The following is a 56,328-nucleotide window of genomic DNA, read 5'->3' as shown; positions in this document are numbered from 1 at the left end:
CCCGTCATCGATTGCCGGATAGACCTCGACCGCCACAGGCGCGCTGGGGAAGTACCGCCCACCCGGCGCGGCGAGGGTGTGATCCGTCCTGATGTCAAGTGCGACCTGCCCCAGCAGGGACACGATCGTCGTTGCGAGATCTCCGTCGGAATGTGCAGTGGGGGCGAGCCGTCGGCAGACCGACACAAGACCTGGGTCGGTTTCGTTCGGTTCCAAGGCCTTTACTGCGGCGGTTCCCCATCGGGCGCGTAGTGCCGCTTCGGCCCGTTCGGATTGATAACGCTCCTGCAGCCGGCGGTAGGCGTCGTAGCCGCCGAGGAGTCCGCCGTCGGCGTTGAGGAGCGTGTCGCACTGCTGCCAGAAGACTCGGTCGACCATCTGCCGGCCGGCCTCCACGTTCGCCACGGTGCTGCGGGTGCTGCACAACCGTTGGGCGACATCTTTCTGCAAGAGACCGCGCTCCTTGCGCAGCTCGCGGAGCTTCCTGCCGAGGGAGTGCTTGGCATCCTGAAGCTGCTGCGGATCGATCATGAGAGTGACCTCTTCACCGTGCACTGTTCGCGTACACGACTGCTCCGTCAACAATGGTCGGCACGACCGGGACTGACATTAGCCCGGATGGGGCTAACGTGTCGCCGTGTCAATGGAGCGTCGATCGTCGGATTTCGGGGAGTCTTTCGAGCACGACGGCGCCTGGGCGGCAGTGGGATCACCGCTTGTGTGTGGACGGCTGAGGCGGTGGACGCGGACGTCACCGCTGCCCGGTTCGGGTGGTGTGCAGGAACTCGTCGCGTAGTGCTGGGTCGGAGCGGAGTTTGCCGAGCAGTGCGGTGGTGATCGTCTCGGTGCCTGGCGCTTGTGCGCCGCGCACGGTCATGCACAGGTGTTCGGCGCGGACGAGAACACCGACACCGGCTGGGGCGAGGTGTTCGACGAGGTAGGCGGCGATCTGCTGGGTCAGGCGTTCCTGGACTTGGGGTCGCTTGGCCGTGTGCTCCACGAGGCGGGCCAGCTTCGACAGACCGACGATCGTGTCGGTGGGCTGGTAGGCGACGTCGGCGGTGCCGTGGAACGGCAGCATGTGGTGCTCGCAGAGGCTGTGGAAGGGGATCGCCCTGATGGTGACGAGGCGGTCGTAGGCGGTGTCGTTGGGAAAGGTGGTCAGGGTGAACGGGCGTGGGCTGAGTAGTTCGGCGTAGGCGGCGACCATCCGGGTCGGGGTGCTGACGGTGCCCGGTGCGTCGGTGTCCACCCCCAGTGCCTTGAGAAGCTGTTCGGCGGCATCGCGGGCGGATTCGAGGTCCATCGCGGGGAGTGCGCCGGGGTGACTGGTCATGGGTGGGTGTCCTTGTCAACCGGTGGTAGGAGGTGTGGTTTGCCTTCCACGGCGTCGCGGAGGAACGACAGCTTGGAGTAGTAGCCGTGCTGGGCGGGCAGGGTGTGCTCGGTGAGGATCCCGGCGACCCAGTCGGTGATGTGCTCGACTTCGGTGAAGACGGCGGGCTCGTCCAGGGGTAGCACGCTGCGGCTGCGCAGGTATTCGACCTCGACCTGGACGAGGGTTTCGGTCGGGTCGACGTGCAGGGCACAGCGGTCGACGAAAATGCCGTAGTGGTGCCCGGTACGCAGCGACTCGAAGTTGATGTCGTAGCGCATGCGGCGGAATGAGGGCATGGGCCGGGCGGACAGCCCGAGGGTGTCGCGCACGTAGCGGTTGAGGGGTTCGGTGATGGTGACGTCGATGTCGACGTGTTCGTGTCGTACCAGGGCATCGGCGTCGTAGTTCTTGCGTTTGACCTGGTAGATACCGGGCCGTGTGTGGAGGAAGGAGACGTAGCCGCGCTGAGGGTCTGGTCCTTGGACCTCGAAGAGGATGTTGCTGAAGTCCCACATCTCGAGGGGGTCGCGGAAGCGGGGTGCCATGTCGGGGAGCGCGCGGGTGGCGACGCGGTCGTGCAGGTCACTGGCGAGGGGCCACAGCGACGTGCCGGACGGGAGCGTGAACTTGGTTTCGATCTCCTTGCCCGTGTGGGCCTTGGTGAGTGAACAGTCGAGGCTGTTGAGCTGAGGGGCGTGCTCGCTGTGGCGGGTGACGGCGTCAGGTATCCAGCCGATGGGATCGCTCGGGTCGCCGGTGGGTGCGGCTGAGGTGCGGATGAAGCACGCCGCGTCGGCCCGCAGGTGGGCGCGGCTGTAGGTGTGCCAGCCGTCGGGGTGGCCGGTGGCGCAGAACAATGGGGCGTGTCGTGTCGGGTAGCGCTCGCCAACGAGGTGCAGCGCGTCCATTACTGCGGGGCCTAGGCGGAGGCCGTCGAGCAGGGCACCGGCCGGGATCTGCTGGGCGTGCTGGCGGAATCCGTCGTGAGTTCGGGTGAGCACCGACAGGGGCTGGTGGCCTTTGACGTCGAGGATGATGGTGTGCGGGGTCTGGGGCTGCGCCGGTGTGGGCACGGTGACGATCGTGACTGGCTCGTCCGGCCGCAGTGGCCGGGGCTGGTAAAGCAGGTCGGCGTCCGCGATGAGTAGCAACGCCTGGCCGGTGTCGGGTGCGGTCACCGCGTCTCACCCGCCAGCACAGTTCGTTGGGGCGTGTTGGGGAGGGCTGGCGGTGTGCCGCCGGTAGGGTGCCACGGACGCCTTTCGCCCGGTCCTGAACGTCGAGGCGAGGTGCGGGCGTCGTTGGCCTTCATTGGGGATGGGTGATCGTGACCGCGAAGCCGACTATCGCCGCGTTGGCGGTCGTTCCCACCGCCTCGGGCGAGGTGGTGTTCGTGCGGCAGCAGCGTGGCCCGTACGCGGGGTGGTTGCTGCTGCCGGGCGGCAAGGTTGAGTTCGGCGAGTCCGCACAGGACGCGGCCAGCCGGGAGACGGTGGAGGAGGCCGGCTTCGAGGTCGGCGAGCTGACGCCGACGGGGGTGTACGAGATCCGCGCCGGAGACGGCTCGTACCACTTCGTGATGTTCGCGTTCCGCGCTGGCACCGCGACGCGGGTGGCGGCCGGCGGACATCACGTCGATGGGGTCGTCCAGGCGTCCGTGGACGAGGTGCGGCCGCACCCGACGGTGATGCGGATCCTCAACGACGCCGGCGTCGGACGCTACGCGGCGCGGGACATCGAGGAAGGGCTGCGCCGCGACGGGATTCTCATGTGCGGACACCTGACCACCGATGCGGTTGCCCTGGTCTGAAGGGCTCACCGGCCGACCCCTGCCGGGTCGGGGTTCCACTGGACACCACCGCCGAGGATGCCGTCCTCGGCCACGGTGCACCGCACCCGCCGGTGTGTGCCGTACCGGTCGGTGATCGCCGCGACGAGTCGTTCGGCGAGGTGCTCGCAGCTCTGGGCACCGAAGTTCAGCGGCCCGTCCGGCGGGTCGGGCGGATCAGCGAACGAGGCCAGGACGGTGGCGAGCCAGCGGGCGACGGCGTTGATCTCCAGCTCGCGGTCGCCGTGCTGCACGGAGATCTCGACGGATGCGACGAACAGGTGTCGGTGGGACGCGGTGAGGTAGGTGTCGGGTGGGCCGGCGTCGGGCCACCGATGTACGCCTTCGACCTGCGCGGTGACGTGGATGTGGCGGGTCAGCGCCATGCCGCCTCCTGTTCGGTCGGCGTCTCGGCGGGCAGGGGGGTGAGGCCGGCCGCTTGGCGTAGCAGGGTGACGTGCCGGTGGGCGGCGGCGAGCCGTGCCGGGTCGAGGGCGTGGTCGTGCAGGTTCGGCTTGTCCGGGGCCTGGCGCTCGGCCCGGCCGGTGTCGGCGTCGGCGGGCAGGTCGTGGGCGGCGTACCAGAAGGCAAATGACGAGTCGATGCCGGTGATGAAAGCGTCGTAGCCGCGGTCGTGGTGCTGGCGTAGTTCCCAGATCAGGGACCGGTCGCCGCCGAGCAGGTGCACCGGTAGTGGTGGGGTGCCGCTGTCGGTGAGGGCGGCCAGGCAGTCGAGGCGGGCCTCGGCGACTGGGCCGGCGAAGCAGCGCGGTACCGACAGTTTGCTCAGTCCGATCATGCCGACGCCGGGCAGTGCGGCGAGTTGGGCGTGGCAGTCGAGCCACTCGCGGCGGCTACGACCCTGGGGCACGGCCATGTACGTGAACTGGCCGGGTTCGGCCAAGTCGGCGGCTTGCGTGAGGAACCGGCGGGTGGCTGCGACGGTGGCGGGGCCGTCGTAGAGGACGTCGTGGCAGATGACGACGGCCGGGTTGATCAGGTGCGCCGCGCCGAGGACGGATTCGGCGGACATGCCCTGACCGGTGCTGTCTTCCAGTTCGTAGGCGCTGTTGTCGAGCACGACCCGGACTCCGGCACGGGAGCGTGCGGCGAAGTGGGCGGCTTGGGCAGGTTGGGTGAGTACGAGATGGGTCAGCGCCATGTCGATGCTGCCGGCGGTGGACAGGCTGGCGAGGTGTGGGGTGCTGGCGATGACCGCGATGTCGATCATGATCGTTTCTCCTCGTCCGGGTGGTGGCTGCCGGCGTAGCGGCAGTCGCGGCGTAGGAAGCAGGCGGTACAGGCGGGCGTTGCGGCGGTGCAGGTGGTTCGGCCCACGAGCAGGAACACGAAGTGGGCCAGCGCGACGTCGGCGCTGTGGGTGAGGAGCTGGCCGATCACGGCGTCGCGGACGGTGGGGGTGAGTTTGCCGGCGTGGGTGGCCAGGCCGAGCCGGTCGGCGACGCGGAACAGGTGCACGTCGACCGGCATGGTCGTGGTGGTACGGGCGGAGAACACGAGCACACAGGCGGCGGTCTTGTGCGCCACGCCGGGCAGGCTTTCGAGGTAGGCGAGCGCTTCGGCGGGCGGTCCGTGCATGATGCGCTGCTCGAACCGGGAGAGGCCACCGTCGGCGATCATCGCGGCGAGGGCGCTCAGCCGGTCCGCCTTGTACGGCCCGGCGGAGCGGATGGCCACGCGCAGCGTCTCGCGGTCGAGGGCGGCCAGGCTCTGCGGCGTCAGGCCGCCGCAGAGCTGGTCGAGGGTGGGGTAGACGCGGCGGACGATCTCGCCGGTGCGGTTCTGCGACAACACGGTGACGACCAATGCCTCGAACGGCGGCGCCCACATGACGATCACCCCGGCGTACCGGTCCTGCAACTGGCCCCAGACAGGGTGGGTGCCGAGATTGAGGTCGGCGACCTGGACCGGGAACATCCGACGCAGCAGATCCGGCAACTCGTCGTGCGGGTGGCTGGCAGTGATGTGCAGGCCGCTGTCGCCTTCGCGAACGGTGACGACAATCGGCTCGCCGCCCAGATGCAATACCCGGCGGTAGCCGCCGGCCGGGTCGGCCTGCCAGGCCAGGGCGGGAATCTGGATGTCCATGGTGGCGTCCAGGTCCGGTGGCGTGGCGAACGGCAGGTCGAACTCGACGGCGGTGGCGCTCATCGCGAGATCGTCGCGGAGACGTGGTCGGCGATGGCCTGCCCGGCGATCAGCCCGCTCAGCGCGGCGGCGGAGAGGCTGGCGGTATAACCGGCAGCGTTGCCCACCACGTGCAGGCCGGTGATGTCGCGGCTGCGCCAGGTGCCGGGGTCGATGGGGACGCGGTAGTTGTAGTACTTGATCTCCGGCGCGTACAGCACGGTGTCCGGGGCGAGCACCGGCGGCAGCGCGGCCCCGAGTGCGGTGATGTAGCTGGCGAAGGCGTCGGCCAACGGCCGGGGCAGCACCGCCCGCAGGTCACCGGGGCGGGTCTTCGGGTTCGACGCGGTCACGCCGAGCGGCTGCCCGCTGGCCACGTCGGGCAGGAACGCGGCGAGGGGTTGCCGGACCGGGTAGCCGCCGGTGGCGGCAGTGATGGCGCGGGCGGTGTCCCGGACGTACGCCTTCGGGTCGGGCGTGAACGCCTCGGTGACGGTGGCCAGGATCGCCAGGTTCGACAGGCCACTGCGCTGGTGCAGGAACGAGTGGCCGTTGACGCCGCGGATGTTCAGGGGGCGGTGGAATTCGTTGACGATGTAGCCGTGCCCGTTGACGCAGAAGCTGCGCACGTTGATTCCGCCGGGGCTGGTGTGGTGGGCCTTGAAGTCGTAGAACTGGGCGATCAGCGGGTCCAGCGCGGCGGCCGAGGTCTCCAGGCGGATGCCGATGTCCGCCGGACCGGTCTCCAGCCTGACGCCGGCGGCGGTGAGCTGCTGCTCCAACCACGGGGTGCCGACCATGCCCACCGCGGCGACGACCACCTCGGCGTCGATGGTGAGCGGTCCGGAACGGTCCCGGCCGACGACTCCCCGGACGCGGCCGTCGCCGATGCGCAGCTTCGTGGCGTCGACGCCGGCAAGAAGGCGTACGCCGCGGTCCTGAAGTTCGGCGCTGAACCGGCGGCCGAACTCGCGGATGCCGTCGGAGCCCACGTGCAGCAGCGGGTACGACTCACCCCGCAGCCGGCTCTCGTGCCCGGCCAGCGCGGACAGCTCCGGCACCGGCGCGTAGTCGACGGTGTCGCTGACGTTGCGGCGGACCGCCGCAGCGATGACGTCGAGCTGCTCCGCCTGGACCTCGGTGAACAGGGGTTGGGAGTGCGTGCCGCGGACCGCCGACAGGGTGATCTTCCCGTCGGAGAACGATCCGGCTCCGCCCTCGCCTTCCAGGACGGGGCAGGTGCGGCACTCGCAGCCGGGGCCCGGCGGGCAGACCCGCCCCGCCATCGTCCGGCCCCGCTCGGCGATCACGACATCGGTCACCCCGGCGCGGAGCAGAGCGTCGGCGGCGAACAGGCCCGCCGGGCCGGAACCGAGAATCAGGGCGGTGCAGCGCAGGCTTCTCATGCGGCATTCCTCGTCGACGTGGGGGCGGACAACCGGTCCTCGATCGCCGCCAACGCGGCGGCCAGGACGTCGGATGCAGACTGCTGGGCATCAAGAACGACGACATCGGCGTGCTGGTCACGCAACAGGCGCAGGCAGGTGCGATAGGCATCAGGTAGGCGGCCGGTGAACTCCGGCGTCTCCCACCGGCTGTCCGGCGCCCGGCTGACACGGGCCGCCGCCACCGGCACCGGGACGTCGAGGTACAGGTACATATCCGGCATCCGTACACCGGCGGCGCAGGCGGCGTAGAAGGCAGGGTCGATGCCGTCGGCGTGGTGGTACGCCAGCCCGGACAGGTAGTACCGGTCGGCGATCACGACCCGCGCCTCGCGCAGCAGAGCCCGCAACGTGGGCTGCTGGTGGTGCCGGTCGGCGGCCGACAGCAACGCCAGCGCTAGCGGGCACGCCGGCTCCTCGACCGCGAGGCCTCGCAGCAGCCTCCCGATCGGCGCACCGGTGGGCTCCTTGTGCCGCCCCACAGCGACACCCTGCCGGGTCAACGCCTGGCACAGGCTCTCGACGAGGGTCGTCTTGCCGCTGTGGTCGATGCCCTCCACCGCTATGAACAGCCCCACCGTCAGCTCCCTACCTCGACGACGGCCCGCCGCATCGCGGCGACCCGCGTCTCCAGCACCTGCCGGTCGGGCTGCAGCAGCGCCGCCGGCCCGAAGTCCTCCACCACCAGGGACGCGACCGCGCACGCGTACCGAGCTGCGGTCACCAACTCGTCGCCTTCGACCAGACACGCCGCCAACGCCCCGGCGAACGCCTCGCCCGCCGGTGGGATCCACGGCCGGGCGAGGAAACGTCGGGACCCGATGGATAGCCTCGCCGGCCACGACGTAGCAGCCCTGATCCGCGTCGGTCACCACCACAGACCGCTTCGATCCGCCGACCGATCGGGTCAGCCACGCCAACGCGTCCACCAGCCGTCCAACATCGGCAAGCGCCATGGCTTCCGGCACCGAGCACACCAACACGTCGCAGGCGTCGAGCATCCGCCGCACCGATCGGCGGTCGGCGACGATCCGGGCCAGGAACGTACCGGCGCTGATCCGGGCCTGCCCGGTGCCGGCCATCGCGCGCAACGCGGTCGCGTATCGCAGCTGGGCGACTGGGTCACCCAGGGCGCACAGGTGGAATCCGGCGGCGGTCAGGTACCGCGGCGGCACCTGTCCGGGGTGCAGGTGACGTTCGTCGCCGGCATCGTCGGTGCGGTAGGTGGCCTGGCCATGCTGGTCGTAGCTGATGTCGAAGGTGAGGTGTCTGCCAGGCAGGGTGACCAAACCGGCATCGTCGACCGCAGGCCGCCACGGCCGGCCAGCCGTCAGCGGGTGGTCGCTGCAGAGCCCCACGAGGCCGACGGTGGTGCGGGTCGCCGCCGCCAGCGCCGCGTACAGCCCACCACCACCGAGAACCTGCACCCCGCAGCGCTGCGGGGTGCTGATCCGGTCCACGGAGACACCGCCGACCACCACCAACCTGGGTGCGACAAGGTCAGCGTCCACGAGCGTCCTCCCACAGCAGGACATGCAGCCGACCCGTCAAATTCCAACCACGCCGCAGCGTCTCGTCCGCCAGCGCGCGAAGGTCCGCCACGAGCAGCCCGGAACGGGTGCCCTCCGGCATCACCCACACCGGCGCCAACCCGTACCGCTCAACGAGACCAGCGATCTCGTCAAAGTCCCCCGGCCCGGACACCACGAACTTGAACACCGCACGTCCCGTCGCCACGAACGCGGCCAACGCCTCGCCGTTGACAGGCCGGTCACCGGTGGCGGCGAACGACGGCAGCTTCGGTGAGACGTTGAACCGTGCCACCACCGTGGTCAACGCTGGGCTCGGAGCGATCGTGCCGTTGGTCTCGATCTCCACCTGACGCCCAGCCGCTGCCAGCCGGTCTGCCAAGGCGGTCAGATTCTTCTGTTGCAGCAGTGGCTCCCCACCCGTGATCACCACCAACCGTGGCGACGAGGCGAGAACCTGCGCCGCGACAGCGTCAACCGACGTGACGACAGAATGTTCGCGCAGGTCGTAACGGCGGGTGTCCCACGTGTAGGGGGTGTCGCAGCCGGGACAACGCAGATTGCACCGGGAAAGGCGGACGAACATCGCCTGCTGCCCGGCAGAGGGGCCCTCACCCTGGAACGTCGGGCCGAACACCTCCGCCACCAGCAGCCGCCCGTCTGACACCAGCGGGGGCAGCGAGGTGGTCACGTCAGGTCCAGGACGTACTCGGCCCAACTGCTGGGAGTCTCGGACACCCGAACCACCGCCAGCCGGCCACCCAGAGATTCAGCCAGATGTTCCTTGAACCACTGCGCGAGATGGCACGCCAGCCGCTCACTGGTGGGCTCGACATCGACCAGGACATCGTTGAGGTGCCGATGATCAAGCTGATCGCGGAGATAGTGGCTGAACGGGGCCAGGTCACCGAAGTCGGTCACGAAGCCCGGCCCGGCGAGCGAGTCGCCTTCCAGCACCACCTCGACGGTGTAGGTGTGCCCGTGCAACCGACCGCACTTGTGTCCCTCGGGCAGGCCCGACAGACGGTGCGATGCGTCGAATGAGAACCGCTTCCCGATGCGCCACACGCCGATCACCGGCCAGTCGTGGCAACAGACGCCGACCCCGGACGCCGCTCACCGAGCCTGGCCACGGCCAACTCGGCGACCGCCGCGCCGACATCCTGCGGCGACATGCCATTGACATCCAGCGGCATCCACCCGTCTTGGAGAGTCCACGCGTCGAGCACTTCAGCCAAGCGACGCTGGTAGCCGATGAACGCCTCCCGGGTCAACGCCACATTGCCCTCAGTGTTGCCCGCCTCGCTGATGCCGAAGGTCGTCTTACGATCCGCCGCTGTCACCGGATCGAGGTCGAGACGGACGACAAGATCAGGCTGCGGCAGCCCATCGAACACCGCGGCCGCCGCCCGAAGGTCGACGTTTGGACGCATCGCCAGCTTCGCTAGGAACTTGTATGTCCAGGTGTCCGTCACCACGACCTGCCCTGCTTCCAGCAGAGGCCGGACCACACAGTGCGCCGCAGCCGAGTACCAGGCCGCCTGCAAGTACACCCAGTGCATGTCACCCAACTCGAGGTACGGGTCATCCGCAGGGTGACCCCAGATCAACGCCCGCAACTCACCGGCATGACGGCGCACGTAGGCCGAGCCGAACCGCGTGATCTTCTTGTCGAACACGACGGCCGAAATCCCACGGCCGCCCAACGCCTCGACAACAGGACCAACGGCGGTTGTCTTGCCAGCCCCATCGATTCCCTCAAGGCACACGAACAGCCCGCAGGATCCGACGGCCCCTCCGCCGGTAGATGCGTGAACCAAGCCCATGACCCACGGCCCCTTCGTTCAAGGAGATTTCGCCCCAGCTTTCGATGCGGGTTGGCGCGCGCCGTCGCGAGCACCGTCCGTCGGATGCACGCTGCGGCCGGACGCGCCTCCTGAGGCCACTGGCACCTCCTACTGGCTACTGGCGCTGCCACCCACCGCCCTATGCCAAACCCAGTAGAAGCTGAATGCCGTATGTCGAACACCCTCGACACGAACCTTCGACACGGCCCGACGTGTCAGGTCCGACGAGCTCGGCACATCGAGCAGATGCCGGACCGATGGCTGCGGCGGTGCGGTTTAGCCAACTGTCGGCTACGCCTGGAACTGACCACGCGGATCCGGCTGAACCGGGACCACCTCCTGAAGCATCGCAGCGCGTTCTGCCGGCCGAGGCGGGCGCGACCATCGCTCGCCCAAACCGGATTGGTCAGCCGTCGGCGGGCCGAACGAATGTCCCCAGCAGCCTGGAACGTACGCGGTCACCGCACTATGAGGTCAATCCACGTGACATCCGCCAAGCGTGCGGGGACACTCTGATGCGTGACCGCCCGCTCTGCGAAGCCCTTTCCGCCGCTGTCAATAAGACTTCAGCGACAGCAGCGGCGCAGCATGGACCGCGCCAAGCAAAAAGTCCAAAGACTCAGACTGGACCCCGCCAGCTTGACCCGTGCTTACAGCCAACGTGGCCCGGAGCTTTGGGCTCCGCTGCTCATGGGCCGGGTGGAACGCCGCCGGGACCACGCTCAGCGTAGGCACGAGCGCCTCTCCTCCTCCGCATGGTCCGCGCTTCTTCATGTTCCCGCCATCGACGGTGCAGCGGCAGCTCTGAGCGCTTCGTGGTCGCTGAGTCCAGACCTACAGGGACGCCGCCGGTGGATCGACCAAATTCAGTGGGGAGCCGATGGGATCGCTGAGGCCTGCCGGCATCTTCGGACAGGAAACCTGATCGCTGCAACCGCCATCACACGTCACCAACTCGAAAGATGGACGATCAACGTCGCGCACCACCACGGGATCGAACCTCAAGACGGAGAAGCAACGGCGAAGTTTTTTACCAGGGTCTGGTCGGTATACGACGATAACCACCCCGACGCTGGCCGACTGTGGGCGGAGCTTTCCGACTTCCTTCACGGGAGAGGTCGAATCCTTCAGTGCCTGGCGAGCGATATCCACTTTGGCGAGCACTCCCGAACGAACGAGCAATTGTCAGCCACGACCGTCGCCGTATGCGAGAGGATCGGGGAGGCGCTGCACCTTATTGCTCACCAAGTATCGGGCTGCGCAGAAGTGCTCGCGGAGCAACGTCACATAACCCGGCTACAACCCCTTTTGCGGACATGTTCCCGGTTAAAGGCTAGCCCCGATTTACCAGACCCGGTGTATACGCTCCTGCAACCGATCGACTATGCGTTCGCCACCTCGACAACCGCGCAGCGCCTAATAAATAGGGGGCAGGCATATCGGGTATGCGTTCGGGATAGATTTGACCCGCACATCTTGTCCGGACGCAACCTAAGGCTTGCTCAGGAGGCTTTGCTCGAGAGGCGCGCCCGGGCGCATCAACGCGCCAGGCTGGCCTTCGAATACGAGCTTGAGATGCTGGGCGACGAATTCAACCCTGATAATCTTAACGCTAAGATCTTCCGCTACATGGCTATTGCGGAGTGCTCCGCAATACTGTCAGACTGGTCGACCGGGCCAGAGGCCGAGGCCCTAGCAACTGCTTCCGCAGCCCTATCCGCAGCGTGGCCTCTATGGCTCGAAGACACCGATGTCTCTCTCGCCTGCGTACGGACACTCCTCGAACAGACATGCCGGGCGCGAGCATGGCGCACGAAGCCCACTCGGGCTCGACGGGTAGAAGGAGCACCAGCATTGTCAAGTCCAGCGCGATGGATCGACGCTGCGGGGTGGGGACGAGCACGGACCATCGGCAAGGCATTGGGCGAGTTCTCTCACGTCAGCCTGAAAGCCCGATGGGAGGGCGCGCGGGACTTCCTCGTACAACTCTCCACCGAACCCGACGATTTGGTACGTCGTCACACCGCACGCGGACATGTCATCGACCTTGTGGCATACATGCTCGGACACGAACTTTGCGCGAGGCTCGAAGCCGCCAATCCGGATCTTGCCGACGGATTCCGGCAAACCGTAACGCTCACCGAAGCCGAGGAGCACGACCTAAGTATCGAACGGCACCTGACTCGCGCCTACGGCTTGAATGGCTTCGACTTCGGCCGGCCCGCCTTCGTGTCCCACGATGCGACTAACGCCGGATAGGGATAATCCTCGGTCGGTCAACGATGTGCAGCCACATCCAACGGTGATGCAGTTCGTCAATGGAGCGGGTGTCGCCCGCAGTCTCAGTCAACGGTGCCGCCTCGAAGCACCGCAAGGGCGTCTGCGAAGGAGCCGATGAGGCTGGCGAGGACCACCTCCCCCTTGGCTGCTGTGGCGAGGGATGGTTCGCCGATGACTCCGGTGTCGGTGTAGGCGCGCATGCCCAGAACGAGTAGGTCCGGACGCTCCGCACGGTGGTCTGCGGTCCGATAGGTGTCGCGTACGACTTCCGGGCACAGGTGCAGCAGGAGGGAGGTTTCGATCTCCCCGGCGTGCATGTCGTCGTGGCTGCTACTGGCTAGTCCGGCCTCCCGGCGGGCGGTTTCCCAGTCCTCCCGTCTCGGGAACAACGCCATGCGGCGCCCCTCGACGTTGGCTTCCTGCACGACGTTGGCCAGGATGTAGTTCCCGCCATGGCCGTTGACCACGATCAGCCGGCCGACTCCTGCCCCGCGTAACGATGCGGCGACGTCGGTGATGATGCGGGCCAGGGTGGATGAGCGGATGCTCACCGAGCCGGGCCAGCCGGTGTGTTCCTGCGAGCAGCTGATGGGCACGGGTGGTAGGAGCATCAGGTCGTAGGCGGTTGCTGCGGCCTTCGCGACGGCGCAGGCGATGATCGTGTCCGTCAGCAGGGGCAGGTGATCGCCGTGCTGCTCGAAACTGCCCACCGGCAGCACCGCGACATCCGCGCGGCGGTTGGCCTCGTCAGTGGTCGTGGCGGTGGTGATCAAGTCCATGATCACAGTTTGACCGTGGAAGCGACGAGGGAGAAGGCGCTGTTGAACGTGACCGCCTCGCCGGACGCCGTTTGCCCGGCGAGGCGCGCATGCAACTGATGCAGCGGGCGCATCGCGCGGGCGGAGTTCGTGGTGGCAGTCAGAGTGAGTGCGTGACTTCCCTCTGCGCTCGCCTCGGTCAGTTGGCCGGCAGCGGCGTAGGCCAAGGCGAGCCAGGCACGGGTCAGTGCCTCGTCCTGGCGGTAGTCGGCGGGCCACCCCTCCAGGATGTCCTTCAGCGTCCGCGCCGCCGGACCGACCAGGCCGAGGCGTAGCAGACAGTAACCCTCATAGGCTCGAAGGTAGGCGAGGGTGCAGTGGCGGCCGATGGTGTCCGGATCGTCCTCACCGACTTCTGCCGCACGGTCGACCAGCCGGTGCGCGGCGTTGATCGCCGCCAGTGAGCGTGTCTGATCGCCTTGAAGTGCGTGTCCCTGGGCTTGGCGGATCAGACACAGAGCCCGGTCGCGATCCGTGAGCGGCACGAGGGACTCAGCAGTGGCGGCGAGCGCTGCGGCCTGATCTCCATCGAGACGATCCGCAGCCTGCTGCGCCTGCCTCATCAACACATACGCGGCCATCCGCTTGTCCGCGGCCCGGTGCGCCAGTCCCAAAGCTCGATCGAGCCAGTGCGACGCGGCCGTGACGTTCCCAAGGTTGTCGGCGGCCCATGAACCGAACTCCGCCCACCTGGCCTCCACCGCCAAGAAGCCAGGCTCAACGTCTGCGGTCGCGTCGTGCCGGTACCGGCGGATGACAGACGACTCCCGACAGACGATCTCGTAGATCTGCCGAGGCCCGAACATGTTGTGGGAAACCGACAGGAGCCGGAGCATCTCGATCCAGTGCAGAGCCAACACCGGGTCCACACCGGCCGGGGCATATCCCACGCTGGGTGATGCGACCCGGGCGTCACTACGTGACTCGTGGTCTGCGCCGGTCGAACTCCCACCGGACCCTGGCACCTGCACACGGGCGACCTCACCCCACCGTGCACGTTGCCCAGCCTCGGCCTTCTCCTCGTCATGACGCTGCTTGAGCCGCCGGTACTCGTCATAGCCGGCAAGCAACTCACCACCGGCACGCAGCGCTTCATCACAACGCTGCCAGAACACCCGATCCGCCACCTGGCTGCCGCACTCGACCCCGGCAACGGTGCTCCGAGTGCTGTGCACCCGCGCCGCCACATCCGCCTGCGTCACACCCAACGCACGACGACACTCCGCAAGCCTCACGCCGAGAGCCCGCTTCACCTCTCGGACCCGCTGCGGATCGATCACGACAACCCGACCCCCACGACGTACGCCGTCAGCACGAAAGACAACTGACGCAGAGCGAAGCCACCGTAACCGAACTCCACCCCACCAAGCGAGTCTTCACCGTTGCCCATTCACCCCACCGCACAGGCTCACCGACACGAACACGCCCTCGCACCCAACGGGACGCCACCAGACAGGGCCGGACGTGAGGGATGCTCGTCGCACGAGCACCCACCGAGCACCCAACCGACCACAAGGGACAGAAACACAAAGGGGCCTGACCGCCATTTCGGCAGGTCAGACCCCTCATGATCTTGTGCGCCCGAAGGGACTCGAACCCCTAACCTTCTGATCCGTAGTCAGATGCTCTATCCATTGAGCTACGGGCGCCCGGTGCTCGACCAGTCTACACAACCGGTTTTGCGCGGAGACTCCGGGATTCGAACCCGGGAGGGGCTTTAAGACCCCAACCGCATTAGCAGTGCGGCGCCATAGACCAGACTAGGCGAAGTCTCCTCGGTGACCCTGCGGACCACCGCGGACGAGGATACAGGTCCGCCCCCACCCGGGGCAAAGCGACTATCCCGACCGACCGCAAGCCCTGCTGGGGATCGTGCCCGGGGATCAGCCCGAAGGTGGATGCGGGGCGGCGGCCGCCCTCCCACGACACCGCCCCGCACGCGTATTCCCGCGTGTGCCAGGTCACGTTCGCGACTACGCTCCTGTCCCATGCAGGAGCAGCCGCCGAGCGACCCGCCCCGTCGCCCCACCAGCGACCGGGCGCCTCGCCGCTCGCCGGAGGCGACCTTCACGCCGCCGCCCGTACCGCCCCGGCAGCAACAACCTTCCGATGACGAGGCGACGCCCCGGCCGAAGCGGAGTCGCCCCACGAAGGCGGCACCGGCCGTGCTGTTCCAACCCCCCGCCGACGGGTCGCCCGTACCATCGCCGCCGCCTGCCGCCCGACCACGCCGCGCGGCCGACGGTCCGCCGGCAGACGAGCCGACCAGCACGGCGGGCGGTCCGGCGGCAGACGAGCCGACCAGCACGGCCGACGGTCCCCCAGCAGACGAGCCGACCAGCACGGCCGACGGTCCGCCGGCAGACAAGCCGACCAGCACGGCCGTCGGTCCGCCAGCAGACGGGCCGACCAGCGCGGCGGGCGGTCCGCCGACCGCACCCGCGCAGCGCGGAGGGGACGAGAGGCCGGTACGCGACGCCGCCCCCGCCGCGGGCAGCGCGCCGGCATCCGCCGCGACCCCCGGGTCGCCTGCCGCGCGACGCACCGCCCGCAGCCGGACGGCGGGGGCGGCCGCCGGCAGCACCACCTCCCCACCCCGGCGAGAACTACGGCCCGACCCGGCCGAGGGGCCCGCCGCAGTCCCCGGCACCCCCGATCCACCGGCGGAGACCGCTGCCTCGGCGGAGAAGCCGAAGACGAGGAAGACGCCGAAGACGAGTGTGTCGGCGGAGGCGCCGGAGTCAGCTGTCTCGGCGGAGACGAGCACGCCGACAGAAACAGCCGCTCCACAGGCACCGGTTCCGCCACCGAAGACGGCCAGACCGGCACAGAAGTCCACGGCTTCACAAGCGGCCACACCGACGACGACCACGCCGGTGGTGCCGGGCACGCCGCCACGGAAGCGGACCCCCCGGAAGGCGGGGCCGGCGGAGGAGGCCGGCCCGACCACCCGCCGGGCTGCGCCCCGCAAGCGGGCGACCCCACCGAAGAAACCGGCACCGCCGGAACCCGCCCCGGCGGCGACCACCAACCCCACCGGGGAACCCGACCCGATCATCGGGCAGCACCCGGCAGCAGGGCCCGACCTGGCGAACGGGCAGCGTCCGCCCGCCGGATCGGAACTCGGCACCGCGCCGACCGCCCCCGCGCCGGCCACCGCCGCGCCGGCCACCGCCGACCTGGCGGAGCACGGCCCACGAGCCGTGCCCCCACAGCCCGACGCCACCGGCGCACCTGCCGGGGCGGCAGCGGACCCGGACGGCGTGCCATCGGGGCGGGTCGAGCTGGCGGTGCTCCGGGCCCGGCTGCTGGCCCACCCGGGATTCGCCCCGGAGCTGCTGGCCCTGGCGGCGGTCGAGGGGATCGGGCCGCGCGCGCAGACGTGGGCGCGCGGGCTGCGGGAGGCGTACCCGGATGCCGGTCCGGACGGGCTGGCCCGGCTGGCCACCCGGCGGTTCGTCAGGTGGGCCGGGGTGGGTGGGGCGACGGCGGCGGTGGCCGGGCTGTTCGCGCCGGTGGCGGAGCTGGCGGCGATGCTCTGGACGCAGTCCGCGCTGGTGCTGCACGTGGCGGCGGCCTACGGGCGGGACCCGCTCCACCCGGACCGGGCGGTGGAGTTGCTGGTGCTGACCCGGGTGCACCCGGACGCGGACAGCGCCCGTGCCGCGTTGGACTCGGCGCGGGCGGCGGACGGGCCCGGTGAAGGGCCGTGGCCGCGTGCGGCGGAGGCGGCCTGGCGGTTGGCGGCGCCGCTGGCCGCGCAGGCCGGGGGCTGGGCTGCGCTCCGGCTGGCGGCCCGGCTGCTGCCGGGGGCGGCGGTACTGGCGACGGCGGCGGGTGACGCGGCGGCAACCGAACGGCTCGCTGCCCGGGCGGTGGCCTTCTACCGGCCGGCCCGGGTCGGCCGGTAGGGCCGGCCCCCACCGAACCCGCCCACCGTCGGCGGTCTCCGCGGCACTTCAGTGACCACCGCGGGAACATCGACAGCGGAGCGGCGCGGCGGCAGGAGGGCGGCGCGTGCAGTGGGTGGCGGCGGTCAGAGCCAGTCGAACCAGTCCTTGGGCAGCAGCGAGTAGCCGACGAAGGCGACCACGTCGAGCAGGGTGTGCGCCACGATCAGCGGCATCACCCGCCGGGTGCGCAGGTAGAACAGGCTGAACACGACGCCCATCACCGCGTTGCCGACGAACGCCCCGAAGCCCTGGTAGAGGTGGTAGGAGCCGCGCAGCAGCGCGCTGGTCGCGATGACCGCGCCGATCCGCCACTGGAGCTGTCGTAGCCGGGTGACCAGGTAGCCGACCACGATCACCTCCTCCAGCACGGCGTTCTGCACGGCGGCGAGGACCAGCACCGGCACCGCCCACCACAGCGGCGGCAGGCCGGCGGGGACCAGGGTGGCGTTGATGCCGAGCTGCGCCGCCACCCAGAACAGGGCCAGGCCGGGCAGGCCGATCAGCGCGGCCAGCCCGGCGCCCCGGGCCAGGTCGGACCCGGGCCGTCGCAGGTCCACGCCGAGGGTCCGCGCCGGGTCGCCGGGGTCCCGTGCCAGCAGGTGTACGGCGAGCAGCACCGGCAGCAGCGCGAAGACGATGCCGAGCAACTGGTACGTCAGGTCGAGCCAGGGCCGGGCGGACTGCGAGGTGTTGAGCGAGGCGGTCTGTTTCGACAGCGGCCCGTCGGCGGTCAGCTTCGCGGTCAGCGACACCACGGCGTAGACGGCCGACTGCCCGAGCGACAGGCCGAGCACCAGCAGGGTCTCGGTGCCGAGGACCCGCCGGGTCGCGGGGCGGGTGGGCTGCTCATCGGTCACCGCACCACTCTGCCCGACGGGGTGGCCCGATCGCACCGGCCGGTGGCCCCGGACGAGCCGATCGCACAGTCTGTGCGACCGCTATATACGCTCCGTGGACATTCTATCGGGGCCCGATCCGCCGTCAGGAGGAGGACCGCCCCCCGTGGACAACTTCGCTCGGCTGTTGAAGGAGAGTTGGACCCTGGTCGAGGAGGACCGGAACCGGCTGAGCGGTCGTTTCTACGCCCGGCTGTTCCTGCTCGATCCGGAGCTGCGTCGGCTGTTCCCGGCGGAGATGACCGGTCAGGGTGACCGGATCCTGGACGCCATCGTCACCGCGACCCAGGTGATGGACGATCCGGAGAGCTTCGACGAGTATCTGCGCTCGCTGGGCCGGGACCACCGCAAGTACCACGTCGACACCGCGCACTACGCGACGATGGGGGTGGCGCTGCTCGACGCGTTGCGTACCACCGCCGGTGACGGTTGGAGCCTGGAGTACGACCAGGCGTGGCGGGAGGCGTACGCGGCGATCACGGCGACCATGCTGGCCGGGGCGGAGTCGGACGAGAACCCGCCGTTCTGGCACGCGGAGGTCCTCACCCACGAGCGGTACGGCACCGACACCGCCGTGTTGACCGTCCGCGCCCTCCAGCACCCGCTGGTCTGGCGGGCCGGCCAGTACGTCAGTGTCGAGGTGCCCCGGCACCTGCCCCGGGTGTGGCGGACGTACTCGGTGGCGAACGCCCCGAACGACGACAACGTGCTGGAGTTCCACGTCCGTACGCCGGCTGGCGCGGGCTGGGTGTCCGGGGCGTTGGTGCGCCGGACCAAGCCGGGTGACCTGCTGCGGGTGGCCGCTCCGATGGGGTCGATGACGGTGGACCGGGATTCGGGGCGGGACATCCTCTGCGTGGCCGGCGGGGTCGGCCTGGCGCCGGTGAAGGCGATGGTGGAGGAGTTGGCCGGCTGGAACCGGGCCCGCTGGGTGCACGTGTTCTACGGTGCCCGGCACGCCGACGAGTTGTACGGCCTGGCCGGCCTGGAGGAGCTGGTCGCCGCGCATCCCTGGTTGTCGGTGACCCCGTCGTGCAGTGACGACCCGGGCTTCGACGGCGAGCGGGGGGACGTCCCCGAGGTGGTGGCCCGGTACGGCCCGTGGACGTCGCACGACTGTTACGTCTCCGGCTCCGCCGCGATGGTCCGGGCGACGTTGCGGGCGCTCGCCGAGGACGACGTCCCGCCGCAGCACATCCGGTACGACACGTTCGGCAACCTGTAGAGCTTTACTCCCCCCGAACCGGGGCGCGTGCCCCCGCCCCCTGGGGCACGCGCCCCGGTCCCCTCCGTGCCCACCCGGATCAGCGTCCGGGCAGGCGTTCAGGCGTTGCTGTCGCGGTATTCCTCGACGGGGACCAGCGGCACGCCGGGTGCCATCCGGTCGGTCCAGGCCCGCCCGTCGAGGTGGTCGATCTCGTGGGCGACCAACCGGGCCATCCCGTACGCGAACGAGGTGATCATCCGGCTGCCGTCCCAGCGGGCGTGTTCCACGTCGACACGCAGTGGGCGGGGCACCAGGCCGCGGTGGTCGGCGGTGGCGAGGCAGCCCTCGTACTGTTCGACGGTTTCCGGGCTTTCGGCGACCAGCCGGGGGTTCACCAGGACGACCGGCGGGGCGGTCCGGTCGGGGGGGCGCACGACGGCGACGGCGGCGTCCAGGCCGAGCTGCGGTGCGGCGAGGCCCATCCCGGCGCTGAACGTGTGCACCTCGTCGGCCTGGGCCAGCAGGTCGGTGAGCCGGCCGGCCACTTCGCGGGCGGCGGCGGCTTCCCGGGGCAGGTCGAATGGGCGGGCGGGCCGGCCGGACGCGGTGGCGTCGGGGGGCAGCACGCCGAGGGCGCGCAGCCGGTCGGTGGGGCGGGCCGGCACCTGCGGCGTCGTCTCCGCCGGCTCCTGACGGAACCGCCACTGGAGGCGGAAGCGGGTGTTGAGCGGCGGGTCGTCGGTGGACCAGTCGAAGACCACCCGGTCGCCCCGGTCGTGTCGGCGGACCGGGGTGCGCAGTGGCCCCTCGTCGGCGGAGAGCGAGGTCTCCACCCCCCAGACCCGGGGGTCGAGGGCCGCCGGGAGGTCGAGCCGCACAGCCAGGTGCCGGGTGGGCAGGCGGACGGCCCGTTGGAACCAGGGGCCCCACTTGACCCGGCCGACCCGGTAGGCGTACTCGACCTCGGCGCGATCGCCGGGGTGCAGCGGGAACGGCCCGTCGGCGTTCTCGAACAGCAGCCAGATCTCCTTGTACGCGTCCCGGTCGTGGCGGACCCGCCAGTGCATCGGTTCGCGACCGCCGTCGTCGTGGTGGATGGCCCGGAAGCGCAGCTCGGCGAAGGTGAGCGGGTGTTCCCGGTGGTGCCGGTTGGAGCGCCCCGGGTCGTCGGGCCACCGGTCGACGGCGACCCGGACGAGGTAGCGGGTGACCGGTTCGGTGCCGGCGTTGTGCAGTCGACGACGGATCACGCACCGGTAGGTGCCGTCGACCAGGGTGAGGGTGGCGGTTTCCTGTTCGACGACGAGCCCGGTGCCCGGCGGGAGCCACCGCCCGGGGGGTGTCGGTTCGCGTTGCCCGGGAACGGCACGGGCCTGGCGGAGCTGGTCGTACTCCTGGAAGCACTGCCAGATGACGCCGCCGGCGTCGAGGACGGCTTCGGCGCGGCGGGCGAAGTCTTCGGTGGGCCGGTGCCGACGCCCCTCGACGTGACTCACGTACGACGGGTCGAAACCCATCAACGTGGCGAGCTGTTTCTTGGTCAGCCCTCGCCCCGTCCGGTGCCGGGCGAGTTCCGCCGCGAACGAATCGGCGGCCCGCTCCAGGGGAGAGGTCGTCATCAGCTTCCTCACGCAAAGCAGCCGGGACGACAAGTCTTCACGTTTTCTCCGTTTCCCCGTACCGAACTGGCACGTTGTCGACATATGCCTTGACACCGCCGGCGTTTTCCGCGCCTTCGGTCGGGTAGTAGCCGAACCGGGCTGATCCGTGCCGACCGGACGGCCATGGTGATCCCGACCTCCCGATCCGCTCCCGGAGAGGCTTCCCTCAGGACCCCAGGCATGGTTAGGCTAGCCTTAGCTTCACGGGCGACCCCTCCGGCACCGGAGTGGCCGACGGGACCTCCGCCACCCACGGCGGACGAGCGGTGACGGGAGGGGGTCGGGATGACGGCGGTGATGCCGGGCCAGGATCTCGCCGGCCGGCTCGCCCCGGTCACCACCACCCTGCGGGCCATGTTCGGCACCGACGCGCTGCCCGGCCTCGCGCCGGGTCTGGTGGTGGCGGACGAGTTCGGCTGGAGCCCCGCCACCACCCTCGTCGACGGCACCCGGATGCCCGAGTTCCTGCGCGCCGCCGCCCGCCGCTGGGGTGGCACCCCGCACGCCTGCGCCGCGCTGGCCTGGAAGTCCTACAGCTACTGGACGGCGCTGCCGGTGGTGCTCGGGTGGGCCTCGGCCCGCCGGGTGCCGCTGCTCGACCCGGCCGACGTGCTGATCCACTTCGAGGACCACCGGCAGCTGCTCACGATGGGCCTGCGCCGCTCGACGACCGTCGCGGTGCTGCCCGGTGACCCGCTCGCCCTCACCGGCCAGCCCGGCGTCCGGGTCGCCGCCGACGAGGCCGAGCTGCTCGGCCTCCTGCGCGCCTCGTTGCTCGACGCCCATCTCGCCCCGATGGTCACCGCGATCCAGGCGGAGGTGCGGGTGGGCGCGCGTACCCTGCTCGGCTCGGTGGCCTCGGGCATCGCGCACGGCATCCTGCGGGCGGCGGACGCCCTGCCCGGCCCGTCGGTGCGCACCATCGACACCCTGCTCGACACCCTCGGCATGGCCGACCTGGTCGAGCTGGTGCCCGGCCGGGGCGGCGAGCCGACCGTGCAGCGGCGCACCTGCTGTCTCGCCTTCACCCTGCCCAGCCCCAAGGTCTGCCAGGGCTGCTGCGTCCGCTCGGCCTGACCGGCCCGCCCCCGCTCAGCCCGTGAGCGGCCGGACGTCCCACCGCCACACCCCACCGGTCCAGACGGGGGTGATGCCGGTCACCGCGGTCATCGCCCGACGCAGCGCGTCGGCGTGCGGGTGCGGGCCGAGGATCACCACGCCGGCCCGCCAGTAGCGCAGGTCGGTCACGGCGGCCCGTCGGTCGGCGGCGGTGACCGGTGGAATGGTGCCGGTGCGCGCGATCCCGCCGAAGAAGTTGCTGGTCCGCCGGTACGGTGCGGTGAACAGGGCGGCGTCCGGCTCGGGCGACCACGGCCGGGTGTCGGGGGCCAGGAAGTAGCCCCGCGCCAGCGGCATCTCCAGCCGGGTCCGGGCCGACCAGCGCAGCGGGTCGGCGTAGGTGTTGTCGGGCAGCGGCAGGGTCACCACGCTGCGGCCCCCGGTGACGTAGGGGCGCCACCCGCCGGAGGTGACGAACGCCGGCACCGGGTCGAGGCGGGTCGCCGGCAGCGGGGTCGGCAGCAGCGGCAGCAGGGCCATCAGCAGGACGGTCGCCGTGACGAAGCGGATCTGCCGCCTGGCGGTCGGGTGCCGGTGGGCGAGATCCCGGGCCCGCTGCACGCCGAGGGCCAGCAGCACGCCGATGATCGGGGTGATCGCCAGCGACCACCGGGTGGGCACCACGGAGTGCAGCAGGGGCAACTCCTCCAGCAGCGCCCAGGGGGCGGGGACGCCGGTGTTGCGCCCGTTGAGCTGCACCTCCCGGCCCAGCGACAGGACGGCGAAGAACAGCCCGAGCGCGGCCAGGCCGAGCACCAGGGCGTTGCGCCGCAGCCACCAGACCAGGGCGACCGTGAGGACGACCAGCGGCCAGCCGAAGAACGCGTTCTCCTCGGTGGGGTTGCGGGCCAGCGGGTCGGCGGACCGGGCGTCACCGGCCAGCGACTCCCGCGACCAGCCGACGAACGCCCCCAGGTCGGTGCGGTAGCCCCGGATCAGCCGGGACAGCCCGTGGTAGGAACCCGGCCCGAAGAGCTGCACGTACAGCGGGTAGGCGAGCAGCACGGCGGACAGGAGCGCAGCCACGCCGAGGCCGGCGAGGAACGGTCGGGCCGCCGCGCGCAGGTGCGGCCGGCCGACGACGAGGGCACCGGTGACCGCGGCCAGGGCGATCGCCGTCATCAGCAGGATCTCCAGGTTGAGGAAGGCCTGCCAGACGATCAGCAGGCCCAGCAGGAGCCCGTTGCGCAGCCACCGGCCCGGCTCGGTCAGTCGCAGGGTGCGCCAGATGATCAGCGGTACGACGAACTGGGAGACGATGTTCGGGTGGGCGTTGGCGTGCGACACCATCGCCGGGGCGTACGCGCAGAAGGCTGCGCCGAGCCAGGCCGGCCCCCGGGACCGGGTCACCACCCGGGACAGGAAGAAGTACCAGGCGGTGCCGGTGGCCGCCATTCCGAGGGTGAGGAAAAGAAGAAAGGACCAGTGCGGCCCGAAGAGCATGGTGACCGGGGTCATTGGTATTGAGATGGATAATACGGAGGTATTCGCCATCAGATTCACGCCGTCGGGCACGTTCATCCGGTCCGAACCGAACGGATAACTCCATTCCGTGACGACCCGAGCGCCGTGCGCCATCATCCACTCGAACTGCGCCTGGTCCGACCGGTTGTCCCGCACCCCGGCCCCGGGGTCGCGCCACAACCGGGCGGTCACCCACATCGCCAGCGCGAGATAACTGGCCACGGCGAGCGCGTCCCACCGCCACCCCGCCCTCGCCGCACCCCCCGCCGCCGGGGCAGGTGGGCGACGCGGGCGGCCCGTCGGGAACACCCGCCGCCACCTCCGCCGGACGACACGCCGGGTCGGCACCGGCTCGGCGTCCCCGACGCCGGACCGACCGGCGACAGGCTCCGATTCGGAAGTAGTCATGACAATTCACAGCGTAGTTGGCCTATGGCGGGCACGTGACATGTTTCGGGTACTGCCGTACTATGTGCCGGGTTCGCCGACCGCCGATCACGTGCCCTCCCCCGACCACAATTCGGCCTTCACAGTGCCCCGTTTCCTCCGCCCCTCGCGCGGATGATTCACTCTGTCGGTCCAGGCGCGGGTCAGTCATATCGTGAGGAATCGACGCATGGTAGAAATCACTGGGGATCAGCGCGTCCAGTCAGAGGTCCTGGAGGGCCTCGCCACCGCGGTCAACCACCGCCGGTGGTTCGTCGAACTGGCGGTGCCCCACCTCGGTGACGACCCGATCGAGATCGGCAGCGGCCTGGGCGACTACGCCCTGGAGTGGGCGCGGCACGTGCCCCGCTTCACCGCCACCGAGGCCGACCCGGACCGGCTGATCCTGCTCAAGGAGCGGCTGGTCGACGAGCCGACGATCGAGGTCCGCGAGATGCTGCTGCCGCACCCGGGCGGCGGCGACTACAGCGCGGCCGTGTCGTACAACGTGCTGGAGCACATCGAGGACCACGTGGGTGCGCTGCGCAGCATGCGCGACCTGGTCCGGCCCGGCGGCGCGGTGATCATCATCGTGCCGGCGTTCCAGTTCGCGATGGGCCCCGCCGACATCGCCACCGGCCATGTGCGCCGCTACACCAAGAAGACCCTCGGCGACGCGATGACCGCGGCCGGGCTGCACGTCGAGACGATGCACTACGCCAACGCCCTCGGCCTGATCGGCTACTTCATGGCCACCAAGGTCTTCCGGCTGATGCCGAAGGAGGGCCCGATGGTCAAGGTGTACGACACCCTCGTGCTGCCCGCCACCAAGGCCGCCGAGCAGCTCGTCCGGCCGCCGTTCGGCCAGTCCGTCTTCGCCGTCGCCCGGGTGCCCGGCTGACCGTGCCGCCCGCCCGCCGGCCCCGCCCACGCGGGACCGGCGGGGCACCGCTCACTCCTTGATCTGGTACGTCGGCCGGATGACCGCCCGCGCCAGGGTGTGGAACGCCAGGTTGAAGCCGACGTACGCGGGGCTGGCGTCCGGCCCCACGCCGAGCGTGTCGACGTCGACCGCGTGCACGGCGAAGACGTACCGGTGGGGACGGTCGCCCGGCGGCGGGGCCGCACCCCCGTAGCCGGTGTCGCCGTAGTCGTTGCGGACGCTGAACGCCCCACCCAGGTCGGCCTCCTGCACGCCGGTCGGCAGGCTGGTCGTCGAGGCGGGCACGTCGACCAGCACCCAGTGCCAGAAACCGCTGCCGGTCGGGGCGTCCGGGTCGAAGCAGGTCACCACGAAGCTCTTCGTACCGGCGGGGAAGCCCGACCAGGTCAGCTGCGGGGAGACGTTCTCGCCACCGGTGCTGCCGTGCGCGTACCGGGCGTCCATCGGCTCGCCGTTGTGCACGTCGTCACTGGTCAGGTCGAACGACGACACGGTCGGCAGCAGCTCGTACGGGTCCGGGGCGATCGGTCGTTCCAGGGTCATCGGGAAGGTCCTTCCGGTGTGCGCGTTTTCCTCTGCCCCTTCTTACCCCGCCGGGCGGGGACGACGAACCGGAAGCACCGCGCACCGTCGGGCCGCCAGAATGAGGGGACGCGGCCGACGGGCCGGTCGACGACCGGGAGGGCACATGCGGGACACCGAACGTGAGGCGGAACTGTTGGAGGCGGAGCGCCGCCTCCAGGCCGCCCAGCTGACCGGCGACGTGGCCGCGCTCGACGCCCTGCTCGACGACCGCCTGATCGCCGTCGGGCCGGACGGTCGCACCTTCGGCAAGTCCGACGACCTGGCCGCGCACCGCAGTGGCAGTTCGGTGCTCGACGAGCTGGTGGAGGAGGAGTTGGAGCTGCTCGTCGCCGGGACGACCGGGGTGACGTTCTTCCGGGGGCGGGTCAGCGGCACCTTCGCGGGTGAGCCGTTCGCGGCGCGGTTGCGCTACACCCGCACCTGGGCGTACGACGACGGGTACGGCTGGCGCATCCTCGCCGCCCACCTCAGCCCCGTCCCCTGACTGCTGACGTGCGGGCACCCGTCCAGCACCGTCAGCCGCCACGCGGGACGGACGTGACCCGTCGTGCTGGCGGCCATCGGGGAAGGTCTCCCGGAATGGGAGGTACTGACGTGCGTCAACCAGCGTCGTTGCCTGATTCACCGGCCCGCCGGAGTGCAGGTGCGCACGCCACGCCCGCCTGTGTGTGTCCTGCCACCCCGAGCCCTCATCTGCGGGCTCCTGGTGCTGCACAATCCGGCCAGACAACAAGCTGCACACATCCGGCCGTAGAACAAGCTGTACACATCCGGCCAGCGAAAAAGCGCAGTCGCGCCGGAGCAAGAATGACTCTTCCGCCGCCACACATCGCTGGTGTTCGACCGAGCTGGCGCAGTTCGTCATACGATTCCCCGTTCGACTCGACGGCGCAGCGGCTCGATACGTGCGCTGATCGACTCGGACGCGCCGTGCGCAAAACGCGAAAAGGTCCTGCCCGACAGACTCGTCGGGCAGGAATGGCTGGAAGCGGGAAGCGATCCGTAATCCACTCGACCCTGTCGGGACCGATCGCCCCCATCTTGTCGACCACTGGCCGCCAATAGCCGGGCCGACCGTACCCAGGTTGGCGCGAAGGCCGTCGACGGTGGCGGTACGGCGGTGTCAGCGCAGAGCCCCGCATCACACCACTGCGGGCATTTTGTCTGATTCACTACTTAAAAGCGATAGAACCGCTAGGTTGCACCTTGATAGCAAGAAGGAGGGTAACTGGCACCCTGCAGCCCCAAGTGTCGGACTTCCGACACTACTACCGGTGCACTTTCGGTAACTTCATGCAACCCCTGCTCGATGAAGTTACCAAAGGCGGACCCTGAGTGCCCCGTGGAAAAGGCAGCGCAGCCGAGGTCCAGTACCTGCGAGACGGCGTCGAACTCACTCAGTACGGAGAGGAAGGAGAGGATTTCCGCAACTTCCTGCGGGTAGACATCGGTGAGACCGAGATGTCATTGATCATCGGCAGGCAGTCCAAGATGGCGGTGGCGCTCCTCGTCACAAAAGCTGCACCACCTTGGGCCAAGGCTCGGTACACCACCGTCGGCGCGCTGCGTCAAGCTGGCTTCGAAGTCGTCCACTCACCCACCCGGGGGAATCCCCTCCATGTCTCGGTCTTCCCACCGTCTGGGCCATATGGGCCTACCGAGTGGGATGACGGTATGGCGATGAGCTTCGACAAGTGCTTCACTGAGTCCACGGGAGGTGATACTCGTGAGTAAGTCGGTTCTCCCAAAGTTGGGCAATCTAGCGTGGGCACCGGTCACCTCGGTGGAGGAGGTCGAGATATTCGATCGCTACAACGGCGTACCCACCCTCGGCATATTCAGAACGGGCGGCCAGGCTCATCTGTTCTGGCGCACACTTGGCTACACCGGGGACATCTCCCTCTGGCTTTATGTTCCGCTGTCAGACGGAGATCAGGAGGCCCTCGGCGACGACGAGGGTCCCGGCCTGCTGGACGGAATTGTCTACCAATCGGCAAGGCAGCGCTGGGTGACTGTCGGCGTCGCCGACTACTACCGGCTCATCTTCGAGCGCGAGTGGAGCATTCCGCCCAACGCGAAGCACGGCCAGATTCTTCGATCGCTGATCGAGGATGTAACGGCGGCCCTTCAGCTTGCGATCGATGGAGGACTTCCGCCCGGCAGGAAAGAGAACTTCAAGAAGGCGCAGGAAGCTGTCCGCCATCTTGTGGCCTGCTGACCCCCCTCATTGCCGCTTCCTGCCGACCGGCAGGAAGCGGCACGCGCTCCGAGAAGCACTCCGGTGACGCTACGCGACCTCTGGTGACACGAAAGGTCAGCCGAGGACGTGCCCGCGCCGTTCGAGCAGGCTCCATGAGCGGCTGAAGGACGGGCACGCATGGACGGCGCACACGGCGAGACGCCACCTGGCAGGGTCAACACTGGTGAGGGTGCGTTGCTGCCGCTCTGGACGCGGAGGGTGTGGGATTCGAACCCACGAAGACATCGCTGCCTTACCGGTTTTCAAGACCAGCGCCATCGGCCACTAGGCGAACCCTCCCGAACCGCCACCCGGGGGTGCGCGGCCTGTGCCTAGTCTGCCACGAACCGCGTCCGGACGAGCCGGCCCACCACCGTCGGGCGCGGTCCGGCGTACCGGAAAGGGGTCCTTGATCCATGGCATGACCAGCGTGACCTCACCCGGTCGGTCCACTGTGGCCGAATTTCCGGCCGTCCTGGGCGAGCGGTGGCCCGCCCGGGACGACGGCCGGTGGATATTGCCGGCCGGACCTGCCCACATGGCGCTTGTCGACAGACAGGCGTGGTTCCCGTCCCGGATCGGGTAAGACTGCGGCCCGGATCGGGTAAGACTGGGCCATGCACGCGATCACGATCCCGGAACCCGGTGGACCCGACGCGCTCGTCTGGGCGGAGGTGCCCGACCCGGAGCCCGGTGCGGGTGAGGTGGTCGTCGAGGTGACCGCCAGCGCGGTGAACCGGGCCGACCTGCTGCAGCGACAGGGGCAGTATCCACCGCCGCCGGGTGCGCCCGCGTACCCCGGATTGGAGTGTTCGGGGGTTGTCGGCGCGCTCGGTGCGGGGGTGACCGGCTGGGCGGTGGGTCAGCCGGTGTGCGCGCTGCTGGCCGGCGGCGGGTACGCCGAACGGGTGGCCGTGCCGGCCGGGCAGCTGCTGCCGGTGCCGGCCGGCGTCGACCCGGTCGACGCCGCCGCGCTGCCCGAGGTGGCCTGTACGGTCTGGTCGAACCTGGTCCGGGTGGCCCACCTCGGCAGGGGCGAGACGCTGCTGGTGCACGGCGGCGGGAGCGGGATCGGCACGTTCGCGGTGCAGTTCGGCGCGGCGCTGGGCGCGACCGTGGTGGCCACCGCCCGGTCGACCAAGCACGACCGGTTGCGGGAGTTGGGTGCCGCGCACACCGTCGACTACCGGGAGCAGGATTTCGTGGAGGAGGTCCGGCGGGTCACCGACGGGCGGGGCGCGGACGTGATCCTCGACATCATGGGTGCCTCCTACCTGGGCCGGAACGTGGCGGCGCTGGCCGACGGCGGCCGGCTGGTGGTGATCGGCATGCAGGGCGGGCGCAAGGCGGAACTGGACCTGGGCGCGCTGCTGGCGAAGCGGGCGTCGGTGGCGGCCACCGCGCTGCGGTCCCGTCCGCTGGCCGACAAGGCGGACATCGTCCGGGGTGTCCGGGAGCAGGTGTGGCCGCTGGTGGAGTCCGGCGCGGTCCGACCGATCGTGGACCGGCGGCTGCCGATGCGCGACGCCGCGCAGGCGCACCGGCTGGTCGAGTCGGGCGACCACGTGGGCAAGGTGCTGCTCACCACCGGGTGACGGCCCGGCCGGACCACGGCGGCAGGAGCGCCGCACGGCCCCGGACCAGGTGCCGGCGGCACGGCCCACGCCAGGCGGGGGTACGGGGGTTACGGCTGGTCGGTCGGCTCGGCGGTGAGCAGGCCGGCAGCGCAGCCCAGAGCCCGGGGAGCGTTCAGGCCGGCGGAGGTGGGCCGTCGCGGCGGGGCAGCACCAGGCGGGCGCCGGGGCCCTCGCCGGCCAGCGTGTCGCCCGGGTTGTAGAGGGTGCAGCGCTGCAACGACAGGCAACCGCAGCCGATGCAGCCGTCCAGGTCGTCGCGGAGCTTGCCGAGCAGTTTGATCCGTTCGTCCAGCCGTTCCCGCCAGGTGCGGGAGAGGGCGGCCCAGTCGTCCGGGCTGGGGGCGCGGGACGAGGGCAGCGAGTCCAGCGCGGTCCGGATCTCCTCCAGCGAGATGCCGACCTGCTGGGAGATCCGGATGAACGCCACCCGGCGCAGCTCGGTGCGGGCGTACCGACGCTGGTTGCCGCCGGTGCGGTCGGCGTTGATCAGCCCGAGGCGTTCGTAGTAGCGCAGCGCCGACTGGGCCACCCCGCTGCGCGCGGAGAGCTGCCCGATGGTGAGTGACTCGTGCATCACGGCCCTTGAGTTGAAGTCAACTTCAGGTTGCACGCTAGCCACATGACCACACCGACCGCAACCCGCCCGTGGGGCCGCACCCTCCCCGCCCCGGTCGTCGCGCCGCTGGAACGCATCCGCGCCGGCAACGCCTACGACGACAACGTGTACTCCACCGTCGACGTGCACTGGGTGCTCTACGACCGGGTCCTGCGGGTCACCCCGGCCACCGTCGACGACCCGGACCGGGACCGCTTCCTGCTTTCCAAGGGGCACGCCGTGGCCGGCTACTACGCCGTACTCGCCGCCAAGGGGTTCATCCCCGTCGACTGGCTCGACGACGCGGGCGGGCCCGACAGCCGCCTCGGCGGCCACCCCGACCGCACCCTCGTCCCCGGCGTCGAGATCGGCTCCGGCTCCCTCGGCCACGGCCTCGGACTGGGCGTCGGCACCGCGCTCGGCCTACGCGCCCAGGGCCGCACCACCCCCCGGGTGTACGTCCTACTCGGCGACGCCGAACTCGACGAGGGCTCCAACCACGAGGCGATCGCGTACGCCGGGGCGACCGGCCTGGCCGGGCTCACCGCGATCGTGGTCGACAACGCGTCGGCCAGTCACGGCTGGCCGGGCGGGGTGGCCACCCGGTTCACCGTCAACGGCTGGACCGCCGCCACCGTCGACGGGCACGACCACGACGCCCTGCACGCCGCCCTCACCGGCCACGACGGCCACCGCCCCCACGTCGTCGTCGCGGTCGACGGACCGACCCCGGGGAGCCGGTCATGACCATGCGGGACACCTTCGTCGCCAGCGCCACCCGGTTCCTCGACGACCCCCGGACCACGATCGTGCTGGCCGACATCTCCGCCGACGCCTTCACCGAGGCGGGCCGACGGTATCCGGACCGGGTGGTCAACGTGGGCATCCGGGAACAGTTGATGATCGGGGTGGCCGGCGGGCTCGCCCTCACCGGGCAGCGCCCGATCGTGCACAGCTACGCCCCGTTCCTCGTCGAGCGGGCGTACGAGCAGATCAAGCTGGACCTCGACCACCAGGGGGTCGGTGCGGGTCAGCATCGGCGCGTCCTACGACCGGGCGGAGGCCGGCCGGACCCACCTCGCCCCGGCCGACGTCGCCCTGATCGACACCCTCGACGGCTGGACCGTGCACGTGCCCGGCCACCCCGACGAGGTCCCCGACCTGCTGCGCGACGCGGTCTGCGGGCAGCACTCGACCTACCTGCGGCTGTCGCTGCGCAGCAACACGCGGGCGTACCCGCAGGCGGGTGGGTTGCAGGTGGTGCGTGACGCCGGGCCGGGCGCGGCGCTGCTGGTGGCGGTCGGTCCGGTGCTCGACGCCGCGCTCGCCGCGGTGGCCGGGCTACCGGTGACGGTCGCCTACACGCACCGGCCCCGGCCGTTCGACGTGACCGGGCTACGGGCGCTGGCCGGCGGCGAGGTGATCGTGGTGGAGCCCTACCTGGCCGGCACCTCGACGCGGCTGGTGGCCGAGGCGTTGGCGGACCGGCCGCACCGGCTGCTCAGCCTCGGCGTGGGCCGGGCGGAGCTGCGGCGCTACGGCACCGCCGAGGATCACGACCGGTGGCACGGCCTCGACCCGGCCGGGCTGCGCCGGGCGATCGGCGACTTCCTGGCGGCGGGCCAGCACACCGGCCCTTCCTGACGACCGGGCGGTCTCCGACACCCCGACCGGAGGCCACGGCGGGCCCGGCCGTCGCGCTCAGCGGGATGCGCGCGACGGCCGGGAACGGGTCCGTTCCCGGCCGAGGATCCAGATCGCCTCGACGCCGTCCTTCCAGGTGATCTTCTTGCCCTCCTCGCGCCCGCGCGCCCGGTAGCTGATCGGGACCTCGTACGGGCGGATGCGACGGCGCAGGAGCTTGCCGGTCACCTCCGCCTCCATCCCGAACCCCCGGGACCGGATGCCCAGCGACCGGTACAACTCGACCGGCATCAGCTTGAAACAGGTCTCCAGGTCGCCGATGTAGGAGTTGAACAGGACGTTCGCCGCCATCGTGACGCCCTTGTTGCCCATCACGTACCAGAAGCTGTAGGCGCTGTGACTGCCGAAGGTGCGGTTGCCGTAGACCACGGTGGCCCGCCCGTCGAGCACCGGGGCGAGCAGCCGGGGGATGTCCTGCGGGTCGTACTCCAGATCGGCGTCGAGGATGACCATGTACTCACCCTCGGCGCTGTCCACGGCCGTCTTGATCGCCGCGCCCTTGCCCGCGTTACGGGAGTGGGTGATCACCCGCAGCCGCGCGTCGTCCGCCCGGCCGAGGATCTCCCCGGTGCCGTCCCGGCTGCCGTCGTCGACCACGACCAGCTCGATCTCGCACGGATAATCGACCGCCAATGCCTGCTTGAGGGCATCCGCGATGCGTTCTTCCTCGTTGTAGACCGGCATGAGGATCGAGAGCTTCACGGGAATCTCCACGGTGGCGACAGTGAGTCGGGCCTAGCCTAGCCTGGCAGATCGGCCCCGCGAGGGTCGCCACCGCAGCGGCGGGTTTCCGTCATCCGTGGCCACCGTACCGGCCGGCACCCGGTCTTTCAGCGCAATGGTGTTTACTTCCGCCCATGTCGGCAGCCGGCTGGATGCTCGTGGCGGCCCCCGTCGCCTCGCTCGTGGTGCTCTCCGCTCTGCTGCGGCCCCGGGCCGCCGGGGTTGTCGCCCCGCACCGCCTCGGCGTCGTCCGGGCCGCCCTGCTCACCGGCGTCTTCGCCGTGCTGACCGTGGAGGTGCTCGGCGCCCTCGACGCGCTCACCCTGCCCGCCTTCGCCCTGGCCTGGCTGCTCTTCGTCGCCGGGGTGGCGGTCGCTGCGGCGACCCACCGACGGTCCGGGCGGGATGCCGGCCGGCCCGGCACCACCGCCGCCCGGACCCGCCGGGCGGTGCTGGTCGGCTCGGCAGTGGGCGGCCCGACGGCACAGGGCCCGGGCGGGGACGGGCCGGGGGCGGACGACCTCCCCGGGGACCCGGCCGCCGGCAGCACCCGCGCGGAACTGCCGAGCACCGCCGGGCGCGGCGTCGCGGCGGTGCTGTCCGACTGGGCGGGCCGACTGACCCACCTGCGGCGTACGGCCACCCGGGGCGAGCGGCTACTCGCCGGCGGGGTGCTCGCGATGGTGTCGATCGAGCTGGTGGTGGCGCTGCTGGCCGAGCCCAACAACTTCGACTCGCAGACCTACCACCTGCCGAAGGTGGAGCGCTGGGTGGCCCAGGGCAGCCTGGAGTTCTGGCCCACCGCCATCCACCGGCAGGTGACCATCCCGCCCGGCGCGGAGTACCTGCTGCTGCACCTGCGCCTGTTCACCGGCGGGGACGCCCTGCACAACCTGGTGCAGTGGGCCGCCGGGATCGGCTGCCTGCTGGCGGCCACCCGGATCACCGCCCAGCTCGGCGGCGGTCGGCGGGCCCAACTACTCACCGCGTTCCTGCTCGCCACCACGCCGATGGTGGCCCTCCAGGCGACCAGCACCCAGACCGACCTGGTGGCCGCCGCCTGGGCCGCCTGCGCCGCCACCCTGGTGCTGGACGGCCTGCGCCGCCGGGTCGACCTGACCGCCGCGCTGGCGCTGGGCGCGGCCACCGGCCTGACCGCGCTGACCAAGACCAGCGGGCTGATCGCCGTCGGTCCCCTGCTGCTGCTCTGGGGGCTGGCCCAGCTCCGCCTCGCCGGAGGCGGCACCGGTCACTCCGCCGGGGGCGGCACCGACCGGACCGGCCGGGCGGTCGACGGTGTCGGGTCGGATCCGGCGACCCGGGCGGCCGACCGGCCGGCACCCACCGGGACCCGGCAGGTGGCCCGGACGGTGGGCGGTTCGCTGCTGGTGCTGCTGGTAGCGGCGACCGTGGTGGGGCCGTTCCTGGCCCGGGAGACCGCCGAGTTCGGCCACCCGTTGGGGCCGCCACGACTGCGCGAGTCCATCCCCATGGAACGGCACGATCCGGCGTCCGTGCTGGTCAACGCGCTGCGGATCGGGCACACCGCGTTCGACACCCCGCTCGCCCCGCTGCGCGCCGGCACCGCCGGGGCGATCACGGCCGGCTCCCGCGCCATCGGTGTCGACCCGCAGGACCGGGCCATCACCTTCGGCCGGGAGGTCTTCCCGGTGCCCTCCTGGTATCCCGACGAGGACCGGGTGGCCTTCCCGCTGGCCGGGTCGCTGGCGCTGCTCGGGGCGCTCTTCGCGCTGGCCCGCCCCCGCCGGGTCAGCCCCGGCCGACCGGGGACACTGCGGGCGTACGCGGCCGTGGTGGTGCTCGCGGTGGTTCTGCACACCGCGATGATCAAGTGGCAGCCGTGGGGGAACCGGCTGCTGCTGTACGCGCTGGTGCTGGCCGTACCGCTGGCCGGGCTCTGGGTGGACGCGGTGCTGCGGCGGCGGCCCGGGGCGGGACGACGGTCGGTGGCCGCCGGGCTGGTGGTGACCGTGCTGGCCACCTCCGCGTTGGCCGGCGTGCTGGCCCTGTCGTACGGCTTCCCGCGCCGGCTGGTCGGTGCCGGCTCGGTCTTCACCACCTCGGAGTGGGACACCCGGTTCCTGCGCCGGCCACAGTGGGCCGACGAGTTCCGGTGGGCCGCCTCGGCGGTGCGGGCGAGTGACGCCCGACGGATCGGCCTGGTGCAGCAGAACGACAACTGGGAGTACCCCTGGTGGTTGCTGCTGCGCGGCGACGACGGCCGCTCGCCCGAGCTGGTGGCGTTGCAGTCGGTGCTGCCGGACCGGCCGCCGGCCGACCCCACCTCGGTCGACGCGATCGTCTGCACCGGCCCCCGCACGGAGTGCGCCCGGCTGGTCCCGGCGGGTTGGACGATCGAGTTCCGCGACCACGTCGGCTACGCGCTGCCCCCGCCGCGCTGAGCGCGATCCGACCGCCGGCAGCGCCGGCCGGCTGAACCGGTCGGCGGGACGTCGGGCCGGCGTGGTGGCCCACGCCGGCCCGACCGTCCCCCACGGGTCACTTCTGCTTGACCGGCACCACGATCAGCCGGGCCACGCTGGCGTCGCCGTCCCTGGCCCCCGCCACGTTGACCTTCGTACCCACCTTGACGTCGTTGGCCTTGATGGTGGTGCGCCGCTCGACCACCCGGAGCTGCTCGCCCAGCTTCCAGGTGAGGGTGAAGCCGTCGGTGGACTTCACCGTCACCGAGTCGCCGTCGATCGCGGTGACCTCGCCGCGCTGCACGACGACGGTCTTCGTGCCGTCCTTGGTCTGCACCACCGCCTCACCGTGCAGGCCGTTGCGGCCCAGCTGCACCCGGGCCTGCCGGCGCTGCCGCAGCTCCTTCACCCGCTCGCTCCGCTTGCCCTTCGCCCCGGCCTGCGGGGACGGGGTGGTCGACGCGGCGGGCGCGGCGAGCAGGTCCAACTCGACCGGGTCGAGGCCCAGCGCGGCCAACGCCTGCCCCTCGACGCCCAGCGCGGCGGCCACCTCGACGACGGCGGCCTTCGTGCCGTCCTGCGCGACCTGGGCCGTACCGCAGCCGGCGACGCCGAGCGTGAGCGCCGCGAGCAGCGACGTGGCGGTGACGGCGATTCCCCGATGTGCCATGACTCTCCCTCTGGTCCGTGGTGCCACCAGCGTCGCGGAACCCGATGGGCGCGGGGTCAGACCGATGTTCGGGTCGGGTAAGGATGGGCGGGGAGCCGGACGGTGAACGCGGCACCGCCCTCGGTGGCGTGCCCGGCGACGATCTCCCCGCCGAGCCGGCGGACCAGCCCGGCGGCCAACGCCAGCCCCAACCCGCTGCCGACCTTGCGGACCCCCCGGTAGCGCTGGTGCAACGCCCCCCGCTCGAAGGCCACCGCCAGGTCGTCGTCGGTGAAGCCGGGCCCGCCGTCACGGACCTCGACCAGCCCACCGGCGGTCGGGCCGGCACCGGCCGCCCGGACCGCGAGCACCACCGGCGCCCCCGGCGGTACGACCCGCAGCGCGTTCTCCAACAACCCGTCCACCACCTGCCGGATCCGCCCCGGATCGGTGTACGCGGGCACCGCCGTGCCCGGCGTCTCCAGCCGGAACGGCACCCCGACGGCCGCGCACCGCTCCGACCAGGTGCGTTCGGCGTCGGCGGCCAGCCGGGTGAGGTCGACCGGCACCGGTTCCAACGGGAAGTCCACCGCCTCCAGCCGGGCCAGCGCCAACAGGTCGGCGACCAGCCGGTCCAGGTGCTGGGCCTCGGTGAGCATGGTCCGGCCGGTGGCGGCGGCCTCGTCCGCGCCGATCACCCCGTCGGCGAGCGCCTCCGCCCACCCCCGGATCGCGGTCAACGGGGTACGCAGCTCGTGCGAGACGGACAGCAGGAACTCCCGCTGCCGGCCCTCGCTGGTGGCCAGCGCGGCGGCCAGCCCGTTCAACGCGTACGCCAGGTCGGCGACCTCGTCGGGGGGTTCGACGGGCACCCGGACGGCCCGGTCACCGGCGCGCAACCGGGCGGCGGCGGTGGCGGCGTGCCGGATCGGGCGGGCCAGCCGGCGGGCGAGCAGCAGCCCGGCCGCCGCCCCGGCGGTGAGCCCGGCGAGCAGCGGCAGCCAGAGGGCGCGCAGCACCTGCCGCCACGGCCCCTGCGGGGTGGCCCGGGTCAGCACCACACCCTCACCGCCGGGCAGTGCCCGCCCCTCGACGAGGGTCCGTTGGCCGTTGACGAACCGTCGACCGGAGACGTCCCGACCGCCGGAGACCCGGTTCACCACCTGCCGGGGCAGGCCGGGGCGGTCGGCCAGCCCACCCTGGACGACGTACACCTCGATCTGTTGTTCCCGGAGTTGGCGGATCAGCCGGTCGCCGGCAGCGTCGCGCTGCCGGCTGGGGCGTACCCGCAGGACGTCGGCGGCGAGACGGGCCTGGGCGGCCAGCGCGGCCTGGTCGCGGCGTTCCACCCCGCGTACCGCCAGGGGGACCGCGACCAGCGCGGTGACCAGCACCGACACCAGCGACACCGCGCAGGTGACCAGGACCGCGCGGGCGGTCAGCGTGTGGGTGAACCGGCGGCGCGGCCGACGGCGACGCCGCCGAGCCCCGCCCGGCGGCGCGGCGGCCGACGGCGCGGCGGCCGACGGCGCGGCCGACGGCGGCGGGGTGGTCGGCGGCCGGGGGGCGGGCTCAGCCATTGGCGGCGTATCCGACGCCCCGGTGGGTGCGGATCACGCTGGCCGGGCCGAGCTTGGCCCGCACCTGGGCGACGTGCACGTCGACGGTGCGGGTGCCGGCGTGCGCCGCGTAACCCCAGACCCCGGCCAGCAGCTCCTCCCGGGTGAAGACCCGGCCGGGGCGGGCCATCAGGTGGGCGAGCAGGTCGAACTCGGTGGAGGTGAGCTGGACGGGGGAGCCGGCCGCGAGCACCGTGCGGCGGGCCGGGTCGAGGGTGACCGGGCCGACGGTGCGGGGCCGGTCCGGCCCGTCCGGGGCGCCGGCGGTGCGCCGCAGCACCGCCCGGACCCGGGCCACCAACTCCCGGGGGCTGAACGGTTTGGTGACGTAGTCGTCCGCGCCCAGCTCCAGGCCGACGATCCGGTCGACCTCGTCGTCGCGGGCGGTGAGGAAGAGGACCGGGGTCCAGTCGCCGGCCTCGCGCAGCCGCCGGCAGACCTCGGTGCCGGCCAGGCCCGGCAGGGTGATGTCGAGGACGCAGGCCACCGGGCGCAGCCGTCGGGCGGCGGCCAACCCGCCCGTGCCGTCCCGTTCCAGGTGTACGCCGAACCCGTCCCGGCTGAGATAGAGCCGGACCAGGTCGGCGATGGCCGGTTCGTCCTCCACCACGAGGACGAGCCCACGTTGGCCGGTGGCGTCAGCGGTCACCGGCCCATGATGACCGACCCGGGACCCACCGAAACGTAGGCCGGTGTTCGGGTCAGGTAAGGATGCGGTCAGCGGGTCGGCAGCGGGCGCAGCAGCGGGGCCGGTGCGACGGCCGGCGCGTCGCCGATGGTGGCGACGACCCGTTCCTCGGGCTTGCGCAGCCGGGTGCGGAACGCGTGGTGCAGCAGCGTGTCGAGCTGCCACACCTGCTTCGGGTGCTGGGTACGGATGACGAACCGCTCCCGCACCCCGTCGATCGCGGTGGCCGCCAACTCGACGGCCTGCGCCCGGGGATCGGGACTCCAGGTGACGTTGCTCAGCTCACGCAGCTCGGTGTTCAGGTGCAGGCGCAGCCGGTGCAGCACCCGGGTCTGCTGGGTGACCACCAGCCGGCGGTGGGTGAGCAGGAGGAGGTAGTCGCCGTCGACCGGCCGGTCGGGGCGGGCGCACCGGGCGACCAGGATGGTGGCGTCGCCGGAGCCGACGCACTGCCGGAAGACCGGCATGTGCCGACTCACCGTCTGGACCGCCAGCCCGGTCTCGGCGGCGGCCGGGAGGAAGGTGCGCGAAAAGACGTCCATACCTGGCCAACGAGCCGTGACCAGGGGTGATGTGGGTCACTGTCGACCTTTTGGAAGTTCCACTCCCCCGTGTCGCACCACCGGTGTGTCTTCCGGACCTCCCGCCCGCCCGACACCCGGTCAGACGGGCACCCGACACCCGGTCAGACGGGCATGCGACACCCGGTCAGACGGGCATCGGGGCGAAGAGCTCGCCGAGCCACCCGGGCACCGCGTCGGCGTACTCGGTGCGGCTCGGGTCGGTGGTGTCGAGGGCCCGCCGCCAGGACAACGCCCGACTCACCGTGGTCACCCGCATGGCCAGGCCGGCGACCTCCCGCAGGGTCGCCCGGTCGTGCCGGTCGGTCCACGGCTCCAGATAGGCGTCCCGCAGCCGGACCAGCACCGGGTCCCCCTCCGGCAGCGAGAACGTGTGTGCCGCCGAGCGCAACGTCACCAGCAGGGTGCCGAACGGGTGCGCGACGGAGGCGTCCCCCCAGTCGAAGAAGCGGTAGCCGTCGGCGGCGGCGAACACGTTCCCGTCGTGCAGGTCGTCGTGCTGGACACTGGCCGGGATGCCGCTGTCGGCGAGTCGCCGGCAGTCCTCGGCGAAGCGCGGCAGGTGCGCCCGCAACCGGTCGTGGGTTGCCGCGTCCAGGCCACCGCCCCCACCTTCGCCACCGGGGCCGAGGAGCAGGGCGGCCCGGTCGTCGAGGAGGTCGGCCAGGAGGCCCGGCATGGCCGCCGGACGCTGGTCGGGTACGCCGAGCGCGACGAGTTCGCCCGCCGCCGGGGCCAGCTCCCGCTGGAGTTCGGCGTAGGCCACCAACACGTCGACCCAGCGGGCGGGCCCGGGTTCGGCCAGTTCACGCAGGGTGGGGCCGCCGTCGGGTAGCAGGGACCAACCCCGGGACGGGTCCACCGCGACCGGGTCGAGCACCCGACCGGGGGTACGCCGGGCCAGCTCGGCCAGGAGCACCGCCTCGTACGCCGTGCCGGGATTGTTCGCCTTGAACCAGTACGACCCGGCGTCGGTGGGCACCTGCCAGACCGACGACCAGGGGCGCAGCCGGGCCTGCACCGGGCCGGTGACCCGGCGACCGTGCCGGTCCAGGTGCCCGGTGACCCAGTCGAGGGCGGCGGACCGCCACTGCGGATCGGCCCAACCGGCGGCTACGGGAATGGTCGTCACGCCGCGCAGAGTAGGCCACCACCCCACCCCGGCACCTGCCATTTTCCGCCGGGCTGGCCCGCTGGTCGGGCGGTGGCCGGAGCGACCCGGGATCGCGGGCGGGCGGTGTCAGAGCAGTTCGAGGATGGTGGCGTTGGCCATGCCGCCGCCCTCGCACATGGTCTGTAGGCCGTAGCGGATGTCGTTGTCCCGCATGTGCTGGAGCAACGTCGTCATGATCCGGGCGCCGGACGCCCCGAGCGGGTGACCCAGCGCGATCGCCCCGCCGCGCGGGTTGAGCCGTTCCGGGTCGGCCTCGGTCTCGGCCAGCCAGGCCAGCGGCACCGGGGCGAACGCCTCGTTCACCTCGTACACGCCGATCTCCTCGATGCCCAGGCCGGCGCGGCGCAGCGCCTTCGCGGTGGCCGGGATGGGGGCGGTGAGCATGGTGACCGGGTCGTCGGCGGCGACCACGGCGGTGTGTACCCGGGCCAGCGGACGCAGGCCGTGCCGGCTGGCCCAGTCGCTGGTGGTGACGGCGAGCGCCGCCGCGCCGTCGGAGATCTGCGACGCGGACCCGGCGGTCACCACGCCGTCGGCGCGGAACGGGGTCTTCAGCCCGCCGAGCACCGCGAGGGAGGTGTCCCGGCGGATGCCCTCGTCGGCGGTGAAGGTGCCGCCGTCGGCCAGCGGCACCGGGGCGAGCTCCGGGTCGAACACCCCGGCGTCCTGCGCGGCGGCGGCCTTCTCGTGGCTGGCCAGCGCGAACTCGTCGAGCTGGCTGCGGGAGAAGCGCCACCGGGCGGCGATCAGCTCGGCTCCGACCCCCTGGTTGAACGGGAGCGGCTGGTCGTCGGCGAAGCCCTCGACCCCCCGGTAGCGGGCCCGGAGCTGGTCGCTGAACGGCATGCCGTCGCCGACGCTGGACCCCATCGGCACCCGGGTCATCGACTCGACACCGCCGGCCACCACCAGGTCGGCCTGCCCGGAGAGCACCGTCGCGGCGGCGAAGTGCAGGGCCTGCTGGCTGGAGCCGCACTGCCGGTCGAGGGTGGTGCCGGGCACCGACTCGGGCCAGCCGGCGGCGAGCACGCCGTTGCGGGCGACGTTCCAGGACTGCTCGCCGACCTGGGACACGCAGCCCCAGATCACGTCGTCGACCTGGCCGGGATCGATGCCGGTGCGGTCGGCGAGGGCGCGCAGCACGTGCGCCGACAGGTCGACCGGGTGCACCTCGGCCAGGCCACCCTTGCGCCGCCCGACCGGGGTACGGACCGCACCGACGATGACTGCGTCGCTCATGACTACTCCCCGGTAACTTCGGCTGCCTCGATCCTACGTCCCCGACCGCCGGTCCGCCCTGCCCGGCGCACCCGACCCGACGCAGCGGGGCGGGCGGCGCGGGGCGAGCGGGCGACGCAGGGCGAGCGGGCGACGCAGGGGGGGCGGGTGGGGCTGGCATGCTGGGACGGTGCATCCACCATCGTCTCCGGCCCGCCAGTGGCGGGTCCCCCCGGCGCTCCCGGCGGTGAAGCTGGTCGGTGCGGTCGGGCTGGTCGCCCTCGGGCTGTTGCTCGCCGCCGGGGACCCGGTCCCGCTGGCACTGGCCGTCGCCGCCGCCGTGGGCCTGGCCGCCTGGGCGGTACGCGACCTGCTCGCCCCGGTCCGCCTCGCGGTCGACGCCGAGGGGATCACCGTCGTGCGGGGGTACGCCGGGCGGCGGCACCTGCCGTGGGGCGTGGTGGAGGCGGTCACCGTGGACCGGCGGACCCGGTTCGGGTTGACCGGGGAGACGCTGGAGATCGACGCGGGCGAGACCCTGCACCTGCTCGGCCGGGCCGACCTGGGTGCGTGGCCGACCGAGGTGGCGGAGGCGGTCCGGGCCGCCCGCCCCTGACCGGCGCGCGGCGGCACCGGCACCGGCACCGCTCAGCCGAGCAGCAGCACGGTGCGGACGATCACCAGGCCGAGCAGCGCCACCAGGATCACCGCCGTACCGGCCGCCTGGAAGACCGAGCGCCGCATCCGGGGGGCGTACGCCAGCACGAGCGCCATCAGTGCCCCGACGATCAGCCCGCCGACGTGGCCCGGGATGGAGATGCCCGGCACGGTGAACGTGAAGATCAGGTTGATCACCAGGATCGGCAGGATCGCCGAGGTGTCCCGACCCAGCCGGCGCATCAGCACGAAGATCGCCGCGAACAGCCCGAAGATCGCCGTCGAGGCACCGGCCGACGCGGTGTTGGGGCTGCTGAACAGGTAGGCCGCGACGTTGCCGCCGAGCCCGGCGACCAGATAGAGGGTGAGGAAGCGCAGTGGCCCGAGCAGCGCCTCCAACTCCCGCCCCAGCACCCAGAGCGCCCACATGTTGAGCAGCAGGTGCACCACGCCGTAGTGCAGGAACATCGCGGTGACGAGGCGGTACCACTCACCGGAGGCGACGCCGTGCGCTTCCCCGAACGGCACGTACGAGGCGTAGCTGAGCACCGAGCCCCACTGGGTCAGCGGGGTGCCGCCGCCGAGCAGGCCGCCGAAGCCGGACCCGCCGATCATCGAGTCACCGCCCCGGTCGCTGAGCACCGAGACGATCATCACCAGCACGTTCAGGGCGATCAGGACGCGGGTGACCACGCCGCGACGGCCGGCGGCACCGCCACCGAAGGCGGTACGCGCCGGCCGTACGCTGCGGCGTCCCTCGTTCACGCACTCCGGGCACTGGTGGCCGACCGGGGCGTCCCGCATGCAGTCCGGACAGATCGGCCGGTCACAGCGGGAGCACCTGAGGTACGTCTCCCGGTCGGCGTGGCGGTAGCAGACCGGGGTGGTCGGCACCGGCCCACCGGTGGCGTCGCCGGCCGGCCCGGAGCGTTCAGTCATGCGTGCAAAGGTACCTCGCGGTGCGGTCAGGCCTCGGTGCGCTCGATCTCGACCCGCTCGATCACCACGTCCTGCAACGGCCGGTCGCTCGGACCGGTCGGGGTGTTCGCGATCGAGTCGACCACCTTCGCCGACTGCTCGTCGGCCACCTGGCCGAAGATGGTGTGCCGGTTGTTCAGGTGCGGGGTCGCCCCGACGGTGATGAAGAACTGCGACCCGTTGGTGCCCGGCCCGGCGTTCGCCATCGCCAGCAGGTAGGGCCGGTCGAAGCGCAGCTCCGGGTGGAACTCGTCGGCGAACGTGTAGCCCGGGCCGCCCCGGCCGGTGCCGGTCGGGTCGCCCATCTGGACCATGAAACCGCTGATCACCCGGTGCGAGATGGTGCCGTCGTAGTACGGCCCGTTGCCCGGCTGACCGGTGCGGGGATCGGTGTATTCCTTTTTGCCCTCGGCCAGTTCCACGAAGTTACGAACCGTCTTCGGAGCGTGATTACCGAAGAGCTCCAGCCGGATCGGGCCAGCGTTGGTGTGCAAGGTGGCGTAGACAGCCTCGGCCACGGGTACTCCTCACTCGTTGGTCAGTTCCATGCGGATCCTCCCATGTGCCCCATCTGGCAGTGCGGAGGCATCCGTTGGTGGAGGATGACGAAGGAACAACTCCCAGGAGGTGGGACCGTGTTGGGAATCGGGCGACGCAAGACCCAGGGGCAGCTGGCAAAGGTGGAGCTGCACCAGGGCATCGGTCACCTGAGGCAGGCTGCCACGCACGCGGCGAAGGGTGCCGGCGCCACGGTCGGCCCGCGGGTCCAGGCGGCCCGGGGGGCGGTCGCGCCGACCGCTGTCGTGGTGCGGGACCGGGCTTCCAGTGGCCTCGCCACGACGGTCGCGGCCCTCGCCCCGGTGGCCCTGGCCGTGCGCAACGCCCAGGCCGAGGCCGCCGGTAAAGCGGTGGCCGGCAGGAAGGCCGCCGCCGCGAAGCAGGCCGCGGTGAGCAAGAAGATCAAGGCGAAGAGCCCGAAGGCCCGCAAGAGGAAGCGCACGTCGCGCGGCATGCTCGCCGGCCTGCTGGTCGCCGGGACGGTGGCCGGGGTGGCCGGCGCGATGGCCGTGCGTCGCCGTCGCGAGCAGCAGGAGTGGGCCGAGTACGACCCGACCCGCAGCATCGGCACCGCCCCCGTCACGCCGCCCGCCGCCGGTGTCTCCGCCGGCTCGGTCACCGCCGGCATCGACGCCCCCCGCGACGAGGTCGACATCCTGGTCGTGGAGACCCCGTCGGCTGACGACCCCGCCACCACCGGTCCGGTGCCCCCGTCCACCGGTGTCGGCAGCTCCACGGTGGCCGGCGCCCCGGCCGGCAAGCCGGTGATCCACCCGAACGACAAGGTCCCCTCGGTCGCCGAGGGTGCCACCGACGTCTCCGGCCGGCCGGCCGACGACCTCGGCAAGGCGCTCGACGCCGGTCGGAACGCAGCGCAGTCCAGTACCCGGCGCTGATCCCCCGCAGCACGTCGGCGGCGCGGCGACGACCTGACCGGTCGTCCCGCGCCGCAGCCGACTTCCGGGCCCCGTCGGGTCCCGGGTCGCCCGACACGGGACGCGCCGCTGGCACCCGGAGCCCTCGGCACGGTACGGCCCGGCATCGTCATCCGGCCTGCCCAGGGCGGCGGCCCCCACGAGAACGTAAGGATTTTTCAGGGTTCTCCCCGACCGTTACGGGCCCACCCGGCGGGCTTGCGGCTCCTACAGTGCTCGTATGTCGTCGACCACCGACCCGGAGCGCCCGGCTCCGGAGCCGAACGGCGCCCCCTCGACGGGGCCCTGGGACCAGTCCGCCGAGCGTCCGGAGGAGTCCCCGGCCGGGCGTGACCGGGCGCTGTCCCGGCGGCGGGTGCTCTCCGGCACCGCCGCCGCGCTGGCCGGTGCGGGTGTGGCGCTGACCGGTGAGTTCGGCTACGCCGAGGCCACCGCCGACAGCAAGCTGCCCGTCTACGGCGGGTACGCGGCCAGCGTGCACGCCGACCGGCGTACCCCGCCCCGGTCGTCCCGGGTCGACGTGGTGTGGAGCGTGGACACCACCAGGCGGTTGATCGCGCTCACCTTCGACGACGGTCCGGCCCCGAACTGGACCCCCCGGGTGCTGTCGATCCTCGCCCAGACCGACACCCCGGCCACGTTCTTCATGGTCGGCCGCCGCGTCCGTGAGTACGGTCGGCTGGTGGCGCACCGGCTGGACGGCCACGAGATCGGCAACCACACCTGGGCCCACCAGGACCTGGCGAAAATGACCTACGAGCAGGCGTGCACCGCGATCGGTCGGGCGCACAACGAGCTGACCCGGCTCTGGGGGCGGGAGCCCACCCTGCTCCGCCCGCCCTACGGGCACCTGGCCGGCAGCACCCTGCTGGCCGCCAACGACCTCGGCTACCAGGTGGTCCTGTGGAACCGGCAGATGCTCGAATCCCGGTTCACCCAGAATCCGGACGGCCTGGTCGACTACATCGTCGAGTCCTGTGACCCGGGCACGATCCTGCTCGCCCATGACACCGGGCCGGCGGACCGGCTGGTGGCGATCCGGGGGCTGGCCGCGATGATCACCGGGTTGCGGCGGCGGGGCTTCGAGTTCGTCACCGTCTCCGAGCTGATGGCGGCGGCGACCCCGGCGGCCACCCCGGCGCACTGACCCACCGCCGCCCCGGCCCACCGGGCGGGCGGCACACCGGGCGGGCGGCACACCGGGCGGGCGGCACACCGGCCCACCGACCGGGCGGCACACCGGCCACTGACCGGCCGCCACCGCGGCCCACGACCGGGCGGCGGTCAGAGCCAGCCGTTGCGGCGGAACCACCGGTAGAGCGCCAGCGAGATGGCGAGCATCAGCGCGAGCACACCCGGGTAGCCGTACGTCCATTTCAGCTCGGGCATGTTCTCGAAGTTCATGCCGTAGACGCCGGCGAACGCGGTCCAGACCGCCGCGATGGCGGCCCAGGCGGCGATCTTGCGCATGTCGTTGTTCTGGTCGACGGTGACCTGCGCCAGCCGGGCCTGGAGGATCGAGTTGAGCAGGTCGTCGTAGGAGTTGACCTGTTCGACGGTGCGGCTGAGGTGGTCCTGCACGTCGCGGAAGTAGCGGCGCACCTCCTGCGGCACCTCGCGGTTGACCTGGGCGGTCAGCGTCAGCAGCGGCCGTTGCAGCGGGATCACCGCCCGCTTGAACTCGACCAGTTCCCGCTTCATCTGGTAGATCCGCTGGATCCGCCCGCTGCTCTGCCGGTCGAAGACGTCGGCCTCCAGCACGTCGAGGTCGTCTTCCAGCTGGTCGGCCACCTCCAGGTAGAGGTCCACCACCCGGTCGGTGATCGCGTACGCCACCGCCCACGGGCCGTGCCGCAGCAGGTCCCGCTTGGCCTCCAGGTCGGCCCGGACGGGCGACAGCCGGCAGGCGTCCCCGTGCCGGACGCTGATCAGGAAGTTGGGGCCGATGAAGAGCATCACCTGGCCGGTCTCGACCACCTCGGAGGTCTCGGTCAGCTCGGTGTGCTCGCAGTAGCGGGCGGTCCGCAGCACCAGGAAGCTGACGTCGCCGAAGCGCTCCAGCTTGGGCCGCTGCTGGGCCTTCACGGCGTCCTCGACGGCCAGCTCGTGCAGCCCGTACGTCTCGGCGATGGCGGTCATCTCGGCCAGTTCCGGTTCGTGCAGGCCGAGCCAGACGAACCCGCCGCGCTCGTCGCGGGCGGCGGCCAGCGCTTCGGCGTACCGCCACTGGCCGGGGCGGCGTTCGCCGTCGACGTAGAGGCCGCAGTCGACCACGCCGCTGCGGCCGGGGCCGGTGGGCGCGGGGGTGCGGGGGGAGCCGTCGGCGTTGAGGATGCGCGACATCGCCCGGACCGGGGACACCCAGGCGCGGGGGTTCAGCACCCGACCGCCGTGCAGTGTCGTCGACCGCTCCCGTTCCGCCCGGTCCGTCATGGCGTACCCCCTCCCGGTGTGCGTGCTGCGGCTTGCAGGCTACGCCGCCGCCGGGCCGGCGGCCCTCGGACGATCGGCGGCCCCTGCGGCGGGACGGACGGCGGCAGGTGGGTGGCCGTGATCCTGGTCACCCAGGCCGGGCCGGGAGCGGGGCGGATGCCGGGGAGCAGGTGGGGGGTGGTGCCGGGCGGGTCGGGCCGCGTCCAGGGGGGTGAGGGGCGACCCGACCCACCCGGCACCGTTGGGGGCGGGGGCAAAGCTGCGGCGTCACCCGGCCGGCCGGTGGCAGGGGCCCTGAGCGGGTCACCAGCCAAACGTGAGTGACGCTCGCAGCATTGTGGGGCGTCGGGCCGGCCGAGGGGAGCCCTCGACCGGCCCAGGTCGCGCTTCTGTCAGAAACCCGACAGATTTTCAGCCGCGTACGGCAGCCACCGCGTCCGCCAGCCGACGCACACCCTCGTCGATCCGGTCCGCGGTCACCGCGGAGAACGCCAACCGCAACGCGTGCCGCCCACCGTCGACCATGAAGTCGCTGCCCTTGACCACGGCGACGCCCCGCTCGGCGGCGGCCGGCGCCAACCGGTCCACGTCCACGTCGTCGGGGAACTCCACCCAGAGGAAGTAGCCGCCGTCCGGCTCGACGAAGGTCACCTCGGGCAGGTGCCGGCGCAGCGACTCGGCCAGCACCCCGGCCCGCTCACCCAGCGCCGACGACACCGTGGCGATGGACCGCTGGATGTCACCCGAGACGCAGAACTGGTGCACGATCGACTGCGCCACCATGCCCGGCGAGATATAGAGGCTGGTCGCCGACTTGGCGATGTCGGCGATCAGGCTCGCCGGCCCGACCAGGTAACCGACCCGCACCCCGGGGCAGACGGTCTTGGTGAAGCTCGACGCGTGCACCACCACACCCCGGGTGTCCATCGACAGCATCGACGGCAGCGGCTCGCCCCGGAACCGGATGTCGGCGTACGGGTCGTCCTCGAAGATCGTGAAGCCGTACTCGGCGGCCAGGTCGAGCAGCTCCCGGCGCTTGTCCAGCGACAGCGTCACGCCGGCCGGGTTCTGGTAGTTCGGGATCACGTGGGCCAGCCGGGGGCGTACCCCGGACTCCAGCAGCTTGCGCAGCTCGGCGGTGTCCAGGCCGTCCGGCTCGATGCCCACGCCGTGGATCTCGCCGCCCATCCGCTGGAGGTTGAGCAGCGTCCGGTCGTACGTCGGCCGCTCCACCACCACGGCGTCCCCGCGCCGGACCAGGTGGTCGAAGAGGAACGCGTCGGCCTGCAGCGAGCCGTTGGTGACCAGCACCTGATCCGCCTCGACGCCGTGCTTCTCGGCGATCCACTTCCGCAAGGGTGGGTAACCCACGGAGGTGCCGTAGGCGGTGACCCCGGCGGGGTCGGCGTCGAAGGCACGGACGGCGGCGGCCTTGAGCCCCTCGACATCCACGATGTCCAGCGAGGGCGCGCCACGGGCAAACGAGATCAGCTGCTCGGCGGTCATGCGCACGAGCCTAGGGCCTGCCCGGCCCGCTCCGGCCGGCATACACGCCAAGTTCAACATGCGGGCAGTCCCGCCCGCCCCGGCGGTGGCGGCGGTCCAGCCCGGCGGCCTCCCGACGGTGGCCGGCGCACCGGGAGTCCGGAGCGGGATGCACCGGGAGTCCGGGCCGGGGCCGGGCCGAACCGGTCGACTCCGGTGCAGGTCGGGACGGGACCGGACATCGGCGCGGTCGGCCGGCGCTCGCTACTGTCGAAGTGTGCCCACCGAGCCCTCCCGCTGCGCCGGCGCGTTGACCGTGGACGATGGCGTCGAGCTGGCACCGCACCGGTTCACCGGGCTGGTCGCCCCGGCGGTCGAGCGGGCGTTCGTGGCCGGGATGCTCGCCGGCCGCGACGGTGGTGGCGCCGAACTGAGCCAGCGGTACGGCGGCCCGGCCGCCACCGGCTTCCTGGTGGAGTTCCGCACCCGGCTCGCCGCACCCGGGGGTGCCGTCGACCGGGCCGGCTTCGCGGCGGTCAACCGCTACCGGGACCCGGCCACCTGCCAGCGGGCGCTGGACAAGCAGGTCGCGCACGGCATGATCGCCCGCCGGCCGGACGGCGGTTTCACCGCCACCGAGCGGGGCGTCGACTTCCTCACCGAGCTGTACCAGGTGCACGCCGAGGTGACCGAGGAGCTGTGGGCCGGGCACGACGACCGGGTGCACCGGCTCGTCGAGGCGTGCGGTCGGGTGCTGGCGTACGCGGTGCTGCTCGCCGGGGAGCCGGATGCCGAACCCGGGCCGGCGTTCGCCGCGATGGCCCCGCCGTACGAGCCGGACGGCATCCCGTCGGGGGTGTTGCTGCTCAACCGCCTCGGCACGCTGCGGTACCACCGGGCGGACGCGCACGCCGCCGCGTGGACCGCCGCCGGGCACACCGCCGCCAGCGTCGGGGAGCTGCCCGACGGGCCGGAGCGGCGGGCCATCGAGCTGGAGACGGACCGTCGGGCGGCCGGCCCGTACGCGACGCTGACCGCCGACGAGCGGCTGGGTGTGCTCGCCGACCTGGCCGCCCTGCCCGGCTGAAACCCCCACCCGGCCAGCCCTGGAACCCCTGCCCGGCCCGGCTGAACTCACGGTTGGCGGCGGCTGCCCGGTCACCCGGGGCTATCCTCCACGGTGACCTGGAGTCGTACGAGGGAGGCCCGCATGATCGGGATGGTGCTCGCGGCCGGTGCTGGACGCCGACTGCGCCCGTACACCGACACCCTGCCCAAGGCGTTGGTGCCGGTGGACGGTGAGACCACCATCCTGGACATCGCGCTGCGCAACCTGGCCGAGGTGGGGCTCACCGAGATCGTGATCGTGGTCGGCTACGCCGCCGACGCGGTCGTGCAGCGGCAGTCGGCGCTGGAGGAGAAGTACGGCGTCACCCTCGACCTGGTGCACAACGACAAGGCCGAGGAGTGGAACAACGCCTACTCGCTGTGGCTGGCCCGGGAGCACTTCGCCCGGGGTGTGCTGCTGGTCAACGGGGACACCGTGCACCCGGTGAGCGTGGAGAAGACCCTGCTCGCCGAGCGCGGGCCGGGCATCCTGCTCGCCGTCGACACCCTGAAGGCGCTGGCCGAGGAGGAGATGAAGACCACCTTCGACGCCGCCGGCCAGCTCACCCGGATCACCAAGCTGATGGACCCGGGCGAGGCGTACGGGGAGTACATCGGCGCGACGCTGATCGAGCCGCAGGTGGCCGGGGCGCTCTCCGACGCGCTGGAGGCGACCTGGCGGCGGGACCCGAACCTCTACTACGAGGACGGCTACCAGGAGTTCGCCGACCGGGGTGGTGAGGTGCGGGCCGCGCCGATCGGGGACGTCTCCTGGGTCGAGGTCGACAACCACGACGACCTGACCCGGGCGCGGGAGATCGCGTGCCGCTACTAGCCCGTACCATCCTGACCCCGCTGCACATCGACGTGCGGCGCGGCGCGGTCGCCGACCTGGCCACGATCCTCGCCGACGGGCGGATCTCCGCCGGGGGCGACGTGGCGGTGGTGGTCGGCCCCGGTCAGGGCGGGCAGATCGCCGACCTGCTGCGGCCGTCGCTGCGTTCGGCGGACGTGTTCACGGTGGCCGGCGGCACCCTCGACGCCGCCGACGAGCTGGGCGGCAAGCTCCGCGAGCGCTCGTACGACGCGGTGGTCGGCATCGGCGGCGGTAAGACCATCGACGTGGCGAAGTACGCGGCCACCCGGCGCGGCCTGCCGATGGTGACCATGGCGACGAGCCTCGCCAACGACGGCATCGCTTCCCCGGTGGCCAGCCTGATCACCGGCGGCATCAAGGGCTCCTACGGGGTGCACATCCCGATCGCGGTGATCGTCGACCTGGACTTCGTGGCCGCCGGCCCCGACCGGCACAACCGGGCCGGCATCGGCGACGTGATCAGCAACATCAGCGCCCTGGCCGACTGGGAACTGGCCCGCCAGGTACGCGGCGAACCCGTCGACGGGCTGGCCGCGTCGCTGGCCCGGATGGGCGCGGAGGCGGTGCTCGCGCACACCGGCGACATGACCGACGACGCGTTCGTCACGGTGCTGGCCGAGGCGCTGATCTCCAGCGGCCTGGCGATGGCGGTCTGCGGCAGCAGCCGACCGGCCAGCGGCGGCTGCCACGAGATCATGCACGCCGTCGACGCCCTCTTCCCCGGCACCTCGTCGCACGGCGAACTGGCCGGCCTCGGCGCGCTGTTCTGCACGTTCCTGCGTGGTGACGAGCGGCGTTTCGCCGAGATGGCGGCCTGCCTGGGCCGGCACCGGCTGCCCCGGCTCCCCGCCGACGTGGGGCTGAGCGACGACCAGTTCGTCGAGGCGGTGCAGTTCGCCCCGGCCACCCGCCCCGACCGGTACACCATCCTGGAGCACCTGGCCATGTCGGTTACCGAGACGCGGGAGCGGCTGGCAGACTACGCCGGTGCACTCCGCGACCACAGTGGCTGAACCCCGCCCCACCGTTGCCGACTTCCACCGGGTCAACCGGGGCGGCGGCCTGTTCAGCGAGTCGGTCAGCCAGTGGCTGGGTGCCGTCTTCGCCCTGGTCGCCCAGCGCCTCGGGCTGCGCCCGACCGCGCTGACCATCACCAACCTGGTGCTCGGCCTGGCCGCCTCGGTGACCGTGGTGGCGCTCGCCGACCGGGTCGCCGCCGGTGACGTCCCGGCCTGGCTGGCCGGGCTGGTCGCGCTGGTCGGCTGGCAGGTGGCGTACGCCCTGGACTGCGCCGACGGGCAGCTCGCCCGGGTGACCGGTCAGGGCAGTGCGGCGGGTGCCCGGGTCGACGTGCTCTGCGACGTGGCCGCCCAGATCGCCCTGGTCGCCGCGTTGTCGGCCACCGCCGTGGCGCAGCGCCCATCCACGCCGACCTGGCTGGTCGCCACCTTCGCCGGCACCTGGATGGTCAACCTGGTGACCTCGGTGATGCAGGCCGGCCCCAACGCCGCCAGCATGGTCACCTCCACCTCCCTGCCGGTACGCCTGGTCAAGCTGGTCCGCGACTACGGCGCGGTGATCTTCGTGGCGGGGCTGGTGCTGATGCTCGTGCCGGCACTGGTGTTCTGGGTGATCGTGGCGTTCACGGTGGTCAACGGCGGGTTCCTGCTGGCCAGCATCGCCTTCTCCGCCCGCGCCTCGCTGTAGCGGCCGGCGGCGCCGCCGTCACGGTCCCGCAGGGGGTTCGGCACCGCGCTCCTGCGCGCGTTCTCGGCGGAGTTGTTGGAGGAAGGCGGTGTCGTCTTCGAGGTCGGGGTGGTCGACCTGCCGGTCGAGGTCGACGACCTGTTCGAGTTCCCGGATCGCCTGGTCGAGGTCACCGTTCACCTGGTGGATCCTGGCGATGTTGAACCGGGTGACGGCTTCGCCGGCCCGGTCGCCGATCTCCCGCCGGATGGGCAGGGCGTGGTGGAAGTGGTCGAGGGCCCGCTGCCGGTCCCCCAGGTTGTCGTACACCCGGCCGATGTTGTTGAGGGCGGCTGCTTCGCCGAACCGGTCACCGACCTCCCGCATGATGGAGAGGGCCTGGTGTAGGTGATCGAGGGCCCGCTGCCGATCCCCCAACCGGTTGTGCACACTGCCCATGTTGGTGAGGGTGGCGGCTTCGCCGGCCCGCTGACCAACCTCCCGCGCGATGAGGAGGGTCTGGCGGTAGAAGTCGAGGGCCCGCGGCCAGTCCCCCAGGCTGTCGTACACGCCGCCGATGTTGTTGAGGGTGGTGGCTTCGCCGGCCCGGTCACCGATCTCCCGCCGGATGGGCAGGGCCTGGTGTAGGTGATCGAGGGCCCGCTGCCGATCCCCCAGGCTGTCGTACACCCGGCCGATGTTGTTGAGGGTGGTGGCTTCGAGGGCCCGGTCACCGACCTCCCGCGTGATGAGGAGGGTCTGGCGGAAGTAGCCGAGGGCCTGCTGCTGATCCCCCAACCGGTTGTGCAGGCTACCGATGTTGTTGAGGATGGCGGCTTCGCCGCCCCGGTCACCGACCTCCCGCGTGATGGGCAGGGCCTCGTGGAAGTAGCCGAGGGCCCGCTGCCAATCCCCCAGGCTGCCGTACACGTTGCCGATGTTGTTGAGGATGGTGGCTTCGCCGCCCCGGTCACCGACTTCCCGCAGGATGGGCAGAGCCTGGTGTAGGTAATCGAGGGCCCGCTGCCGATCCCCCAGGCTGTCGTACACGCCACCGATGTTGGTGAGGGTGACGGCTCCGCCGGCCCGGTCACCGGCCTGCTGGTACGTGCTCAGGGCCTGCTGGTAGTCCTCCAACGCCAGGTGGGGCCGACCGGTCGACGACCGCGCCCAGCCACGCTGGTAGAAGGAACCAGCGTGCGGGCCGAGGGTCAGGGTCGCGGTGGCCATCGCCTCGACGGCGGCGAACCGCGAGGTACTCAACCACACCCGACCCACCCGGTCACCGACATCCCGCGCGATCTCCGGCTGTCGGCCGGCGACCGCGAGCCGGTGCACCTCGACCCAGCGGGCGAGGATTCGCGGGTCAGTGGCCATCGGCGGCGGTGGAGTCGGGGACCCAGAGTTGGTAGAGGGAGCGGGCGGCGGCGGCGCACGCCTCGGTGTAGTCGTCGTCGGTGAGTAGAGGGCGGACGAGGGGGTGCAGGACGTTGGAGACGAAGTAGCGGGGCTCGTGCTTCTCCGGGTCGATGCCTTCTTCGAGTAGGCCGAGTTCGACAGCCCGCTGGAGGTGCCGGGCGGCGTCGGGGTGCTGGTGCAGGGCGTGGACGGTGGCGGCGGGGATCGGTAGTTCGACGACGTTGATCCTCGCGAGCATCCGGCGCAGTTCGAGGGGTTGGGAGTCGAGCAGGTTGTCGGCGAGGACCGTCTCCCGGCGGAACCGGTCGGCTTCGCCCTCGATGGCGGCGAGCAGGCCGTCGACGTCGAGCGTGGCGTCGCCGACGATCCGGTTGAGCCAGTCGAGCAGGCGGGGGTTGCCGGCGGCGGCCTCGATCGCCCGGGTGCGGATGGTGGGGTTGATGGTGGATTCGGGGCGCAGGTTGGTCAGGTTGGCGATCTTCTTGGTCTGCTCGACGGAGGTCAGGGTCTCTAGGGCCTCGACGGTGAGGGTGGTGCCGGCCGGGGTGGGAAAGCGGTAGCGGCTGGTGATGACGACGCGGCTCTGGCTGCCGGTGTCGCGGATGGCGGCCAGCAGGGCGGGCAGGATCTCGGCCATCGCCGGGGCGAGCACCCGGCTGCCGTCGTCGCGGGTGTCGAGGTTGCCGGTCTCGAAGTCGTCGAACACGAACAGGCAGGGTGTGTCGCCGAGCGGCCCGTCGACGTCGAGCAGGTACCGCAGCCGAACCGGAAGCGGGAGCTGCTCGTTGTCGAGGAGTTTGGCGGCCTCGGTCCTATGGTCGACATCGTCGAAGCGGATCTTGTCGATCAGCTCGCGGAACTTGATGGCGTCGACCCGGCCGTACCAGACGGCGCGCTGGTGGGTGGGCATGCGTTCCAGGAGCCGGGAGGCGAGGCTGCTCTTGCCGAGCCCGCCCATGCCGGCCAGCAGCAGGCCCTGCGCCGCGCCGGGGGTGTCGGCGGGTTGCCGCAGGACGCGTAGGCAGCGCTGGATGACCCGCCGTCGGCCGACGAACTCGGCGCGGGACGCGACCCGGGACAGTTGGGTCTGCGGGTCCAGGAACTGCTGGTCGGCGGCGCGCACCTGCAACCGCTTGCGGCCCTTGGTGTGCAGCGGGGTAACCATGGGTGCCAGCGGGGACCGGTCGGCGTAGACCCGTAGCAAATGCCAGTAGCTGCTCTTCTTGTCGTGGAACAGGTGACGGCGTGCCTCGACGATGGCCCGGTCCAACGACCCGCCGTCGGCCAGGGCCTGGTAGAGCGCGGCGGCGAAGTCGGTGGCGGAGACGTCCCCGACCGGCAGCGCCCAGCCCAGTACCGCAGGGGCACCGGCGGCGACCAGGCTCTCGCTCATCGACGGGAACACCCCGCCTTCCGGGGCGTCAGCGGTCAGGCAACCGGAGACGAACACCAGCCTCGGCCAGTGGCCCTGCATCGCCTCGGCGAGTTGGTCGGCCGTCGCCCTGGTGGACGCGCCGAACTCGTCCTCCAGGAGGAAGACCGGCTGCCCGCCGGCGGTGGTGGCGTGCCCACTCAGGTGCAGCACGTCAAAGTGACCGGGCCCGTAGTCACGGCTGAGGAACCGCAACCCCTCCAGGGTGCCGCTCTCCTCCACCACCAGGTCGGTGCCGGTGCGTCGGGTCGCGGCCAGGATCGCGGCCTCCTCGGCCTCGAAGTTGAGCACCGGCTCGACACCCTCGGGTGAGGCCGCCATGAACAGCACCCGCAACGGCCGGTTACCCGGCACGACCGGGCCCGTCAACGCCACGTGGGTGCCGACCGCCCGGACCGGCAACAGCGGTGCCCGCCCGGCCACCGTCAGGAACGCCCCCTCCCGGGCCAGCAACTCCCATGGCAGGTGCCGCAGCCGCTGTTCGGCGGTGATCCGCAGCACCGCCCCGGCGGGATGGGCCAGCATCGGGGTCAGCCACCGCTCGTCGCCGTCCAGGAAGTCCGCCAACCGGGTCCCCAGCTCGGCCAGCCGGGTCGCGCCGTACACCTTGTGGGCGGTGGCGTCGGTGCTGTAGTCGCGGCGGACCAGGGTGATCAGCTCGTCGACCGCAGCCCGGTCCAGGCTGCGGACCCGGGGTGGCTGGCCGTCGGCGGACAGCCGGAGTTCGTAGTGGTTCGAGGTCTGCGCGAAGACCTCCAGGTCGAAGGTGCTCATCTGCCCGTCCCCGTCGTGGTGGTGGCCAGGTCAGCGCGGCCCGGTGCCGTCCTGCCGCATGGCGATCTCCAGCCGGGCCTGGCTGCCCTCGGCCAGCTCGATCCGGGTGCCGTCGGGCAGCAGCACGGTGACCGCAGCGCCGTCCCGGCGGCGGGCACCCCACCACTCGGTGATCGTTTTGGCCGCACCGACCCCGGAGAACACCAGCCCGATCACCGCGATCACCATCTCGGCCGAACGCTGCACCTGCACCGACGACACGCTGCCGTCGGGGCCCACGGCACCGACCAGCGCAGCCCGCAGCTCTGCCGCCCAGCTCGCGGCCTGCGCCCCGGAAACCTCCACTGTGGCGTTCGCCATCGCCCGCACCCTCCCCGACACGCCTGGTCACACCGGCCCAGGACCGCCCCGCCCGCCCAGCCGGACGATCAACGGTACGGACCTTGGCGGCTACTGTACGTTTCGTTCGCGTCCCGGGGCCGCTCGGAGAACCCGGCTCAGGTGACAGCTTCCCGACTCACCGACCGCGTCCCCGGTCATCGGGGAAAGAACAACGGCGACCGACGCCACTGCCCTCATGCCGGTGGTGTCACCGTCCTACCCTCGGCAACGGGAGTAGCAGGAAGAGCGAGGTGGACCGGCGATGGAGGATCGAGAACGCCCTGTCGACCCTGCTGCGGCGACCACCACCGCCCGACGCGTGGAGGTGCATCGGCTCGCGGTCGCCGGCCGACAGCCGGAGATCGCCCGGGACGTCGGCAACCGGGTGTGCCGGACGTGGCTGAGCACCTCGCGGTTCGCCGCCGTCGAGGCCATGGCCACCGCGACCCTGACCCTGGGCCCGGACGCTGGCTCCTTCTACGACCGTGGTTGGGCGCGGTCGTCGACCGGTCGGCCCCGGCCAGCGCTGGAGGACTACCAGCAGGCCCTGACCATGTACCGGCAGGCTGGCCACCGGGGCAACGAAGCCGCCGCCCTCAACAACATCGGCCTCGTGTACGCCAGCCTGGGGGATCGGCAGCGGGCCCTGGACCACTACCACCAAGCCCTCCCCATCCGGCGGGAAGTCGGCGACCGGGCCGGCGAAGCCGTCACCCTCAACAACATCGGCCTCGTGTACGCCAGCCTGGGGGATCGGCAGCGGGCCCTGGACCACTACCACCAAGCCCTCCCCATCCGGCGGGAAGTC

Annotated in this window: 51 protein-coding genes, 3 tRNA genes and 2 pseudogenes (1 of these 56 running past the window's edge); 20 read left to right on the top strand and 36 right to left on the bottom strand. The window is 71.6% G+C overall.

The genetic code is table 11. From position 1 onward, the window contains the following. The 3 genes from AB0B63_RS16360 to AB0B63_RS16350 form a co-directional block, all read right to left on the bottom strand. Positions 1 to 531, bottom strand: the 5' end (the start) of a protein-coding gene (locus AB0B63_RS16360; RefSeq protein ID WP_357019122.1) for a helix-turn-helix transcriptional regulator. Its footprint begins 1,026 nt before the window's first position; the window shows 531 of its 1,557 coding nt (coding positions 1–531); the start codon lies at positions 529 to 531; the stop codon falls past the left edge of the window. A 220-nt stretch (positions 532 to 751) separates the two neighbouring features. Then, positions 752 to 1,336 (bottom strand): GTP cyclohydrolase I, encoded by a 585-nt coding sequence (gene folE / locus AB0B63_RS16355; RefSeq protein ID WP_357019119.1) that lies wholly within the window; start codon positions 1,334 to 1,336, stop codon positions 752 to 754. Next, positions 1,333 to 2,556: a hypothetical protein gene (locus tag AB0B63_RS16350; RefSeq protein ID WP_357019116.1), complete on the bottom strand. Its 1,224-nt coding sequence runs from the start codon at positions 2,554 to 2,556 to the stop codon at positions 1,333 to 1,335. Before AB0B63_RS16350 ends, folE begins: the two co-directional genes overlap by 4 nt. Before the next feature lie 149 nt (positions 2,557 to 2,705). On the opposite strand from AB0B63_RS16350, the gene AB0B63_RS16345 reads away from it, so the two are divergent. Continuing rightward, positions 2,706 to 3,188, top strand: a complete 483-nt coding sequence (locus AB0B63_RS16345; RefSeq protein ID WP_357019113.1) for an NUDIX hydrolase — start codon at positions 2,706 to 2,708, stop codon at positions 3,186 to 3,188. 5 nt (positions 3,189 to 3,193) lie between these two features. Here AB0B63_RS16345 and AB0B63_RS16340 read toward each other — a convergent pair whose 3' ends face one another. From AB0B63_RS16340 to AB0B63_RS16300, 9 genes and pseudogenes are all read right to left on the bottom strand, one after another. Continuing rightward, positions 3,194 to 3,592, bottom strand: a complete 399-nt coding sequence (locus AB0B63_RS16340; protein WP_357019110.1) for a hypothetical protein — start codon at positions 3,590 to 3,592, stop codon at positions 3,194 to 3,196. Beyond that, positions 3,583 to 4,437, bottom strand: a complete 855-nt coding sequence (locus AB0B63_RS16335; protein ID WP_357019107.1) for a hypothetical protein — start codon at positions 4,435 to 4,437, stop codon at positions 3,583 to 3,585. The genes AB0B63_RS16340 and AB0B63_RS16335 overlap by 10 nt, the downstream gene beginning before the upstream one ends. Then, on the bottom strand, positions 4,434 to 5,378 hold the full coding sequence (locus AB0B63_RS16330; RefSeq protein WP_357019104.1) for a hypothetical protein: 945 nt from the start codon (positions 5,376 to 5,378) through the stop codon (positions 4,434 to 4,436). The genes AB0B63_RS16335 and AB0B63_RS16330 overlap by 4 nt, the downstream gene beginning before the upstream one ends. Beyond that, positions 5,375 to 6,760: an FAD-dependent protein gene (locus AB0B63_RS16325; protein WP_357019101.1), complete on the bottom strand. Its 1,386-nt coding sequence runs from the start codon at positions 6,758 to 6,760 to the stop codon at positions 5,375 to 5,377. Before AB0B63_RS16325 ends, AB0B63_RS16330 begins: the two co-directional genes overlap by 4 nt. After that, entirely contained in the window at positions 6,757 to 7,377 is a 621-nt protein-coding gene (gene tmk / locus AB0B63_RS16320) for a dTMP kinase (RefSeq protein WP_357019098.1), read from the bottom strand. Before tmk ends, AB0B63_RS16325 begins: the two co-directional genes overlap by 4 nt. Before the next feature lie 2 nt (positions 7,378 to 7,379). Then, positions 7,380 to 8,334, bottom strand: a pseudogene (locus AB0B63_RS16315) (PfkB family carbohydrate kinase). Next, on the bottom strand, positions 8,300 to 9,019 hold the full coding sequence (locus AB0B63_RS16310) for a 7-carboxy-7-deazaguanine synthase QueE (protein WP_357019095.1): 720 nt from the start codon (positions 9,017 to 9,019) through the stop codon (positions 8,300 to 8,302). The pseudogene AB0B63_RS16315 and the gene AB0B63_RS16310 overlap by 35 nt, the downstream one beginning before the upstream one ends. Beyond that, positions 9,016 to 9,405 (bottom strand): 6-carboxytetrahydropterin synthase, encoded by a 390-nt coding sequence (locus AB0B63_RS16305; protein ID WP_357019092.1) that lies wholly within the window; start codon positions 9,403 to 9,405, stop codon positions 9,016 to 9,018. Before AB0B63_RS16305 ends, AB0B63_RS16310 begins: the two co-directional genes overlap by 4 nt. After that, entirely contained in the window at positions 9,402 to 10,154 is a 753-nt protein-coding gene (locus AB0B63_RS16300; protein WP_357019089.1) for a hypothetical protein, read from the bottom strand. The genes AB0B63_RS16305 and AB0B63_RS16300 overlap by 4 nt, the downstream gene beginning before the upstream one ends. A gap of 1,941 nt (positions 10,155 to 12,095) precedes the next feature. On the opposite strand from AB0B63_RS16300, the gene AB0B63_RS16295 reads away from it, so the two are divergent. Next, positions 12,096 to 12,434 carry a hypothetical protein gene (locus AB0B63_RS16295; protein ID WP_357019086.1) on the top strand — a complete coding sequence of 113 codons (339 nt, stop codon included), beginning with the start codon at positions 12,096 to 12,098 and terminating at the stop codon, positions 12,432 to 12,434. 83 nt (positions 12,435 to 12,517) lie between these two features. On the opposite strand, the gene AB0B63_RS16290 is transcribed toward AB0B63_RS16295, so the two are convergent. From AB0B63_RS16290 to AB0B63_RS16275, 4 genes are all read right to left on the bottom strand, one after another. After that, the gene (locus tag AB0B63_RS16290) at positions 12,518 to 13,234 is read right to left on the bottom strand and encodes a creatininase family protein (RefSeq protein ID WP_357019083.1); all 717 of its coding nucleotides are present in this window, start codon (positions 13,232 to 13,234) and stop codon (positions 12,518 to 12,520) included. Between the two features lie 2 nt (positions 13,235 to 13,236). Continuing rightward, on the bottom strand, positions 13,237 to 14,553 hold the full coding sequence (locus tag AB0B63_RS16285) for a helix-turn-helix transcriptional regulator (protein WP_357019080.1): 1,317 nt from the start codon (positions 14,551 to 14,553) through the stop codon (positions 13,237 to 13,239). Positions 14,554 to 14,849: 296 nt separating this feature from the next. Then, positions 14,850 to 14,922, bottom strand: a tRNA-Arg gene (locus AB0B63_RS16280). 35 nt (positions 14,923 to 14,957) lie between these two features. Beyond that, positions 14,958 to 15,048 (bottom strand) — tRNA-Ser (locus AB0B63_RS16275). 1,104 nt (positions 15,049 to 16,152) lie between these two features. Between AB0B63_RS16275 and AB0B63_RS16270 the strand changes: the two genes are divergently transcribed. After that, positions 16,153 to 17,184: a hypothetical protein gene (locus tag AB0B63_RS16270; RefSeq protein WP_357019077.1), complete on the top strand. Its 1,032-nt coding sequence runs from the start codon at positions 16,153 to 16,155 to the stop codon at positions 17,182 to 17,184. A gap of 125 nt (positions 17,185 to 17,309) precedes the next feature. Here the strand turns inward: AB0B63_RS16270 and AB0B63_RS16265 are convergent, their stop codons facing one another. Further along, the gene (locus AB0B63_RS16265) at positions 17,310 to 18,083 is read right to left on the bottom strand and encodes a CPBP family intramembrane glutamic endopeptidase (protein ID WP_357019074.1); all 774 of its coding nucleotides are present in this window, start codon (positions 18,081 to 18,083) and stop codon (positions 17,310 to 17,312) included. 145 nt (positions 18,084 to 18,228) lie between these two features. On the opposite strand from AB0B63_RS16265, the gene AB0B63_RS16260 reads away from it, so the two are divergent. Beyond that, on the top strand, positions 18,229 to 19,347 hold the full coding sequence (locus tag AB0B63_RS16260; protein WP_357019071.1) for a globin domain-containing protein: 1,119 nt from the start codon (positions 18,229 to 18,231) through the stop codon (positions 19,345 to 19,347). 98 nt (positions 19,348 to 19,445) lie between these two features. On the opposite strand, the gene AB0B63_RS16255 is transcribed toward AB0B63_RS16260, so the two are convergent. Then, a complete protein-coding gene (locus tag AB0B63_RS16255) occupies positions 19,446 to 20,948 on the bottom strand; it encodes a peptide deformylase (RefSeq protein ID WP_357019068.1) in 1,503 nt (500 codons plus the stop codon). Positions 20,949 to 21,287: 339 nt separating this feature from the next. On the opposite strand from AB0B63_RS16255, the gene AB0B63_RS16250 reads away from it, so the two are divergent. Next, positions 21,288 to 22,067: a hypothetical protein gene (locus tag AB0B63_RS16250; protein WP_357019195.1), complete on the top strand. Its 780-nt coding sequence runs from the start codon at positions 21,288 to 21,290 to the stop codon at positions 22,065 to 22,067. Between the two features lie 15 nt (positions 22,068 to 22,082). Here AB0B63_RS16250 and AB0B63_RS16245 read toward each other — a convergent pair whose 3' ends face one another. Next, positions 22,083 to 23,771 carry a hypothetical protein gene (locus AB0B63_RS16245; RefSeq protein ID WP_357019192.1) on the bottom strand — a complete coding sequence of 563 codons (1,689 nt, stop codon included), beginning with the start codon at positions 23,769 to 23,771 and terminating at the stop codon, positions 22,083 to 22,085. 418 nt (positions 23,772 to 24,189) lie between these two features. Between AB0B63_RS16245 and AB0B63_RS16240 the strand changes: the two genes are divergently transcribed. Further along, positions 24,190 to 24,900, top strand: a complete 711-nt coding sequence (locus tag AB0B63_RS16240; protein WP_208565020.1) for a methyltransferase domain-containing protein — start codon at positions 24,190 to 24,192, stop codon at positions 24,898 to 24,900. A 51-nt stretch (positions 24,901 to 24,951) separates the two neighbouring features. Here AB0B63_RS16240 and AB0B63_RS16235 read toward each other — a convergent pair whose 3' ends face one another. After that, positions 24,952 to 25,485 carry a YbhB/YbcL family Raf kinase inhibitor-like protein gene (locus AB0B63_RS16235; RefSeq protein WP_357019064.1) on the bottom strand — a complete coding sequence of 178 codons (534 nt, stop codon included), beginning with the start codon at positions 25,483 to 25,485 and terminating at the stop codon, positions 24,952 to 24,954. Positions 25,486 to 25,630: 145 nt separating this feature from the next. On the opposite strand from AB0B63_RS16235, the gene AB0B63_RS16230 reads away from it, so the two are divergent. Then, positions 25,631 to 26,011 carry a nuclear transport factor 2 family protein gene (locus tag AB0B63_RS16230; RefSeq protein ID WP_357019061.1) on the top strand — a complete coding sequence of 127 codons (381 nt, stop codon included), beginning with the start codon at positions 25,631 to 25,633 and terminating at the stop codon, positions 26,009 to 26,011. 1,299 nt (positions 26,012 to 27,310) lie between these two features. Beyond that, positions 27,311 to 27,745, top strand: coding sequence for a hypothetical protein (locus AB0B63_RS16225; protein WP_357019058.1), 435 nt, complete (start codon positions 27,311 to 27,313; stop codon positions 27,743 to 27,745). 234 nt (positions 27,746 to 27,979) lie between these two features. Here AB0B63_RS16225 and AB0B63_RS16220 read toward each other — a convergent pair. After that, positions 27,980 to 28,066 (bottom strand) — tRNA-Ser (locus AB0B63_RS16220). Positions 28,067 to 28,383: 317 nt separating this feature from the next. Between AB0B63_RS16220 and AB0B63_RS16215 the strand changes: the two genes are divergently transcribed. Continuing rightward, entirely contained in the window at positions 28,384 to 29,361 is a 978-nt protein-coding gene (locus AB0B63_RS16215) for an NAD(P)H-quinone oxidoreductase (protein WP_357019055.1), read from the top strand. A 154-nt stretch (positions 29,362 to 29,515) separates the two neighbouring features. Here the strand turns inward: AB0B63_RS16215 and soxR are convergent, their stop codons facing one another. Further along, positions 29,516 to 29,977: a redox-sensitive transcriptional activator SoxR gene (soxR, locus tag AB0B63_RS16210; RefSeq protein ID WP_357019052.1), complete on the bottom strand. Its 462-nt coding sequence runs from the start codon at positions 29,975 to 29,977 to the stop codon at positions 29,516 to 29,518. A 45-nt stretch (positions 29,978 to 30,022) separates the two neighbouring features. Here soxR and AB0B63_RS16205 point away from each other — a divergent pair, with 45 nt between their 5' ends. Beyond that, positions 30,023 to 30,745: a transketolase gene (locus AB0B63_RS16205; protein WP_208565047.1), complete on the top strand. Its 723-nt coding sequence runs from the start codon at positions 30,023 to 30,025 to the stop codon at positions 30,743 to 30,745. 2 nt (positions 30,746 to 30,747) lie between these two features. Beyond that, positions 30,748 to 31,642: pseudogene (locus AB0B63_RS16200) on the top strand (transketolase). Between the two features lie 57 nt (positions 31,643 to 31,699). Here the strand turns inward: AB0B63_RS16200 and AB0B63_RS16195 are convergent. Beyond that, positions 31,700 to 32,404, bottom strand: a complete 705-nt coding sequence (locus tag AB0B63_RS16195) for a glycosyltransferase family 2 protein (RefSeq protein ID WP_219465255.1) — start codon at positions 32,402 to 32,404, stop codon at positions 31,700 to 31,702. A gap of 155 nt (positions 32,405 to 32,559) precedes the next feature. Here AB0B63_RS16195 and AB0B63_RS16190 point away from each other — a divergent pair, with 155 nt between their 5' ends. Further along, positions 32,560 to 34,848 carry a hypothetical protein gene (locus tag AB0B63_RS16190; protein ID WP_357019049.1) on the top strand — a complete coding sequence of 763 codons (2,289 nt, stop codon included), beginning with the start codon at positions 32,560 to 32,562 and terminating at the stop codon, positions 34,846 to 34,848. 97 nt (positions 34,849 to 34,945) lie between these two features. Here AB0B63_RS16190 and AB0B63_RS16185 read toward each other — a convergent pair whose 3' ends face one another. From AB0B63_RS16185 to AB0B63_RS16160, 6 genes are all read right to left on the bottom strand, one after another. After that, positions 34,946 to 35,539 carry a hypothetical protein gene (locus AB0B63_RS16185; RefSeq protein ID WP_208565050.1) on the bottom strand — a complete coding sequence of 198 codons (594 nt, stop codon included), beginning with the start codon at positions 35,537 to 35,539 and terminating at the stop codon, positions 34,946 to 34,948. 56 nt (positions 35,540 to 35,595) lie between these two features. After that, positions 35,596 to 37,098 carry a HAMP domain-containing sensor histidine kinase gene (locus AB0B63_RS16180; RefSeq protein WP_357019046.1) on the bottom strand — a complete coding sequence of 501 codons (1,503 nt, stop codon included), beginning with the start codon at positions 37,096 to 37,098 and terminating at the stop codon, positions 35,596 to 35,598. Continuing rightward, on the bottom strand, positions 37,091 to 37,786 hold the full coding sequence (locus AB0B63_RS16175; RefSeq protein ID WP_208565052.1) for a response regulator transcription factor: 696 nt from the start codon (positions 37,784 to 37,786) through the stop codon (positions 37,091 to 37,093). The genes AB0B63_RS16180 and AB0B63_RS16175 overlap by 8 nt, the downstream gene beginning before the upstream one ends. Positions 37,787 to 37,854: 68 nt before the next feature. Beyond that, the gene (locus AB0B63_RS16170; RefSeq protein WP_208565053.1) at positions 37,855 to 38,367 is read right to left on the bottom strand and encodes a hypothetical protein; all 513 of its coding nucleotides are present in this window, start codon (positions 38,365 to 38,367) and stop codon (positions 37,855 to 37,857) included. Between the two features lie 166 nt (positions 38,368 to 38,533). Continuing rightward, positions 38,534 to 39,538, bottom strand: coding sequence for a phosphotransferase (locus AB0B63_RS16165; RefSeq protein WP_357019041.1), 1,005 nt, complete (start codon positions 39,536 to 39,538; stop codon positions 38,534 to 38,536). A gap of 108 nt (positions 39,539 to 39,646) precedes the next feature. Continuing rightward, positions 39,647 to 40,819: an acetyl-CoA C-acyltransferase gene (locus AB0B63_RS16160; RefSeq protein WP_208565055.1), complete on the bottom strand. Its 1,173-nt coding sequence runs from the start codon at positions 40,817 to 40,819 to the stop codon at positions 39,647 to 39,649. 169 nt (positions 40,820 to 40,988) lie between these two features. On the opposite strand from AB0B63_RS16160, the gene AB0B63_RS16155 reads away from it, so the two are divergent. Beyond that, positions 40,989 to 41,414, top strand: a complete 426-nt coding sequence (locus AB0B63_RS16155; protein ID WP_357019037.1) for a PH domain-containing protein — start codon at positions 40,989 to 40,991, stop codon at positions 41,412 to 41,414. A gap of 32 nt (positions 41,415 to 41,446) precedes the next feature. On the opposite strand, the gene AB0B63_RS16150 is transcribed toward AB0B63_RS16155, so the two are convergent. Both AB0B63_RS16150 and AB0B63_RS16145 read right to left on the bottom strand, forming a co-directional pair. After that, positions 41,447 to 42,394 (bottom strand): rhomboid family intramembrane serine protease, encoded by a 948-nt coding sequence (locus AB0B63_RS16150; protein ID WP_208565058.1) that lies wholly within the window; start codon positions 42,392 to 42,394, stop codon positions 41,447 to 41,449. A 26-nt stretch (positions 42,395 to 42,420) separates the two neighbouring features. Then, on the bottom strand, positions 42,421 to 42,951 hold the full coding sequence (locus AB0B63_RS16145) for a peptidylprolyl isomerase (RefSeq protein ID WP_208565059.1): 531 nt from the start codon (positions 42,949 to 42,951) through the stop codon (positions 42,421 to 42,423). Between the two features lie 84 nt (positions 42,952 to 43,035). Between AB0B63_RS16145 and AB0B63_RS16140 the strand changes: the two genes are divergently transcribed. Beyond that, on the top strand, positions 43,036 to 43,887 hold the full coding sequence (locus tag AB0B63_RS16140) for a hypothetical protein (protein WP_357019033.1): 852 nt from the start codon (positions 43,036 to 43,038) through the stop codon (positions 43,885 to 43,887). Between the two features lie 259 nt (positions 43,888 to 44,146). Next, positions 44,147 to 45,073 carry a polysaccharide deacetylase family protein gene (locus tag AB0B63_RS16135; RefSeq protein ID WP_357019030.1) on the top strand — a complete coding sequence of 309 codons (927 nt, stop codon included), beginning with the start codon at positions 44,147 to 44,149 and terminating at the stop codon, positions 45,071 to 45,073. 137 nt (positions 45,074 to 45,210) lie between these two features. Here AB0B63_RS16135 and corA read toward each other — a convergent pair whose 3' ends face one another. Both corA and AB0B63_RS16125 read right to left on the bottom strand, forming a co-directional pair. Further along, positions 45,211 to 46,359 carry a magnesium/cobalt transporter CorA gene (corA, locus tag AB0B63_RS16130; protein ID WP_357019027.1) on the bottom strand — a complete coding sequence of 383 codons (1,149 nt, stop codon included), beginning with the start codon at positions 46,357 to 46,359 and terminating at the stop codon, positions 45,211 to 45,213. A 411-nt stretch (positions 46,360 to 46,770) separates the two neighbouring features. Further along, entirely contained in the window at positions 46,771 to 47,865 is a 1,095-nt protein-coding gene (locus AB0B63_RS16125; RefSeq protein ID WP_208565063.1) for a PLP-dependent aminotransferase family protein, read from the bottom strand. Positions 47,866 to 48,121: 256 nt separating this feature from the next. Between AB0B63_RS16125 and AB0B63_RS16120 the strand changes: the two genes are divergently transcribed. From AB0B63_RS16120 to AB0B63_RS16105, 4 genes are all read left to right on the top strand, one after another. Beyond that, on the top strand, positions 48,122 to 48,931 hold the full coding sequence (locus AB0B63_RS16120) for a hypothetical protein (protein WP_357019024.1): 810 nt from the start codon (positions 48,122 to 48,124) through the stop codon (positions 48,929 to 48,931). A 123-nt stretch (positions 48,932 to 49,054) separates the two neighbouring features. Further along, positions 49,055 to 49,786: a phosphocholine cytidylyltransferase family protein gene (locus AB0B63_RS16115; RefSeq protein WP_357019021.1), complete on the top strand. Its 732-nt coding sequence runs from the start codon at positions 49,055 to 49,057 to the stop codon at positions 49,784 to 49,786. Continuing rightward, positions 49,774 to 50,841 (top strand): iron-containing alcohol dehydrogenase family protein, encoded by a 1,068-nt coding sequence (locus tag AB0B63_RS16110; RefSeq protein ID WP_357019018.1) that lies wholly within the window; start codon positions 49,774 to 49,776, stop codon positions 50,839 to 50,841. The genes AB0B63_RS16115 and AB0B63_RS16110 overlap by 13 nt, the downstream gene beginning before the upstream one ends. Then, complete coding sequence (locus AB0B63_RS16105) at positions 50,816 to 51,535, top strand: CDP-alcohol phosphatidyltransferase family protein (RefSeq protein ID WP_357019015.1); 720 nt, start codon at positions 50,816 to 50,818, stop codon at positions 51,533 to 51,535. Before AB0B63_RS16110 ends, AB0B63_RS16105 begins: the two co-directional genes overlap by 26 nt. An 18-nt stretch (positions 51,536 to 51,553) precedes the next feature. Here the strand turns inward: AB0B63_RS16105 and AB0B63_RS16100 are convergent, their stop codons facing one another. The 3 genes from AB0B63_RS16100 to AB0B63_RS16090 are packed head-to-tail and all read right to left on the bottom strand — an operon-like array spanning position 51,554 to position 55,499. Beyond that, on the bottom strand, positions 51,554 to 52,891 hold the full coding sequence (locus tag AB0B63_RS16100; protein ID WP_357019012.1) for a tetratricopeptide repeat protein: 1,338 nt from the start codon (positions 52,889 to 52,891) through the stop codon (positions 51,554 to 51,556). Then, entirely contained in the window at positions 52,881 to 55,139 is a 2,259-nt protein-coding gene (locus AB0B63_RS16095; protein WP_357019009.1) for a CHAT domain-containing protein, read from the bottom strand. The genes AB0B63_RS16100 and AB0B63_RS16095 overlap by 11 nt, the downstream gene beginning before the upstream one ends. Positions 55,140 to 55,169: 30 nt before the next feature. Then, a complete protein-coding gene (locus AB0B63_RS16090) occupies positions 55,170 to 55,499 on the bottom strand; it encodes a hypothetical protein (RefSeq protein ID WP_357019006.1) in 330 nt (109 codons plus the stop codon). A 283-nt stretch (positions 55,500 to 55,782) separates the two neighbouring features. On the opposite strand from AB0B63_RS16090, the gene AB0B63_RS16085 reads away from it, so the two are divergent. After that, on the top strand, positions 55,783 to 56,328 hold a 546-nt coding region (locus AB0B63_RS16085; protein WP_357019003.1), incomplete at its 3' end, for a tetratricopeptide repeat protein.

Source organism: Micromonospora sp. NPDC049081, assembly GCF_040648835.1.
In the GTDB taxonomy this organism is placed as follows: domain Bacteria; phylum Actinomycetota; class Actinomycetes; order Mycobacteriales; family Micromonosporaceae; genus Micromonospora; species Micromonospora antibiotica.
This window is presented reverse-complemented; position numbering and strand designations above follow the sequence as displayed.

Bases quoted from the DNA above. Each gene is read 5' to 3' on its own strand.
- folE (WP_357019119.1), bottom strand. From the start codon at position 1,336: ATGACCAGTCACCCCGGCGCACTCCCCGCGATGGACCTCGAATCCGCC.
- AB0B63_RS16340 (WP_357019110.1), bottom strand. From the start codon at position 3,592: ATGGCGCTGACCCGCCACATCCACGTCACCGCGCAGGTCGAAGGCGTA.
- AB0B63_RS16335 (WP_357019107.1), bottom strand. From the start codon at position 4,437: ATGATCGACATCGCGGTCATCGCCAGCACCCCACACCTCGCCAGCCTG.
- AB0B63_RS16330 (WP_357019104.1), bottom strand. From the start codon at position 5,378: ATGAGCGCCACCGCCGTCGAGTTCGACCTGCCGTTCGCCACGCCACCG.
- AB0B63_RS16325 (WP_357019101.1), bottom strand. From the start codon at position 6,760: ATGAGAAGCCTGCGCTGCACCGCCCTGATTCTCGGTTCCGGCCCGGCG.
- AB0B63_RS16300 (WP_357019089.1), bottom strand. From the start codon at position 10,154: ATGGGCTTGGTTCACGCATCTACCGGCGGAGGGGCCGTCGGATCCTGC.
- AB0B63_RS16290 (WP_357019083.1), bottom strand. From the start codon at position 13,234: ATGGACTTGATCACCACCGCCACGACCACTGACGAGGCCAACCGCCGC.
- AB0B63_RS16255 (WP_357019068.1), bottom strand. From the start codon at position 20,948: ATGACGACCTCTCCCCTGGAGCGGGCCGCCGATTCGTTCGCGGCGGAA.
- AB0B63_RS16250 (WP_357019195.1), top strand. From the start codon at position 21,288: ATGCCGGGCCAGGATCTCGCCGGCCGGCTCGCCCCGGTCACCACCACC.
- AB0B63_RS16245 (WP_357019192.1), bottom strand. From the start codon at position 23,771: ATGTGGGTGACCGCCCGGTTGTGGCGCGACCCCGGGGCCGGGGTGCGG.
- AB0B63_RS16240 (WP_208565020.1), top strand. From the start codon at position 24,190: ATGGTAGAAATCACTGGGGATCAGCGCGTCCAGTCAGAGGTCCTGGAG.
- AB0B63_RS16235 (WP_357019064.1), bottom strand. From the start codon at position 25,485: ATGACCCTGGAACGACCGATCGCCCCGGACCCGTACGAGCTGCTGCCG.
- AB0B63_RS16230 (WP_357019061.1), top strand. From the start codon at position 25,631: ATGCGGGACACCGAACGTGAGGCGGAACTGTTGGAGGCGGAGCGCCGC.
- AB0B63_RS16215 (WP_357019055.1), top strand. From the start codon at position 28,384: ATGCACGCGATCACGATCCCGGAACCCGGTGGACCCGACGCGCTCGTC.
- soxR (WP_357019052.1), bottom strand. From the start codon at position 29,977: ATGCACGAGTCACTCACCATCGGGCAGCTCTCCGCGCGCAGCGGGGTG.
- AB0B63_RS16205 (WP_208565047.1), top strand. From the start codon at position 30,023: ATGACCACACCGACCGCAACCCGCCCGTGGGGCCGCACCCTCCCCGCC.
- AB0B63_RS16190 (WP_357019049.1), top strand. From the start codon at position 32,560: ATGTCGGCAGCCGGCTGGATGCTCGTGGCGGCCCCCGTCGCCTCGCTC.
- AB0B63_RS16185 (WP_208565050.1), bottom strand. From the start codon at position 35,539: ATGGCACATCGGGGAATCGCCGTCACCGCCACGTCGCTGCTCGCGGCG.
- AB0B63_RS16180 (WP_357019046.1), bottom strand. From the start codon at position 37,098: ATGGCTGAGCCCGCCCCCCGGCCGCCGACCACCCCGCCGCCGTCGGCC.
- AB0B63_RS16170 (WP_208565053.1), bottom strand. From the start codon at position 38,367: ATGGACGTCTTTTCGCGCACCTTCCTCCCGGCCGCCGCCGAGACCGGG.
- AB0B63_RS16160 (WP_208565055.1), bottom strand. From the start codon at position 40,819: ATGAGCGACGCAGTCATCGTCGGTGCGGTCCGTACCCCGGTCGGGCGG.
- AB0B63_RS16150 (WP_208565058.1), bottom strand. From the start codon at position 42,394: ATGACTGAACGCTCCGGGCCGGCCGGCGACGCCACCGGTGGGCCGGTG.
- AB0B63_RS16140 (WP_357019033.1), top strand. From the start codon at position 43,036: ATGACGAAGGAACAACTCCCAGGAGGTGGGACCGTGTTGGGAATCGGG.
- AB0B63_RS16135 (WP_357019030.1), top strand. From the start codon at position 44,147: ATGTCGTCGACCACCGACCCGGAGCGCCCGGCTCCGGAGCCGAACGGC.
- corA (WP_357019027.1), bottom strand. From the start codon at position 46,359: ATGACGGACCGGGCGGAACGGGAGCGGTCGACGACACTGCACGGCGGT.
- AB0B63_RS16125 (WP_208565063.1), bottom strand. From the start codon at position 47,865: ATGACCGCCGAGCAGCTGATCTCGTTTGCCCGTGGCGCGCCCTCGCTG.
- AB0B63_RS16115 (WP_357019021.1), top strand. From the start codon at position 49,055: ATGATCGGGATGGTGCTCGCGGCCGGTGCTGGACGCCGACTGCGCCCG.
- AB0B63_RS16100 (WP_357019012.1), bottom strand. From the start codon at position 52,891: ATGGCCACTGACCCGCGAATCCTCGCCCGCTGGGTCGAGGTGCACCGG.
- AB0B63_RS16095 (WP_357019009.1), bottom strand. From the start codon at position 55,139: ATGAGCACCTTCGACCTGGAGGTCTTCGCGCAGACCTCGAACCACTAC.
- AB0B63_RS16090 (WP_357019006.1), bottom strand. From the start codon at position 55,499: ATGGCGAACGCCACAGTGGAGGTTTCCGGGGCGCAGGCCGCGAGCTGG.